Source organism: Enterobacter sp. 5-4 (genome assembly GCF_000612205.1).
Classification (GTDB): Bacteria; Pseudomonadota; Gammaproteobacteria; order Enterobacterales; family Enterobacteriaceae; genus Enterobacter; species Enterobacter roggenkampii.
In genome coordinates this window covers 399,173-456,843 of sequence record NZ_JFHW01000010.1, presented here as the reverse complement: position 1 = coordinate 456,843, position 57,671 = coordinate 399,173, and the positions used below count along the sequence as shown (strand labels likewise).

General features: G+C 56.0%; 50 protein-coding genes and 1 pseudogene (2 of these 51 running past the window's edge). 19 read left to right on the top strand and 32 right to left on the bottom strand.

What is annotated here, in order from left to right; genetic code table 11:
- The 16 genes from dnaE to rpsB form a co-directional block, all read right to left on the bottom strand.
- Positions 1 to 1,860 carry the 5' portion of a DNA polymerase III subunit alpha gene (gene dnaE, locus AA74_RS0108275; protein WP_023326729.1) on the bottom strand. 1,623 nt of this gene lie to the left of the window's left edge, so 1,860 of the gene's 3,483 nt are visible here — the first part of the coding sequence; its start codon is at positions 1,858 to 1,860; its stop codon lies off the left edge, out of view.
- 38 nt (positions 1,861 to 1,898) lie between these two features.
- Positions 1,899 to 2,495 carry a ribonuclease HII gene (gene rnhB, locus AA74_RS0108270; RefSeq protein WP_008501897.1) on the bottom strand — a complete coding sequence of 199 codons (597 nt, stop codon included), beginning with the start codon at positions 2,493 to 2,495 and terminating at the stop codon, positions 1,899 to 1,901.
- Positions 2,492 to 3,640, bottom strand: a complete 1,149-nt coding sequence (gene lpxB / locus AA74_RS0108265; RefSeq protein ID WP_023293232.1) for a lipid-A-disaccharide synthase — start codon at positions 3,638 to 3,640, stop codon at positions 2,492 to 2,494. Before lpxB ends, rnhB begins: the two co-directional genes overlap by 4 nt.
- Positions 3,640 to 4,428 carry an acyl-ACP--UDP-N-acetylglucosamine O-acyltransferase gene (lpxA, locus tag AA74_RS0108260; RefSeq protein ID WP_008501899.1) on the bottom strand — a complete coding sequence of 263 codons (789 nt, stop codon included), beginning with the start codon at positions 4,426 to 4,428 and terminating at the stop codon, positions 3,640 to 3,642. Before lpxA ends, lpxB begins: the two co-directional genes overlap by 1 nt.
- A 3-nt stretch (positions 4,429 to 4,431) precedes the next feature.
- Positions 4,432 to 4,887, bottom strand: a complete 456-nt coding sequence (gene fabZ / locus AA74_RS0108255) for a 3-hydroxyacyl-ACP dehydratase FabZ (protein ID WP_010426706.1) — start codon at positions 4,885 to 4,887, stop codon at positions 4,432 to 4,434.
- 102 nt (positions 4,888 to 4,989) lie between these two features.
- Positions 4,990 to 6,015: a UDP-3-O-(3-hydroxymyristoyl)glucosamine N-acyltransferase gene (lpxD, locus tag AA74_RS0108250; RefSeq protein ID WP_008501901.1), complete on the bottom strand. Its 1,026-nt coding sequence runs from the start codon at positions 6,013 to 6,015 to the stop codon at positions 4,990 to 4,992.
- Between the two features lie 3 nt (positions 6,016 to 6,018).
- The gene (gene skp, locus AA74_RS0108245; protein WP_008501902.1) at positions 6,019 to 6,513 is read right to left on the bottom strand and encodes a molecular chaperone Skp; all 495 of its coding nucleotides are present in this window, start codon (positions 6,511 to 6,513) and stop codon (positions 6,019 to 6,021) included.
- A 122-nt stretch (positions 6,514 to 6,635) separates the two neighbouring features.
- Positions 6,636 to 9,053, bottom strand: coding sequence for an outer membrane protein assembly factor BamA (bamA, locus tag AA74_RS0108240; RefSeq protein WP_008501904.1), 2,418 nt, complete (start codon positions 9,051 to 9,053; stop codon positions 6,636 to 6,638).
- 31 nt (positions 9,054 to 9,084) lie between these two features.
- Entirely contained in the window at positions 9,085 to 10,437 is a 1,353-nt protein-coding gene (gene rseP / locus AA74_RS0108235) for a sigma E protease regulator RseP (protein WP_025912198.1), read from the bottom strand.
- A gap of 11 nt (positions 10,438 to 10,448) precedes the next feature.
- Positions 10,449 to 11,306 carry a phosphatidate cytidylyltransferase gene (gene cdsA, locus AA74_RS0108230; RefSeq protein WP_008501906.1) on the bottom strand — a complete coding sequence of 286 codons (858 nt, stop codon included), beginning with the start codon at positions 11,304 to 11,306 and terminating at the stop codon, positions 10,449 to 10,451.
- Between the two features lie 12 nt (positions 11,307 to 11,318).
- A complete protein-coding gene (gene ispU / locus AA74_RS0108225; RefSeq protein ID WP_021240487.1) occupies positions 11,319 to 12,077 on the bottom strand; it encodes a (2E,6E)-farnesyl-diphosphate-specific ditrans,polycis-undecaprenyl-diphosphate synthase in 759 nt (252 codons plus the stop codon).
- A 186-nt stretch (positions 12,078 to 12,263) separates the two neighbouring features.
- Complete coding sequence (ispC, locus tag AA74_RS0108220; RefSeq protein WP_008501908.1) at positions 12,264 to 13,463, bottom strand: 1-deoxy-D-xylulose-5-phosphate reductoisomerase; 1,200 nt, start codon at positions 13,461 to 13,463, stop codon at positions 12,264 to 12,266.
- 93 nt (positions 13,464 to 13,556) lie between these two features.
- Positions 13,557 to 14,114: a ribosome recycling factor gene (gene frr / locus AA74_RS0108215; RefSeq protein WP_008501909.1), complete on the bottom strand. Its 558-nt coding sequence runs from the start codon at positions 14,112 to 14,114 to the stop codon at positions 13,557 to 13,559.
- Positions 14,115 to 14,281: 167 nt separating this feature from the next.
- On the bottom strand, positions 14,282 to 15,007 hold the full coding sequence (pyrH, locus tag AA74_RS0108210; RefSeq protein WP_008501910.1) for a UMP kinase: 726 nt from the start codon (positions 15,005 to 15,007) through the stop codon (positions 14,282 to 14,284).
- A 150-nt stretch (positions 15,008 to 15,157) separates the two neighbouring features.
- Positions 15,158 to 16,009 (bottom strand): translation elongation factor Ts, encoded by an 852-nt coding sequence (gene tsf / locus AA74_RS0108205; RefSeq protein WP_014830708.1) that lies wholly within the window; start codon positions 16,007 to 16,009, stop codon positions 15,158 to 15,160.
- 117 nt (positions 16,010 to 16,126) lie between these two features.
- A complete protein-coding gene (rpsB, locus tag AA74_RS0108200; RefSeq protein WP_003856207.1) occupies positions 16,127 to 16,852 on the bottom strand; it encodes a 30S ribosomal protein S2 in 726 nt (241 codons plus the stop codon).
- Positions 16,853 to 17,173: 321 nt separating this feature from the next.
- Here rpsB and map point away from each other — a divergent pair, with 321 nt between their 5' ends.
- The 4 genes from map (at position 17,174) to AA74_RS0108180 (ending at position 22,064) form a co-directional block, all read left to right on the top strand.
- A complete protein-coding gene (gene map, locus AA74_RS0108195) occupies positions 17,174 to 17,968 on the top strand; it encodes a type I methionyl aminopeptidase (protein WP_008501913.1) in 795 nt (264 codons plus the stop codon).
- 62 nt (positions 17,969 to 18,030) lie between these two features.
- Entirely contained in the window at positions 18,031 to 20,706 is a 2,676-nt protein-coding gene (gene glnD, locus AA74_RS0108190) for a bifunctional uridylyltransferase/uridylyl-removing protein GlnD (RefSeq protein WP_025912197.1), read from the top strand.
- A 32-nt stretch (positions 20,707 to 20,738) separates the two neighbouring features.
- Positions 20,739 to 21,563 carry a 2,3,4,5-tetrahydropyridine-2,6-dicarboxylate N-succinyltransferase gene (dapD, locus tag AA74_RS0108185; protein ID WP_008501915.1) on the top strand — a complete coding sequence of 275 codons (825 nt, stop codon included), beginning with the start codon at positions 20,739 to 20,741 and terminating at the stop codon, positions 21,561 to 21,563.
- A 111-nt stretch (positions 21,564 to 21,674) separates the two neighbouring features.
- Positions 21,675 to 22,064, top strand: a complete 390-nt coding sequence (locus AA74_RS0108180; RefSeq protein ID WP_008501916.1) for a DUF3461 family protein — start codon at positions 21,675 to 21,677, stop codon at positions 22,062 to 22,064.
- Between the two features lie 89 nt (positions 22,065 to 22,153).
- Here the strand turns inward: AA74_RS0108180 and cdaR are convergent, their stop codons facing one another.
- The 3 genes from cdaR to dgt form a co-directional block, all read right to left on the bottom strand.
- On the bottom strand, positions 22,154 to 23,311 hold the full coding sequence (gene cdaR / locus AA74_RS0108175; protein ID WP_008501917.1) for a DNA-binding transcriptional regulator CdaR: 1,158 nt from the start codon (positions 23,309 to 23,311) through the stop codon (positions 22,154 to 22,156).
- 147 nt (positions 23,312 to 23,458) lie between these two features.
- Positions 23,459 to 24,895: a serine endoprotease DegP gene (degP, locus tag AA74_RS0108170; RefSeq protein ID WP_025912196.1), complete on the bottom strand. Its 1,437-nt coding sequence runs from the start codon at positions 24,893 to 24,895 to the stop codon at positions 23,459 to 23,461.
- A 130-nt stretch (positions 24,896 to 25,025) separates the two neighbouring features.
- Complete coding sequence (gene dgt / locus AA74_RS0108165; protein ID WP_008501919.1) at positions 25,026 to 26,540, bottom strand: dGTPase; 1,515 nt, start codon at positions 26,538 to 26,540, stop codon at positions 25,026 to 25,028.
- 82 nt (positions 26,541 to 26,622) lie between these two features.
- On the opposite strand from dgt, the gene mtnN reads away from it, so the two are divergent.
- From mtnN to AA74_RS0108150, 3 genes are read left to right on the top strand one after another with little or no spacing between them, the layout of a single operon-like run.
- Positions 26,623 to 27,321: a 5'-methylthioadenosine/S-adenosylhomocysteine nucleosidase gene (mtnN, locus tag AA74_RS0108160; protein ID WP_008501920.1), complete on the top strand. Its 699-nt coding sequence runs from the start codon at positions 26,623 to 26,625 to the stop codon at positions 27,319 to 27,321.
- Complete coding sequence (gene btuF / locus AA74_RS0108155; RefSeq protein WP_025912195.1) at positions 27,314 to 28,114, top strand: vitamin B12 ABC transporter substrate-binding protein BtuF; 801 nt, start codon at positions 27,314 to 27,316, stop codon at positions 28,112 to 28,114. The genes mtnN and btuF overlap by 8 nt, the downstream gene beginning before the upstream one ends.
- Before the next feature lie 27 nt (positions 28,115 to 28,141).
- Positions 28,142 to 28,765 (top strand): TRIC cation channel family protein, encoded by a 624-nt coding sequence (locus AA74_RS0108150; RefSeq protein WP_008501922.1) that lies wholly within the window; start codon positions 28,142 to 28,144, stop codon positions 28,763 to 28,765.
- Between the two features lie 58 nt (positions 28,766 to 28,823).
- Here the strand turns inward: AA74_RS0108150 and erpA are convergent, their stop codons facing one another.
- Positions 28,824 to 29,168, bottom strand: a complete 345-nt coding sequence (gene erpA / locus AA74_RS0108145) for an iron-sulfur cluster insertion protein ErpA (RefSeq protein WP_008501923.1) — start codon at positions 29,166 to 29,168, stop codon at positions 28,824 to 28,826.
- Between the two features lie 79 nt (positions 29,169 to 29,247).
- Positions 29,248 to 30,648 (bottom strand): H(+)/Cl(-) exchange transporter ClcA, encoded by a 1,401-nt coding sequence (gene clcA, locus AA74_RS0108140; RefSeq protein WP_008501924.1) that lies wholly within the window; start codon positions 30,646 to 30,648, stop codon positions 29,248 to 29,250.
- Positions 30,649 to 30,824: 176 nt separating this feature from the next.
- On the opposite strand from clcA, the gene hemL reads away from it, so the two are divergent.
- A complete protein-coding gene (gene hemL, locus AA74_RS0108135; protein WP_008501925.1) occupies positions 30,825 to 32,105 on the top strand; it encodes a glutamate-1-semialdehyde 2,1-aminomutase in 1,281 nt (426 codons plus the stop codon).
- 84 nt (positions 32,106 to 32,189) lie between these two features.
- Here the strand turns inward: hemL and fhuB are convergent, their stop codons facing one another.
- The 6 genes from fhuB to hrpB all read right to left on the bottom strand — a co-directional run bounded on the left by fhuB (position 32,190) and on the right by hrpB (position 43,444).
- A complete protein-coding gene (fhuB, locus tag AA74_RS0108130) occupies positions 32,190 to 34,172 on the bottom strand; it encodes a Fe(3+)-hydroxamate ABC transporter permease FhuB (protein WP_025912194.1) in 1,983 nt (660 codons plus the stop codon).
- Positions 34,169 to 35,059, bottom strand: a complete 891-nt coding sequence (fhuD, locus tag AA74_RS0108125) for a Fe(3+)-hydroxamate ABC transporter substrate-binding protein FhuD (RefSeq protein ID WP_025912193.1) — start codon at positions 35,057 to 35,059, stop codon at positions 34,169 to 34,171. The genes fhuB and fhuD overlap by 4 nt, the downstream gene beginning before the upstream one ends.
- Positions 35,059 to 35,856 carry a Fe3+-hydroxamate ABC transporter ATP-binding protein FhuC gene (fhuC, locus tag AA74_RS0108120; protein ID WP_008501928.1) on the bottom strand — a complete coding sequence of 266 codons (798 nt, stop codon included), beginning with the start codon at positions 35,854 to 35,856 and terminating at the stop codon, positions 35,059 to 35,061. The genes fhuD and fhuC overlap by 1 nt, the downstream gene beginning before the upstream one ends.
- 50 nt (positions 35,857 to 35,906) lie before the next feature.
- Positions 35,907 to 38,117: a ferrichrome porin FhuA gene (fhuA, locus tag AA74_RS0108115; RefSeq protein ID WP_021240495.1), complete on the bottom strand. Its 2,211-nt coding sequence runs from the start codon at positions 38,115 to 38,117 to the stop codon at positions 35,907 to 35,909.
- Between the two features lie 230 nt (positions 38,118 to 38,347).
- Entirely contained in the window at positions 38,348 to 40,873 is a 2,526-nt protein-coding gene (mrcB, locus tag AA74_RS0108110) for a bifunctional glycosyl transferase/transpeptidase (protein WP_025912192.1), read from the bottom strand.
- Between the two features lie 141 nt (positions 40,874 to 41,014).
- Complete coding sequence (gene hrpB / locus AA74_RS0108105; protein WP_025912191.1) at positions 41,015 to 43,444, bottom strand: ATP-dependent helicase HrpB; 2,430 nt, start codon at positions 43,442 to 43,444, stop codon at positions 41,015 to 41,017.
- Between the two features lie 73 nt (positions 43,445 to 43,517).
- On the opposite strand from hrpB, the gene thpR reads away from it, so the two are divergent.
- From thpR to panD, 9 genes are all read left to right on the top strand, one after another.
- Positions 43,518 to 44,072: an RNA 2',3'-cyclic phosphodiesterase gene (thpR, locus tag AA74_RS0108100; RefSeq protein WP_025912190.1), complete on the top strand. Its 555-nt coding sequence runs from the start codon at positions 43,518 to 43,520 to the stop codon at positions 44,070 to 44,072.
- Positions 44,062 to 44,766, top strand: coding sequence for a DNA/RNA nuclease SfsA (gene sfsA, locus AA74_RS0108095; protein ID WP_021240498.1), 705 nt, complete (start codon positions 44,062 to 44,064; stop codon positions 44,764 to 44,766). The genes thpR and sfsA overlap by 11 nt, the downstream gene beginning before the upstream one ends.
- Positions 44,767 to 44,942: 176 nt before the next feature.
- Positions 44,943 to 45,398, top strand: a complete 456-nt coding sequence (gene dksA, locus AA74_RS0108090) for an RNA polymerase-binding protein DksA (RefSeq protein ID WP_001155232.1) — start codon at positions 44,943 to 44,945, stop codon at positions 45,396 to 45,398.
- Between the two features lie 59 nt (positions 45,399 to 45,457).
- Positions 45,458 to 46,348 (top strand): tRNA glutamyl-Q(34) synthetase GluQRS, encoded by an 891-nt coding sequence (gene gluQRS, locus AA74_RS0108085; RefSeq protein ID WP_025912189.1) that lies wholly within the window; start codon positions 45,458 to 45,460, stop codon positions 46,346 to 46,348.
- 42 nt (positions 46,349 to 46,390) lie between these two features.
- Positions 46,391 to 47,788, top strand: coding sequence for a polynucleotide adenylyltransferase PcnB (pcnB, locus tag AA74_RS0108080; protein ID WP_072203850.1), 1,398 nt, complete (start codon positions 46,391 to 46,393; stop codon positions 47,786 to 47,788).
- Complete coding sequence (gene folK, locus AA74_RS0108075; protein WP_025912187.1) at positions 47,785 to 48,264, top strand: 2-amino-4-hydroxy-6-hydroxymethyldihydropteridine diphosphokinase; 480 nt, start codon at positions 47,785 to 47,787, stop codon at positions 48,262 to 48,264. Before pcnB ends, folK begins: the two co-directional genes overlap by 4 nt.
- Positions 48,265 to 48,387: 123 nt before the next feature.
- The gene (panB, locus tag AA74_RS0108070) at positions 48,388 to 49,179 is read left to right on the top strand and encodes a 3-methyl-2-oxobutanoate hydroxymethyltransferase (protein ID WP_025912186.1); all 792 of its coding nucleotides are present in this window, start codon (positions 48,388 to 48,390) and stop codon (positions 49,177 to 49,179) included.
- A gap of 11 nt (positions 49,180 to 49,190) precedes the next feature.
- Entirely contained in the window at positions 49,191 to 50,042 is an 852-nt protein-coding gene (gene panC, locus AA74_RS0108065) for a pantoate--beta-alanine ligase (protein ID WP_008501942.1), read from the top strand.
- A 34-nt stretch (positions 50,043 to 50,076) separates the two neighbouring features.
- Positions 50,077 to 50,457 (top strand): aspartate 1-decarboxylase, encoded by a 381-nt coding sequence (gene panD, locus AA74_RS0108060; RefSeq protein WP_006173750.1) that lies wholly within the window; start codon positions 50,077 to 50,079, stop codon positions 50,455 to 50,457.
- 3 nt (positions 50,458 to 50,460) lie between these two features.
- Here the strand turns inward: panD and AA74_RS0108055 are convergent, their stop codons facing one another.
- From AA74_RS0108055 to AA74_RS0108040, 4 genes and pseudogenes are all read right to left on the bottom strand, one after another.
- Positions 50,461 to 51,708 carry a polysaccharide deacetylase family protein gene (locus tag AA74_RS0108055; RefSeq protein ID WP_008501943.1) on the bottom strand — a complete coding sequence of 416 codons (1,248 nt, stop codon included), beginning with the start codon at positions 51,706 to 51,708 and terminating at the stop codon, positions 50,461 to 50,463.
- Between the two features lie 64 nt (positions 51,709 to 51,772).
- Positions 51,773 to 52,202 (bottom strand): annotated as a pseudogene (locus tag AA74_RS01000000122070) (PTS sugar transporter subunit IIA).
- Between the two features lie 104 nt (positions 52,203 to 52,306).
- Positions 52,307 to 53,077 carry an ABC transporter permease gene (locus AA74_RS0108045; RefSeq protein ID WP_008501945.1) on the bottom strand — a complete coding sequence of 257 codons (771 nt, stop codon included), beginning with the start codon at positions 53,075 to 53,077 and terminating at the stop codon, positions 52,307 to 52,309.
- A complete protein-coding gene (locus AA74_RS0108040) occupies positions 53,074 to 54,000 on the bottom strand; it encodes an ABC transporter ATP-binding protein (protein WP_008501946.1) in 927 nt (308 codons plus the stop codon). The genes AA74_RS0108045 and AA74_RS0108040 overlap by 4 nt, the downstream gene beginning before the upstream one ends.
- A gap of 107 nt (positions 54,001 to 54,107) precedes the next feature.
- On the opposite strand from AA74_RS0108040, the gene can reads away from it, so the two are divergent.
- Positions 54,108 to 54,770: a carbonate dehydratase gene (gene can / locus AA74_RS0108035; protein WP_008501947.1), complete on the top strand. Its 663-nt coding sequence runs from the start codon at positions 54,108 to 54,110 to the stop codon at positions 54,768 to 54,770.
- Between the two features lie 91 nt (positions 54,771 to 54,861).
- Here the strand turns inward: can and hpt are convergent, their stop codons facing one another.
- Entirely contained in the window at positions 54,862 to 55,398 is a 537-nt protein-coding gene (gene hpt / locus AA74_RS0108030; RefSeq protein WP_008501948.1) for a hypoxanthine phosphoribosyltransferase, read from the bottom strand.
- A 208-nt stretch (positions 55,399 to 55,606) separates the two neighbouring features.
- Between hpt and AA74_RS0108025 the strand changes: the two genes are divergently transcribed.
- Positions 55,607 to 57,671, top strand: the 5' portion of a protein-coding gene (locus tag AA74_RS0108025; protein WP_025912185.1) for a glucose/quinate/shikimate family membrane-bound PQQ-dependent dehydrogenase. The gene runs 326 nt beyond the window's last position; only the first 2,065 of its 2,391 coding nucleotides appear in the window; it begins with the start codon at positions 55,607 to 55,609; its stop codon lies off the right edge, out of view.

Genomic DNA, 57,671 nt, shown 5'->3' with positions numbered 1-57,671 from the left:
AATCAGATCTTTCATGCCGCGGGATTCAAGCTGGAAGACGGCGGTGGTCTCCGAGCGCTGCAGCATGTCGAAACTTTTCTTGTCGTCCAGCGGGATGGCCGCGATATCCAGCGGCGGCTCGCCGTTCTTCTCGCGGCGGGCGTTGATCATCTCCAGCGCCCAGTTGATGATGGTCAGCGTACGCAGGCCAAGGAAGTCAAACTTCACCAGCCCGGCGTATTCTACGTCGTTCTTGTCGAACTGGGTGACCGGATGCTGGCCCGCTTCGTCGCAATACAGCGGCGCGAAGTCGGTGATTTTGGTCGGGGCGATAACCACGCCCCCCGCATGCTTACCGGCGTTACGCGTGACGCCTTCCAGCTTGCGCGCCATGTCGATCAGCGCTTTGACCTCTTCGTCCGCTTCATAGATTTCCGGCAGCTGCGGTTCAGCCTCAAAGGCTTTTGCCAGCGTCATGCCCGGATCGGGCGGCACCAGTTTAGAGATGCGATCGACAAACCCGTACGGGTGGCCCAGCACGCGGCCCACGTCGCGGATAACCGCTTTCGCCGCCATCGTACCGAAGGTAATGATCTGCGATACCGCATCACGACCGTACATGTCGGCCACGTGCTCGATCACCTGGTCACGTTTCTCCATGCAGAAGTCGACGTCGAAGTCGGGCATCGAGACACGTTCCGGGTTGAGGAAACGTTCGAACAGCAGGTCGAACTCCAGCGGATCGAGGTCGGTAATTTTCAGCGCGTACGCCACCAGCGAGCCTGCGCCGGAACCACGGCCCGGTCCAACCGGCACGCCGTTATCCTTCGACCACTGGATGAACTCCATAACGATCAGGAAGTAGCCCGGGAAGCCCATCTGGTTGATCACCTGGAGTTCAATGTCCAGGCGTTCGTCATACTCCGGACGACGCTTTTTACGCTCTTCTTCATCCGGGAACAGGAATTCCAGACGCTCTTCCAGACCTTCTTTCGATTTCATGACCAGGAAATCTTCCGTAGTCATGTCACCCGTCGGGAACTGCGGCAGGAAGTATTCGCCAAGGCGGACGGTGACGTTGCAGCGCTTGGCAATCTCTACGCTGTTTTCCAGCGCTTCGGGGATATCGGAGAAGAGCTCACACATCTCCTCCTCGCTGCGCATGTACTGTTGTGCGGAGTAATTGCGCGGCCGCTTCGGATCGTCGAGGGTAAAGCCATCGTGGATCGCCACGCGAATTTCGTGAGCGTCAAAATCGCCCGCCTCAAGGAACCGCACGTCGTTGGTGGCCACTACGGGCAACCCGCGCTCCTCTGCGAGCGCCACGGCGGCATGAAGATAGCTCTCTTCATCCTGACGACCGGTACGGATCAACTCCAGATAATAACGATTCGGGAAATATTCTTCATAGAACGAGACACATTGATCCACCAGCGCACTGTTACCGCGCAGCAGTGATTTTCCGACGTCACCCATGCGGCCGCCGGAGATCAGCAGCAGCCCTTCGTTGAGCTCGGCCAGCCAGTCACGATCTATCCACGGCCCCAGCGCGCCATAGCCGCGCTGATAGGCTTTTGAGATCAGCAGGGTAAGGTTTTGATAGCCCGCGTTGTTCATCGCCAGCACGGAGATTTGCGTCAGTTCATCGCCGATGAGATCGCTCTGCACATGAAAATCTGCCCCGACAATAGGCTTCATCCCCGCGCCGTGCGCCGTTCCGTAGAACTTCACCAGGCCACACAGGTTGGTAAAATCGGTGATCGCCAGCGCAGGCATGCCAAGCGAGGCCGCCTTTTTTACCAGCGGCCCGGTCTTCGCCAGCCCATCGATCATGGAGTAGTCGCTATGCACCCGCAGGTGTACGAAACGTGGTTCAGCCATCTTCAGATTCCGCGTTACTTAATTGCTTGCGTAATGATTCAGGACACCCGTCCCAGGGCGCGTTTTACCGGGCCAAAACTGCGCCGATGGTGTTCGGTTGCGCCATGTTCAGCCAGCCTCTCCAGGTGGAAAGGTGTGGGATATCCCTTATGCTGGGCGAAACCATACTGAGGGTAAGTGAGATCCAGCGCGGCCATTTCGGCGTCGCGTGTCACTTTGGCAATAATAGAAGCTGCGCTAATTTCTGCGACCCGGCTATCGCCTTTGACCACTGCCATTGAAGGCATGGGCAATGCCGGACAGCGGTTGCCGTCAATCAGGACATATTCAGGGGAAATTTTCAGCCCCGCCACCGCACGCTGCATCGCCAGCATCGTGGCATGCAAAATATTCAGCTCGTCTATCTCATGCGGTTCAGCGCGCCCGAGGCTCCAGGCCAGCGCTTTCTCCTGAATCTCACTAAACAGCGCCAGCCGGCGCTTTTCAGACAATTTTTTTGAGTCGTTCAGCCCGACGATCGGCCGAGCCGGATCGAGGATCACCGCAGCGGTCACCACGGCTCCCACTAACGGACCACGACCCACTTCGTCCACCCCCGCCACAAGGTGGGTGTGAGGATAAACAAATTCCATCATTTTGCTAACTCCAGCACCGCATCGGCCGCTTGCTCATCAGCATTACAGCGGATCAGTTGATGCAGTTCGCGGAAGGTATCGTGCATCTGGTGGCTGGTTTTACCGTTGGCGAGCAGCGGCAGCAGGGCCTCCGCCAGCGCCTGCGGCTGGCATTCATCCTGCAGCAGCTCTTTCACCAGCTCGCGCCCGGCAAGCAGGTTTGGCAGGGAGACGTAATCTGTTTTCACCAGACGTTTTGCCAGCCAGAAGGTAAACGGCTTCATGCGGTAACCGACCACCATCGGGCATTTCGCCAGCATACACTCCAGCGCCGCCGTGCCGGAGGCCAGCAGTGCGGCATCGCTCGCATACATCGCTTCCCGCCCCTGCCCGTCAAGAAGACGGACGTGAAGATCCGGGGCGACGTCAGCTTTGATGCGCTCAAACTGCTCGCGGCGTTTGGCATTCACCAGCGGCACGACCACTTCAAGATCGGGATAGGTCTGGCGAAGAATTTGCGCAGTCTTAAGAAAATCGGCGCTCAGCATCTCAACTTCTGCGCCACGGCTGCCTGGCAGTAAGGCCAGACAGTGCACATCATGCGGGATGCCCAGCGCGTCGCGCGCCGCGTTTTTATCCGGATCCAGCGGCATCGCATCCGCCATGGTATGACCGATAAAACGGCACGGAACATTAAATCTGTCGTAAAACGCTTTTTCGAAAGGCAGGAAAGCCAGCACCAGGTGGGTGGACCGTCCGATTTTGAAAACGCGTTTCTGTCGCCACGCCCAGACGGACGGACTGACGTAGTGAATCGTCTTAATGCCCTGCTTTTTCAGATTCCCTTCGAGGGTAATGTTGAAATCAGGTGCATCGATACCGACAAACACATCGGGTTTGAGTTCGGTAAAGCGGCGGGTGAGATCGGCACGGATGTGCAGCAAACGGCGTAACCGTCCCAGCACCTCAACGATCCCCATCACGGCCAGCTCTTCCATTTCATACCAGGCTTCACAGCCTTCGGCCTGCATCAGCGGGCCAGCAACACCGACAAAGCGAGCATTGGGTACGCGTGCCTTAAGCGCACGGATGAGACCGGCACCAAGAATATCGCCGGAGGTTTCTCCGGCGACCAGGGCTATCGTAAGCGGACGACTGTCGACCATTAACGAATCAGACCCCTTGTTGAACGGTCAAAGAACTCCATGAACGCGTCCACTTCCGGGTGCTTTTTCGCCAGTTCGGCAATTTCCGGCTTCGCCTCTTCCAGAGTTTTACCGCTACGGTACAGCAGTTTGTACGCGTTGCGGATGGCAGTAATCGCTTCGCGACTAAAACCACGACGCTTGAGGCCTTCGATGTTCACGCCAAACGGCGTGGCATGGTTGCCCTGCGCAATCACATACGGTGGGACGTCCTGCGCCACACCGGAGCATCCGCCGACCATCACGTGCGCACCAATGATGCAGAACTGATGGACTGCGGTCATGCCGCCAATAATTGCGAAGTCATCAACTGATACGTGTCCTGCCAGCGTGGCATTGTTGGCAAGGATACAGCGGTCACCCACGGTACAGTCGTGCGCGATATGCGCATTCACCATAAACAGGTTATCGCTGCCCACCTTCGTCAACCCACCACCCTGTACTGTTCCACGATGAATGGTGACGCTTTCGCGAATACGGTTACGATCGCCGATTTCCACACGGGTCGACTCACCAGCATATTTCAGATCCTGGTTAACTTCGCCGATGGAGGCGAACTGATAGATCTCGTTATTGCAGCCAATGGTCGTGTGACCATTCACCACAACGTGAGATTTCAGCACTGTACCCTCACCAATTTCGACATGGGGTCCAACAATACAAAACGGGCCAATGTGGGCGTTAGCACCAACGATGGCACCCGTTTCCACAATGGCGGTAGGATGAATAAAGGCGGATTTATCAATCACGTATCAGGACTCCCGGCTACGAGCACACATCATCGTCGCTTCGCAAACAACTTTACCGTCAACCAGCGCTACGCCTTTGAAGCGAGTCAGGCCACGACGCGTTTTTTCAAAAGTGACTTCCATGATCATCTGATCACCAGGTACGACAGGGCGCTTAAAGCGCGCTTCGTCAATACCCGCGAAGTAATACAGCTCACCGGGTTCCAGTTTACCGACGCTTTTAAACGCCAGAATACCGGTAGCCTGAGCCATCGCTTCCAGAATCAACACACCCGGGAAGATAGGTTTACCAGGGAAGTGCCCCTGGAAGAACGGCTCATTCACGGAAACATTTTTCACTGCGCGCAGAAAACGACCTTCTTCAAAATCCAGCACACGGTCTACCAGCAGAAACGGGTAGCGGTGCGGCAGAAGTTCTAAAATCTCTTCAATATGCAGAGTATGAGTGTCAGTAGTCAAAATACTCTTCCTGTCAAAATGTACTGATAACAATAATAACACGGCCTGCCGGTTTATTAGAAAGCCGACAGGCCGGGAAAAATAGCGTTAAACGGATGACGCTTAGTCTTGTTGATCGATCTTGCGCTCAAGGGACTTGAGGCGCTTGCTCATATCATCAATGTTCATCACCAGAGCTGCTGTTTTACGCCATACCTTGTTGGGCTGGAGCGGAATGCCGGAGGAATAGACGCCAGGCTCAGTGATAGGACGCATTACCATGCCCATTCCCGTCACGGTCACCTTGTCGCAGATTTCCATATGGCCATTAATCACGCTCGCACCGCCAATCATGCAATAACGGCCAATTTTCAGGCTGCCCGCCATGATGACGCCACCCGCAACCGCGGTATTGTCGCCAATCACAACGTTATGCGCAATCTGGCACTGGTTATCGATGATAACACCATTGCCAATGATCGTGTCGTCAAGCGCGCCACGGTCAATGGTGGTACAGGCGCCGATCTCCACGCGATCGCCAATAATAACGCGACCAAGCTGCGGGATCTTAACCCAGTTACCGCGATCGTTAGCGTAACCAAAGCCATCAGAACCAATCACGGTGCTGGACTGGACGAGGCAGTTTTCGCCAATTTCAACGTCATGGTATACGGACACATTCGCCCATAAACGGGTCCCGGCGCCGATTTTCGTATTTTTCCCAACGAAGCAGCCCGGGCCAATGACGACGTTATCGCCCAGCTCGACGCCGGATTCGATAACCGCATTCGCACCAACGGCGACGTTGTTACCCAGCCTGGCCGTCTCATCAATCGCTGCGCTGGCAGCAATGTTCTGGGCCGGTTGCGGCGTGGTATCAAGAATTTGAGCCATGCGGGCATACGTCAGGTAGGGGTTTTTCACTACCAGCGCGCTTACAGTGGCAAATGGAAGATCGTCCTGCGTCAGAACAACAGCTGACGCCTGGCATTGAGCCAGTTGCTCACGGTACTTAGGGCTTACCATGAAGGTAATCGTGCCAGCTTTAGCAGATTGCATGGACGCAACAGCGGTGATGACGATATCGCCATCACCGTGTAATTCTGCATCCAACTGCTGAGCTAAATCAGCCAGTCGAATTGAAGGCATTACTTATTTAACCTGTTTCAGAACGTCAGCAGTGATGTCTTTAACATCTTTGCTGTTGAAAGCGACGGCGTTCGCATCAACAACCAGATCGATGCTCTGATCGGCAGCCACTGCTTTAACAGCGGTCTGAATGCGAGTCACCAGCTTGCCGCGTTCTTCGTTAGAACGACGCTGACGATCCTGCTCGAAAGCCTGCGCTTTCTGGGAGAACGCCTGGCGCTGAGCCATTACGTCTTTTTCCAGCTTGCTGCGGTCGCTTGCCTTCATGGTAGAACCATCACGCTGCAGACGCTGCATTTTGGACTGAAGATCGTTTTCCATACCCTGCAGTTCGCTTGCACGGCCTTTGAATTCGTTTTCCAGAGTCGCAGAAACACCTGTTTTCTGTGCAACCTGCTGGAACAAATTACCCATGTTGACGATTGCAATTTTGTCTGCTGCCTGAGCAGAAGTTGCCATCGCTAAACCGAGACCTGCAGCTAATAACCACTTTTTCACAATTAACTCCTTACCATCCCATTGGCACCAGAAGGTACCGTTCTTTGCGTGGCAAGGCGACCGTATTACCGATCGCCAGTTGTCAGCGCTACACTGCCAACGCATTCCTTTGCAGCGGATTATTACCAGGTTTTACCAATGTTAAACTGGAATTGCTCCGCTTTGTCTCCATCATATTTCTTAAACGGCTGGGCGTAAGAGAAGACCAACGGCCCCAGCGGTGACATCCATTGTAATGCGATACCGGCAGACATGCGAATATTGCTCGGATCGCTGTAGTCAGGAACGCCAGCTGCACGCATCTGGGCAGTGTTCTCCCAGTTGGTATCCCACACCGTACCCGCATCCCAGAAGAAGGATGTACGGACGGAGTTCGCATATTTATCACTAATAAACGGCGTTGGCGTGATGAACTCCAGACTGGCAACGGCCATAGCGTTACCGCCGACTGCGTCATCAGAACTACAGACTTCTGATGAGGAAGACTTATCGCAGTTATCTTTGTCGTTCCCGCCGTAGTAAACCGCTTTCGGACCAATGTTGTTGGACTGGAAGCCACGAACGGTACTGGAACCACCGGCATAGAAGTTTTCATAGAACGGCATCTCTTTGCCGCCTAAACCATCACCATAACCCCAACGGGTACGACCCAGAACCACCCACTTATGATCGTCATCAATCGGGAAGTAGGACGCAGTATCGAGCGTCACCTTATAGAACTCGTTATCGGAACCCGGGACGGTAACTTTACCGTTCAGGTTGACGCGAGAACCTTCCGTTGGGAAGTAACCACGGTCGAGACGGTTATAGGTCCAGCCGTAGTTGAAGGTGAAGTCATCTGCAGCGAAACCGTTGTTATCGCTGTTTTTGCTCGCCGACTGGCCAATAGAATCCAGGTAACGCCACATGGCCACCTGCGGTTGCATATTGGACAGGTCGTTATGCACGTAACCTAAGCCCGCTCGCAGGGTGTTGTATTCGTTAATCGGGAAGCCAAGCGTACCGTCCACACCGTAACTCTTGTTGGTGTAGGAGGACAGATCCGCATCGTCTGCTTTAAAGTCGTTATAGAAGATACGACCGCCCAGGCTCACACCGTCAACGGTGAAATATGGGTTCGTTACAGAGAACTCAGAGTAGGTCTGATAGTCGTTTTTGGTACCGTTAATTCCGACAGAGTAACCCGTACCCAGCCAGTTATCCTGCTGCACGCCAACCTGGAAGCTGACGCCGCTTTCAGTACCGTAGCCCACACCAAAGTTAAAGCTACCGGTGTTACGCTCTTTCACTTTATAAACGACATCAACCTGATCCGGGCTGCCCGGTACGCGCTGGGTATCAGTATCAACCGTTTCAAAATAGCCCAGACGGTTCAGACGCTCTTTACCCTGATCAACGAGATCGCTACCTAACCATGCGCCTTCCATCTGACGCATTTCGCGACGCAGAACGGAGTCTTTGGAGGTGTCGTTACCGACGAAGCGGATCTTACGCACGTAGAAACGGTTACCCGCGTCAACATTCACGTGCAGCTTAACGGTTTTATCCGCGTCATTGATTTCCGGCTGAGTCTGTACGCGCGGATAGGCATAACCATAGCGGCCGAGCAGCTTCTTAATGCTGTCTTCCATTTTGGTGACTTTGGATCCGCTATAGAGATCGCCTGGCTGAATTTTGGTCAGCGATTCGATTTCAGCAGAATGCCCCGCCAGGTTACCACTCACCTCAACACCCGAAAGCTTGTACTGATCGCCTTCCGTGATATTGATCGTAATGTAGATGCCTTTCTTGTCCGGCGTCAGGCTCACCTGCGTCGAGTCGATGTTGAAACGCGCGTAACCACGATCCAGATAGTAGCTGCGCAGGGTTTCAAGGTCGCCCGCCAGTTTCTGTTTCTGGTATTTGCGATCGCCCACCACGTTCCACCACGGCACTTCATCGCGCAGCTGGAAGGTGGAGATCAGTTCGTCGGTGCTGAACGCGTGGTTACCCACAATGTTGATCTGCTGGATCTTCGCAGAGACACCTTCCTGGAAGACCAGCTTCAGGTCAACACGGTTACGCGGCAGCGGAGTCACAACCGCTTTCACGCTGGCGCTGTATTTACCGACGCTGTAGTAGAAGTCTTCCAGACCTTTTTCAATGTCTGAAAGGGTTGTGCGGTCCAGAGACTCACCCACACGAACACCGGATGCTTCAAGGTTTTGCTTGAGCATGTCATCTTTCACCGACTTGTTACCGGAGAAAGTGATACTGGCGATCGTTGGACGTTCTTTTACCTGTACCAGCAGGGTATCACCATCACGCAGGACGCGGACATCCTCGAAGTTGCCGGTGGCAAACAGAGCACGGATGGTATTACTGATATCATCATCATTAACCGTATCGCCGGGGCGCACAGGCATACTGAGGAGGGCCGCACCAACGGCGACACGCTGAAGGCCTTCGAAATGAATGTCTTTCACTACGAACCCGTCAGCACCGTATACGGTGGCGCTGCTAAACAGCAGCGACGCTATGAGCAACTTTTTCATCGCCATCGTTATTATGCGTTCTTCCTAACTAACTCTCTTACAACCGAGAGAAATCATTGAAAAGTGCAAGCCCCATTAACAGCACCAGCAAAATCGAGCCAATGCGATAACTAAAGTCTTGAACTCGCTCGGATACCGGCCCGCCTTTTAGCTTTTCAATCGCTAAAAACAGCAGATGACCCCCGTCTAAAACGGGAAGCGGGAACAGGTTGATTATCCCAAGGTTCACGCTAATGAGCGCGAGGAACATGAGATAGTAAATCACCCCGAATTCCGCTGACATCCCAGCCCCCTGGGCAATCGAAATTGGCCCACTGAGGTTGTTCAGTTTCACATCACCGGTTATCAATTTCCCCAACATGTTGACCGTCAGCTTCATCAGTTGCCATGTTTTATCCGTGGCTTCAAGGATGGCGCTGAACGGCCCATACTGGCGTATTGTCTTGTACTCATCTGGCAGCGGGATCACTTTTGGCACAACGCCTGCAAACCCTTCTGCCTTCTTGCCGACCGACTTCGTATCCGGGATCAGCGTCAGCGAAAGCGGACTGCCCTGCCTTTCAACTTCCAGCGCGAGAGACGTACCCGGATTATCGCGCACCAGAGTAACAAAGGTCATCCACTCTGTTAATGGTTGACCATCGACTTTAACGATCCTGTCGCCTGCTTGCAAACCCGCTTTGCTCGCCGCCGAGTTTGCCTGTACTTCGGCTAATACCGGCTCGATCTGCGCGCCGCGCGGACGAATGCCCAGCGCTGCGACGGGATCCTCTTTGTCTGGCTCGAAACACCATTGACGTAAATCGAGCACTTTGTCCTGACGGGCGTCTGACCCAAATGGCGATACGCTGATGGTGGTCTGCGGATCGCCAATTTTAGCAACCAGCTGCAGTCGCACGGCATCCCAATCAGGGGTTTCGATGCCATCAATCGCTTTAAGTTCCATCCCGGATGTAATTTGCGCACTCGCCGCGATGGAGTTGGGGGCAATGTCACCTACTACCGGACGCACGCCAGGGACGCCGATGATAAACACCAGCCAGTAAGCGAAAATCGCAAAGATGAAGTTGGCTACCGGTCCGGCAGCGATGATGGCGGCGCGTTGTCCAACGGTTTTATTGTTGAATGCGCTGTGTCGCAGTTCAGGCGCGACAGGCTCGACGCGTTCGTCGAGCATTTTGACGTAGCCGCCCAGCGGGATAAGGGCGATGACAAATTGCGTACCGTGGCGGTCGGTGCGCGTCCAGAGTGATTTACCAAAACCGATGGAAAACCGTTCTACGCGCACGCCACAGCGGCGAGCAACCCAGAAATGGCCAAATTCATGCACGGTAATCAGTACACCCAGTGCAACTATGAACGCCGCCAGATTCCAGAGAATGCTCAGCATAAAACCTTCCGTTAAATCGTCCCGAATACCAGTAAAAGCAAACACGCAAACACTGGAACAGCCGCTGTCAGGCTATCAATGCGATCCAGTATACCGCCATGCCCTGGAATCAGGTGTCCACTGTCCTTAATCCCTGCTTCACGCTTGAACATACTTTCGGTTAAATCACCGAGCACGGAGGCAAGCGCAGCAAAAATGGAGCACACCAGTAGTATTGATGGTGCCACTTCAAGATTCGCCCAGACGCCGTAGCCCCAGGAGATGATCGCGGCCGTAAACAAACCGCCGATAAATCCTTGCCAGGTTTTGCCCGGAGAAACCTTCGGTGCCAGCTTATGTTTGCCAAACAGTTTACCAAACATATAGGCCCCGGAGTCAGCCCCCCAGACGAGAATCATCACATAAAGCAGCCAGATCGCACCGCTGTAGTGGTTTTCGTCGTAGTGCCAGGCGCGCAGCGCAACCATACCCCAGAAAAAAGGAATAATAGTGAGCAAACCAAAAATCAGTCGCAGCACTTTTGAATGACGCCACAACGCCGCGGAGCCGGGATAAAACAGCACCAGCAACAGCGCGGCAACCCACCAGGCCAACGATATCCACAAGGAACCAGCCACCAGAGGCTGATGAATATCATGATGATATTCAGGCAACGTGAACAGCATTACGGCCAGAATAAAGCCACAAAGTACCGCAAGCCATACACGCTGCGTACGCGAGGTAAAGCCGCTAAACTGTCCCCATTCCCACGCGGCGAGCATGCACACCACCAGCGTAACAATAGCGAATCCCACCGGGGGCAGTAAAAACAGCGCCGCAATGACAATGGGTATTAATACAAAAGCGGAAATCAGGCGATACTTCAGCAAAAGCTACCCCCATCAGGCGTTGTCGCCACCAGGCTCGGTGCCGCCGAAACGACGCTCTCGATTGGCAAAGGCATGCAGCGCACCTTCAAAGTCTTGTTCATCAAAATCGGGCCAAAGAACATCTGTAAAGTAAAGTTCGGCATAGGCAATTTGCCATATCAAAAAGTTACTTATGCGATGTTCTCCCCCTGTCCTAATTACTAAATCCACAGGTGCCAGTTCATTCATGCAGATTTGCTTGCTCAGCGCTTCTTCATCAATTTGGTCGGGTCTCAACAGCCCTTCCTGAACCTGTTCGGCGAGATGCCGAACGCCCTGGATAATATCCCAGCGTCCGCCGTAATTCGCCGCAATATTCAGCGTCAGACCGGTATTATTTTCAGTCAACGCCTCTGCTTTACGAATCCGTTCCTGCAAACGTGAGTTAAAACGACTGGTATCGCCAATGATACGCAGGCGGACGTTGTGGCGGTGCAGGCTTTTTACTTCGCTGTCTAGCGCCCACACAAACAATTCCATCAACGCAGTCACTTCCTGCAGCGGTCGATTCCAGTTTTCACTGCTAAAAGCATAGAGCGTTAACGCATCAATGCCGTTATTGGCGGCAAAAGAAACGGCGCGGCGAACGGATTTCGCCCCAGCTTTATGCCCAAAGGCTCGTATCTTCCCTTGTCTTTTCGCCCAGCGGCCATTGCCATCCATAATGATTGCTACATGACGGCAGCCATGAGCTGGCAAGTTTTCGCTTATTGGTTGATTCGCAGACAACATAACGCGTTTTTTGTCCCTGAAAAGGATTTAACGGTACTCAGGAATACTGAAGCCGATACATAAAAAAGCCGTGTCAAACCACGGCTCACCTGACCACGTAAAGTCAAATACCTGCGATCAGGTGGCGCAGACTATATCACTGAAGCCCAACGCTAACAAATAGCACGACGACTAGTGGTTGCTTTATCACCAGCTTGCGAGACGTGTCACCTGTTGGCGCGCAATATTACGCGCAGCTGCATCCACCGTTAGCACCTCTTCCACGCTCTGTGGTTCGCGCAAATCCATCATCTCCAGTACCGATAAATTTAACGCCGCAATATCGGTAAAACGAATTTGCTGATTCAGAAATGCTTCAACGGTAATTTCATTGGCTGCATTCAGTGCCGTTGTCGCCGCCTGCCCCTGGTCAAAGGCCGTCATTGCAAGCTTCAGACAAGGGTAACGGTCGTAGTCTGGTTCACTGAACGTCAGGGAACTTAGCTTGCAGAAATCAAGCGGCTTCACGCCGGACTTCACTCGATTCGGCCACGCCATGGAATGGGCAATCGGCGTACGCATATCCGGTTCGCCCAGCTGCGCCAGCACGCTGCCATCCTGATAACGCACCATCGAATGAATCACCGATTGCGGGTGAATCAGTACTTCCATCTGTTTCGCTGACGCATTAAACAGCCAGCGCGCTTCAATGTATTCCAGACCTTTATTCATCATGGTGGCAGAGTCAACGGAGATTTTACGCCCCATCGACCAGTTCGGATGACGGCACGCCTGATCCGGCGTCATCGCACGCAGTTCAGACAGTGGCGTTTCACGGAACGGGCCACCTGACCCGGTAAGCAGAATCGACACGACGCCATTCTGCTCCAGGTCAGCGTACCCCAGGTTCTGTTGAAAAGGTTGCGGTAAACTCTGAAAAATCGCGTTGTGCTCGCTGTCGACGGGCAAAAGACGTGCGCCGCGCTGCTTCACCGCCTCCATGAACAGGCGTCCGCAGGTAACCAGCGACTCTTTATTGGCCAGCAGAACGTCCTTACCGGCATCAATCGCGGCAAGCGTCGGCAATAATCCTGCCGCCCCGACAATGGCCGCCATCACCTGATCCACCTCATCCAGCGCCGCCATCTCGCAGGCCGCCTGTTGGCCACTCAGCACCTCGGTTCGACTGCCCTTCTCAAGCAGCTGTGCTTTCAGCAAGCGCGCGCTCTCTTCGTCATCCATCACCGCATAGCGGGGCGTAAACTCCAGGCACTGCTCAACCATTCGCTGCACATTCTTACCGGCCACCAGCGCTGTCACGGTGTAAAGTTCAGGATTATGGCGAACAACGTCGAGAGTGCTGCAACCGATAGAGCCGGTTGAGCCAAGGAGTGTTAAATGCTTCATGAGATGCCCGAAAAGTTAGACCAGATAAAAGCAAAACGCCGCCAGCTAGACCCAAAGTCCCTCTGAACGGCGTTTATCAGTGTACGACAGAAATCAGAACTGCATCAGTTCCGCTTCTTTATCTGCCAGCGCCGCATCAATTTTTTTGATGGCAGCGTCAGTCATTTTCTGAATGTCGTCCTGGGAACGACGATCGTCATCTTCACTGATCTCTTTTTCTTTCAGCAGCGCTTTGACTTTATCATTCGCGTCGCGACGGACGTTACGCACGGATACACGACCCTGCTCAGCTTCGCCACGCACCACTTTGATCAGGTCTTTACGACGCTCTTCGGTCAGCGGTGGCAGTGGAACGCGGATGTCAGCACCCGCAGAGCTTGGGTTCAGACCGAGGTCAGACGCCATGATCGCTTTCTCAACCGCCGGGCCCATAGAACGATCGAATACGTTGATTTTCAGCGTACGGGTATCTTCTACCGTCACGCTCGCCAGCTGACGCAGAGGGGTTGGCGTACCGTAGTACTCGACGATGATGCCATCCAGCAGGCTTGGGGAAGCACGGCCAGTACGGATTTTGCTGATTTGGGTTTTGAACGCTTCTACGCATTTTTCCATGCGTACTTCAGCATCTTTTCTGATGTCGTTAATCACGTTACGAATCCTTGAAAACTTGTCTCAGGCAGACTATCCGCCAGCACAGCGCTACAGGTGTGCTAAGTATAGTCGCGTTTAATTCATGACAACGCCAAAGGCGCGCCCGGGTAAGATACCACTACAAAATAAAGCGGAATCTTACCTGTATTTATCGTCAACGGAAATTATTCCGTGATCAAAGTGCCTTCTTTTTCGCCCATGACCACGCGACGCAGTGCGCCAGGTTTGTTCATGTTGAAGACACGAATTGGCAATTTGTGGTCGCGAGCCAGCGTGAAGGCGGCAAGATCCATCACTTTCAGCTCTTTATCCAGCACTTCGCTGTAGCTCAGCTGATCGTACATGGTGGCAGAAGGATCTTTTGCCGGGTCGGCAGTAAACACGCCATCGACTTTGGTCGCTTTCAGTACCACATCAGCTTCGATCTCGATACCGCGCAGGCAGGCAGCGGAATCGGTCGTAAAGAACGGGTTACCCGTACCGGCGGAGAGGATCACCACGCGGTTGTTGCGCAGCAGGCTGATAGCTTCTGCCCAGCTGTAATTATCGCATACGCCATTCAGGGGGATCGCGGACATCAGGCGGGCGTTCACATAGGCGCGATGGAGCGCATCACGCATCGCCAGGCCATTCATCACGGTTGCCAGCATACCCATGTGGTCGCCCACAACGCGGTTCATCCCCGCTTTCGCCAGACCAGCACCACGGAAAAGGTTGCCACCGCCAATGACCACGCCAACCTGGATGCCCAGTTCGACCAGTTCTTTGATTTCCTGTGCCATGCGATCAAGGATGCTTGCGTCAATACCGAAGCCTTCCGATCCCTGCAGCGCTTCGCCACTCAGCTTAAGCAGAATGCGTTTGTACACGGGTTTTGCATTGGTAGCCATGTTTCTTTCCTGAGACTGTCAACGATTAAGATGGGGGTTAATTCTGGCGACATGATATGCCGCAAATCAGTACAGCGATACTGGAGCCTGTCTGATTTCCTGTGACGGGTGACAAAAAGAAGCCGCCCTCAGGCGGCTCCTTTTCAATCATTAAGACTGCTTGGACATTGCAGCAACTTCTGCTGCGAAGTCAGTCTCAACTTTCTCGATGCCTTCGCCCACTTCGAAGCGGATGAAGCCAGTTACGTCAGCGTTGTGCTCTTTCAGCAGCTGAGCAACAGATTTGCTTGGGTCCATTACGAATGGCTGGCCAGTCAGAGAAACTTCGCCGGTGAATTTCTTCATGCGGCCTTCAACCATTTTCTCTGCGATTTCTTTTGGTTTACCAGACTGCATCGCGATGTCCAGCTGAACCTGGTACTCTTTCTCTACCACTTCAGCAGACACGTCTTCTGGCTTAACGAATTCTGGCTTGCTTGCAGCGATGTGCATTGCCAGCTGTTTAACCAGCTCTTCGTCAGCGCCTTTAGCCGCAACCAGAACACCGATACGAGCACCGTGCTGGTATGAACCCAGAACGTCGCCTTCCAGAGAAGCAACGCGACGGATGTTGATGTTCTCACCGATTTTAGCAACCAGCGCAACACGCTCTTCTTCGAACTGTGCTTTCAGAACTTCAACGTCAGTGATTTTGCCAGCAACCGCTGCGTCCAGAACTTTGTTAGCAAATGCCTGGAAACCACCATCTTTAGCAACGAAGTCAGTCTGGCAGTTAACTTCCAGAATGATGCCGTAGGTACCGTCGATCTTAGTGATGATCACGCCGTCAGCAGCAACGTTGCCTGCTTTTTTAGCTGCTTTGATCGCACCGGATTTACGCATGTTTTCGATTGCCAGCTCGATGTCGCCGTTCGCTTCAGTCAGCGCTTTTTTGCAATCCATCATGCCTGCGCCAGTACGCTCGCGCAGCTCTTTTACCAGGGATGCGGTAATTTCAGCCATTCTTAAATCCTCGGGAGATGTGAACTGCCCGGCCGGGGGCCAAACAGTGTAAATTGAAAAAAGGGGCCGGTAATGGGCCCCTATTCATACACGGTACTAATAAGGGGTAAAACCTTATTATTCAGCTTCTACGAAGCTTTCTTCCGCCTGAGAAGCCAGATCCTGGGAACGGCCTTCACGAACGGTAGCAGCTACAGCGCTCAGGTACAGGCTAACAGCACGGATTGCGTCGTCGTTACCCGGGATAACGAAGTCAACACCGTCCGGATCGGAGTTGGTATCAACGATAGCGAATACCGGGATACCCAGGTTGTTAGCTTCTTTGATAGCGATGTGCTCGTGGTCTGCATCGATTACGAACAGCGCGTCTGGCAGGCCGCCCATATCTTTGATACCGCCCAGGCTGTTTTCCAGCTTGTCCAGTTCACGAGTGCGCATCAGCGCTTCTTTCTTAGTCAGCTTGTCGAAAGTACCGTCCTGAGACTGGGTTTCCAGATCTTTCAGGCGCTTGATGGACTGACGAACAGTTTTCCAGTTGGTCAGCATGCCGCCCAACCAGCGATGGTTCACGAAGAACTGGTCGCAGCTGTTAGCAGCATCTTTCACAGCTTCGCTTGCAGCGCGCTTAGTACCAACGAACAGAATCTTACCTTTACGGGAAGAGATCTTGTTCAGCTCAGCCAGGGCTTCGTTGAACATTGGTACAGTTTTCTCAAGGTTGATGATGTGAACTTTGTTACGTGCGCCGAAGATGAAAGGCTTCATTTTCGGGTTCCAGTAACGGGTCTGGTGACCAAAGTGAACACCAGCCTTGAGCATGTCGCGCATGGAAACAGTTGCCATGTTTAAAACCTCTATATTGAAAGTTGGGGTTATGCCTCCACGTATCCCATATTACCGACCCCGAAGGGCACCCCGGAATATGTGCCGATACGTGTGTGTTGTTACACAAAGTGAGATTTGTCGCTTCCGTCCAGCCTGTGTATCTGAGATGGATCGGAAGTCCGGCGCGCTTTATACCACAAAACACGACCAGAAACCAACAGTTGTTGGCGGAGTGTGCTGTTAATGATTCTCAATTTGGCACGGAGCGTGCCTGACTGATACCATTGACGACACTTAGACTAGTATTGTCGAAAAAATCGACACCGATGGACAGATTACATGGCTATCTCTATTAAGACACCTGAAGAAATTGAAAAGATGCGCGTCGCCGGTCGTCTGGCCGCGGAAGTGCTGGAAATGATCGAGCCGTTCGTGAAGCCGGGCGTCAGCACGGGTGAACTGGACCGCATCTGTAACGACTATATCGTGAACGAGCAGCACGCGGTTTCCGCCTGCCTCGGCTACCACGGTTTCCCAAAATCCGTCTGCATCTCTATTAATGAAGTGGTGTGCCACGGCATTCCTGACGATGAAAAACTGCTGAAAGACGGCGATATCGTCAACATCGACGTGACCGTCATTAAAGACGAGTACCACGGTGACACCTCAAAAATGTTCATCGTTGGCAAGCCGACCATCCTGGGCGAGCGTCTGTGCAAAGTCACCCAGGACAGCCTCTACCTGGCGCTGAAAATGGTGAAGCCGGGTATTCGCCTGCGTACTATCGGCGCCGCAATTCAGAAATTTGTGGAAGCGGAAGGGTTCTCCGTGGTGCGCGAATACTGCGGTCACGGTATTGGCCGCGTCTTCCATGAAGAGCCGCAGGTTCTGCACTACGATGCAGACGACGGCGGCGTTGTGCTGCAAAAGGGCATGACCTTCACCATCGAGCCAATGGTCAACGCCGGTGACTACCGCATCCGCACCATGAAAGACGGCTGGACGGTGAAAACCAAAGACAGAAGCTTGTCTGCCCAGTACGAGCATACTATTGTGGTAACAGACAACGGCTGCGAAATTATGACGTTGCGCAAGGATGACACCATCCCGGCGATACTGACGAACATTGAGTGATAAGAAGCCGGCAAATGCCGGCTTTTTTAATGGCGATAGCTTTTTCTTATGGGTGGCGCACGATGAGTAATCTATTACCCGAACAGTATGCTAACACAGCCCTTCCCACCCTCCCCGACCAGCCCGATAACCCGGGCGTCTGGCCGCCGCACGAGCTGACCTGCGCGCATATTAAAGCCCATATGGATGTTTTCCATCGCTGGCTGGGTAGCGCGTTCGATGCAGGCGTATCTGCCGAGCAGCTCATTGAGGCGCGCACCGAGTTTATCGACCAGCTCCTGCAGCGTCTATGGATCGACTACGGTTTCGGGCAGGTTAGCGACGTCGCGCTGGTTGCCGTCGGGGGCTATGGCCGCGGTGAGCTGCATCCGCTTTCCGATATCGATCTCCTGATCCTAAGCCGCAAAAAGCTGCCGGACGAACAGGCGCAAAAAATCGGCGAGCTTCTGACCCTGCTCTGGGACCTGAAGCTGGAAGTCGGCCACAGCGTTCGCACCCTGGAAGAGTGTCTGCTGGAAGGGCTATCGGACCTGACCGTTGCCACCAACCTGATTGAAACCCGTCTGCTGATTGGCGACGTCGCGCTGTTCCTGGAGCTGCAAAAACACATCTTCAGCGACGGCTTCTGGCCGTCAGAAAAGTTCTTCGCCGCGAAAGTCGAGGAGCAAAACCAGCGCCACCAGCGCTACCACGGCACCAGCTATAACCTTGAGCCTGACATTAAAAGCAGCCCCGGCGGCCTGCGCGACATCCACACGTTACAGTGGGTCGCCCGTCGCCATTTCGGCGCCACCTCGCTGGACGAGATGGTTGGCTTCGGCTTTTTAACCGAGGCGGAGCGTAACGAGCTCAACGAGTGTCTGCACCTGCTGTGGCGCATCCGCTTTGCCCTGCATCTGGAGGTCACCCGCTACGATAACCGTCTGCTGTTTGACCGCCAGCTCAGCGTGGCGCAGCGCCTGAATTACCAGGGCGAAGGTAACGAGCCGGTTGAGCAGATGATGAAGGATTTCTTCCGCGTCACCCGCCGGGTTACCGAGCTGAACCAGATGCTGTTGCAGCTGTTCGACGAGGCCATTCTGGCCCTGACTGCCGACGAAAAGCCGCGCCCGATTGATGACGAATTCCAGCTGCGCGGTACGCTTATCGATCTGCGCGACGAAACGCTGTTTATCCGCGAGCCGGAAGCGATCCTGCGGATGTTCTACACCATGGTGCGCAACAGCACCATCACCGGGATCTACTCCACCACCCTGCGCCATCTGCGCCACGCGCGCCGACATCTGACGCAGCCTTTGTGTTACATCCCGGAAGCGCGCTCGCTGTTCCTGAGCATGCTCCGCCATCCGGGTGCCGTCAGCCGCGGGCTGCTGCCGATGCACCGCCACAGCGTGCTGTGGGCCTATATGCCGCAGTGGTCGCACATCGTCGGGCAGATGCAGTTCGACCTGTTCCACGCCTACACGGTGGATGAACACACCATCCGCGTGATGCTCAAGCTGGAGAGCTTTGCCAAAGAAGAGACGCGCTCCCGCCACCCGCTGTGCGTCGAGCTGTGGCCGCGCCTGACCCATCCGGAACTGATCCTGATTGCCGCCCTGTTCCACGACATCGCCAAAGGCCGCGGCGGTGACCACTCGGTACTGGGCGCGCAGGACGTGCTGAAATTTGCCGAGCTGCACGGCCTCAACTCACGTGAAACGCAGCTGGTGGCCTGGCTGGTGCGCCATCACCTGCTGATGTCGGTCACCGCGCAGCGTCGGGACATTCAGGACCCGGAAGTCATTAAGCAGTTCGCGGAAGAAGTTCAGACGGAAAACCGCCTGCGCTATCTGGTCTGCCTGACGGTGGCGGATATTTGCGCTACCAACGAAACCCTGTGGAACAGCTGGAAGCAGAGCCTGCTGCGCGAGCTGTACTTTGCCACCGAAAAACAGCTGCGTCGCGGGATGCAGAACACGCCGGACATGCGCGAGCGCGTGCGTCACCACCAGCTTCAGGCGCTGGCGCTGCTGCGGATGGATAACATTGATGAAGAGGCGCTACATCAGATTTGGGCCCGCTGCCGCGCCAACTATTTTGTCCGCCACAGCCCAAACCAGCTGGCGTGGCACGCGCGGCATCTGCTCAAGCACGATCTGTCCCAGCCGATGATCCTGCTGAGCCCGCAGGCCACGCGCGGCGGAACGGAGATTTTCATCTGGAGCCCGGACCGGCCTTATCTGTTTGCTGCCGTCTGTGCCGAGCTGGACAGGCGTAACCTGAGCGTGCATGACGCGCAGATTTTCACCACCCGCGACGGTATGGCCATGGACACCTTTATCGTGCTGGAGCCGGACGGCAGCCCGCTGTCGTCGGACAGGCATGAAGGGATACGTTTTGGTCTGGAGCAGGCGATTACCCAGCGCAGCTGGCAGCCCCCGCAGCCGCGTCGCCAGCCGGCAAAATTGCGCCACTTTACCGTGGATACCGAGGTCAATTTCCTGCCGACCCACACCGATCGTAAATCGTTCCTGGAGCTGATCGCGCTCGACCAGCCAGGGCTGCTCGCCCGCGTCGGCCAGGTTTTTGCCGATCTGGGAATTTCGCTTCATGGGGCCCGAATTACAACGATTGGCGAGCGAGTAGAAGATTTATTTATAATCGCCACCGCCGACCGGCGTGCCCTTAATAATGACCTGCAGCTTGAAGTGCAACAACGGTTGACAGCAGCCCTCAATCCAAACGATAAAGGGTGATATGTTTTTTAGTGAAATGGAAAGAGTAAACAATGCAGCAGTTACAGAACGTTATTGAGTCCGCTTTTGAGCGTCGCGCCGAGATTACCCCGGCAAATGTGGATACCGTGACCCGTGAAGCGGTAAACCAGGTGATTTCCCTGCTGGATTCCGGCGCACTGCGCGTGGCAGAAAAAATCGACGGTCAGTGGGTCACTCATCAATGGCTGAAGAAAGCCGTGCTGCTCTCTTTCCGCATCAACGATAACCAGGTTATCGACGGAGCAGAAAGCCGCTACTTCGATAAAGTGCCAATGAAGTTCGCTGACTACGACGAAGCGCGTTTCCAGAAAGAAGGTTTCCGCGTGGTGCCGCCTGCGGCGGTGCGTCAGGGTGCCTTCATCGCACGCAACACCGTGCTGATGCCATCCTACGTGAACATCGGTGCCTACGTTGATGAAGGCACCATGGTGGATACGTGGGCAACGGTTGGTTCCTGTGCGCAGATCGGGAAAAACGTTCACCTGTCCGGCGGCGTGGGCATCGGCGGTGTTCTGGAGCCACTGCAGGCTAACCCAACCATCATCGAAGATAACTGCTTCATCGGCGCGCGCTCTGAAGTGGTGGAAGGCGTGATCGTGGAAGAAGGTTCCGTGATCTCCATGGGCGTTTACATCGGCCAGAGCACCCGTATTTACGACCGTGAAACCGGTGAAGTGCATTACGGTCGCGTTCCGGCGGGCTCCGTGGTGGTTTCCGGCAACCTGCCGTCAAAAGATGGCAAATACAGCCTGTACTGTGCGGTTATCGTGAAGAAAGTGGATGCGAAAACGCGCGGTAAAGTGGGCATCAACGAATTGCTGCGCACCATCGATTAATCGGGTATAACAAAAAGCGGGGGCAACCCCGCTTTTTTTATATCTGAGGGTGGCGAAAATAGATTTTTTCGTTAATTATTCAAAGGTTATGTTGAGATCAAGGGTACCGCTATGTACGATAATCTGAAAAGTCTGGGCATTACCAATCCTGATGAAATTGATCGTTACAGCCTCCGCCAGGAAGCCAATAACGATATTTTGAAAATCTATTTTCACAAGGACAAAGGAGAGTTTTTCGCCAAAAGCGTGAAGTTTAAATACCCACGCCAGCGTAAGACCGTTGTTGCTGACGGTGTAGGACAGGGATACAAAGAAGTACAGGAAATCAGCCCTAACCTGCGCTATGTGATCGATGAACTCGATCAGATCTGCCAGCGCGACCGCACCGAAGTCGATCTCAAGCGCAAGATCCTTGACGACCTGCGTCACCTTGAAAGCGTTGTTACCAATAAGATCAGCGAGATTGAAGCGGATCTTGAGAAGTTAACCCGCAACAAATAAGCCGTTTTATTGCCCGGTGGCGCTTCGCTTACCGGGCCTACGAACGCATGTAGGCCGGGTAAGGCGAAGCCGCCACCCGGCAAACAGCATCATCTCTGTTCATCCAACTGCAGCGCCACATACAGCAGCAGCCTGTCATCGAAATTTCCCAGATCTAACCCCGTCAGCTCTGAAATTCGGTTTAACCGATACTCCAGGGTATTGCGGTGGATAAACAGCGCTTTTGACGTCGCCAGCGGCTGCACGTTATGACGGAACCACGCCTGCAGCGTCCGGCGCAGCAGGCCGTTGTTATCCATGGCTTTCAGACGCGCTAATGGCCGCGCCAGCTCATTGGCCTGCCAGCCCCCGCGCAGGCTGTCGAGCAGCACCGGCAGCATCAGATCCTGATAGAAATAACTGCGGCTTTCCGGCATTCGCTGCTTACCCACCATCATGGTGGTGCGCGCGGTTCGCCAGGAGCGGGCGATACTGCCCGGCCCGGTAAAGTAGTTGCCCAGCGCAACGCGAAAACGCAGCTGACCATTCTCTTTCATACGGGAAATTAACTGCTCCACGCGACGGCGATGATCGTCCGCATCCCAGCGGCCAAACGCATTGAGCGCCGGTTTGAGCACCACCATCTCCGTCAGAGAGACGATCGCCACCAGGTTATCGCGCTCCGGCGTCGCCAGTGCATTTTGCAGCTGCTGCAGCTCGGCCATCGCGCTGTCTACGCCCAGCTGGCCGCTGTCGACCTCAATGACCGCCACCACGCGCGGCTGGTTCAGATCGATCCCCAGACGCTGGGCCCATTCACTGAGCGCAGGCGTATGCTCCTCTGCCTGAATAAGGTTCATCACCAGCTCTTCGCGCAGGCGGCTGTCCTGAGCCAGCAGGTGCATCAGCCGCGACTGCTCCAGCATCATCTCCGCCGTCATGCAGACCAGCTCACCGTATTTTCGCAGTGACTCAGGCTCGCCGGTGAGGCCGATGACCCCCACAATCTCGCCTTCAAGGCGCAGCGGTAAATTGATGCCCTGACGGACGCCGTGCAGGTGTTTCGCTACCGCATCGTCTATATCAACCACGCGCCCCTGGGAGAGCACCAGCAGCGCGCCTTCGTGCAATTCCCCAATACGCTCGCGATCGCCACTGCCAATAATGCGCCCGCGGGCATCCATTACGTTGATATTGGTATCAATGATGCGCATGGTGCGCGCCACAATATCCTGCGCCATTTTGGTATCAAGATGCCAGCCAGCCATAGAACCCTCCCGTGAGCAGGGCTCAAGCATAGGGAAGTTCAGCGACGCCCGCATTGTGCAGATGCACAAAGAGAGAGGAAGAAGTGTGGACTTGTGTGAAAGGTCACAGAAACGAGAAAAGCCCCTGCGAACAGGGGCTTCAGAGGATTACTGCATCAGCAGGTAAATAGAGGTGTCACCACGCTGGATATTCAGCGCCAGCACGGAAGGTTTGCTGTCGAGGATCTTACGCAGTTCAGCGATGTTTTTCACCGGCTGCTGGTTAGCGCCCATGATCACATCGCCTTTTTTCAGGCCGATACGGGCTGCCGGTGAATTCGCCTTCACGTTATTCACCACTACGCCTTTATCTGCGCCTTTGTTGCTCATCTCGGCACCTTCAATCCCGCTGAAGATGGTGCTGGAGTCCACCTGATTCTGGCTGCTCTGCTGCAGCTCCAGGCTGACGTTAACCGCCTTGCCGTCGCGCAGCAGACCAAGGGTCACTTTGCTGCCGATAGGCATAGAGCCGACTTCCGCACGCAGGGCAGCAAAGCTGCTGATCGGTTTACCGTTCAGGGAGGTGATCACATCCCCCGCTTTAATGCCCGCTTTCGCGGCAGAGGAGTTCGGCATCACCTGGCTGACGAATGCCCCGCGCTGGGCGTCAACTTTCATTGCCTTAGCCAGTTCGGAGTTCAGTTCCGTACCCAGGATACCCAGCTCACCGCGTTTCACCTGGCCATACTGCACCATCTGCGCGGTCAGGTTTTTCACCATGTTACTTGGGATAGCAAAGCCGATCCCGATGTTGCCGCCGTCCGGTGCCAGGATCGCGGTGTTGATACCGATCAGCTCGCCGTTCAGGTTCACCAGCGCACCGCCGGAGTTACCGCGGTTGATCGCTGCATCCGTCTGGATGAAGTTTTCATAGTTTTCGGCATTGAGGCCGCTACGGCCCAGTGCAGAGACGATACCCGAGGTCACGGTTTCACCCAGACCGAACGGGTTACCGATCGCCACGGTATAGTCACCCACGCGCAGCGCGTCGGAGTCGGCAATTTTAATCGCCGTCAGGTTTTTCGGATCCTGAATCTGGATCAGCGCGATGTCGGAGCGCGGATCTTTGCCGACCACTTTGGCGTCAAACTTACGGCCATCGCTCAGCTGAACCTTAATGCTGCTCGCGTTATCAACAACGTGGTTGTTGGTGACGACATAGCCTTTCACTGCATCAATGATTACCCCCGAGCCAAGCGCCATGAATTTCTGCTGCTGGCCGCCGCCCTGGCTGTCATCCCCTGCGCCACCGCCCTGACAGAACGGAGAGCTCTGGAATGGCGAACCGTCCTGGCAGAACGGCGAGTTGTCGCCGAAGAACTGCTGGAAGTTACGCGGCATGCGCGGCGTATTGACGGTCGTGCTACCCTCAACGTTAATACTCACCACCGATGGCATCACTTTTTCGAGCATCGGTGCCAGGCTTGGCATCTGCTGCGCGGTTGCTGCCGACGACGCGGTCTCGGCTGCAGTAGCAGTCAAAGGAGACAGCGCTAAACCTAAACTCAGAGCCAGTGCACTCATTGCTAATGTGGTTTTTTTCATGTTTCTTAATCTCGATTTACAGGTAACGCAAAATTGCTGTGTAACTCAGATTCGTTTTATACCGCTTAGTTCCGGCGATAAGTTTATGGAAAAGGTAAAAATTTATTGGCCGTCTTTACAAAACTCCGGGTTATTCCACCGCCATCAGCTTGCGATATTCATCCCAGGCATACAAATCCGTCATGCCGCTGATATAGTCCTGGATAAGACGGCAGCGGTAATAATATTCCATCACCGGCCACTGCGGGGACTGGCGATCCAGCTTGCCAATCGCTTCGACATACGCCAGACGGTGTCGGGTAGAAAGTTTTTGATAAAGTCGTGATTCAATGGGAATACGGCGCACGCGCTCGTGTTCCACCAGCTCGCTGAATTCGTCGACCGACAGCTGGAGCAGCGGAGCATAAATTTCCAGTAACCCACTGATCACCCTATATCCCTGCAGCTCTAACTGTTCGACATCCGGATGGCTGAATACATGCCGCATCGCCACATGTTTATAAAGCTCGAGGAGCTGGCTGAAACTGCTGTCATCTTCCAGCAGGGCGTGGTTGAATTCCCCGCTGAAAATCAGCGGCAAATTATCAATAAAGCGTGACGCCGCGTACGGCACCAGCTTATTTAATGTATTGACCCGCAAATACATAAAGAACTGGTCTTCCGTACTGCGGCTTAATGTATTTGAGCGCGATTTTTCCCAAGCATTTTCGACAACCTGCGCAAACAGCGAGCCTTTTTCATGGGTGCCCCAGGCCGTATAAAGATGCTGATAAAGCTCTTCGACGCTGAAAATTCTTTTCTCAACGGCATCTTCCAGATCGGCCACGCAATAGGAAATATCATCGGCGGCTTCCATAATCCAGGTCAATGGAAAACGGCCGTTTGGCGTCAATGAAAGTTCTTTACGTAACCGTTCAATATAAGCCTCTTCGGAAAGGTAATAGCCCGGTTTTTTCATTAAATAACTGTGGGACGCGGGCGTCTCCCCCATCCACCACGCGGGGCGCGTATATTTCAGAATGCAGCCGACCTGCGCCCAGGTCAGGTTCATACGCATCAGGGAATGCACCAGCCGGATCCCCTGCGCGTTACCCTCAAAGTGACAGAGGTCCTGGCGCACCTTGCGGCGCAGATCGTTCAGCCCCTCTTCACCTTCACGCAGGCGTAAATCGCGTACGATGCAGCGGTCGTCGCTCAGCGGCTGGCTTACCGCATCCGAAGGGTAAAGCCGTTGTTTAAACCAGTCATTGATAGCCGCCTCTCCAAAGTGACCGAAAGGCGGGTTGCCGATGTCATGCATCAGGCAGGCCATCTCAACGATGCTCTCAAAAGGCCCCGTCAGCTCGTCCAGACCATAGGTTTCCAGTAAGCGCTGCTCTTTGAGACGGCTTAAAATCTCTTTGGCGATGTAGCGCCCGACCTGCTGCACCTCCATGGAGTGGGTTAAGCGCGTGCGCACCGCGGCGTTACGCTCCAGCGGAAAGACCTGGGTCTTTTGCTGCAGACGGCGGATGGCGGGCGAGTTAATGATCCGCCCGCGATCGCTTTCGAAGATACGCAGAATCTCATGTTCGCTCTTGTCGCCCTGCGGCGAACGGAAACGTCGGTGCCAGTTAATTTTGGTGCGAAAATCGATTGGTGACATGTGCTCCCCCGCGTGAGAATGCGTTTCCCCTTAACCGCATGATAGACTATGCATCTTAACAAGGCACATCGCGAGTAAATCTATGAAAATCGGCATTATTGGTGCAATGGAAGAAGAAGTTACGCTTCTGCGTGACAAAATTGAGAACCGTCAGACCCTCTCTCTGGGAGGTTGTGAGATCTATACCGGTCAGCTAAACGGTGTTGACGTGGCTCTGCTGAAATCAGGCATCGGTAAAGTCGCTGCGGCGCTGGGTGCCACCCTGCTGCTTGAGCGCTGCAAGCCGGACGTGATCGTGAATACCGGCTCTGCGGGCGGCCTGGCGCCGACGCTGAAAGTAGGTGACATCGTTGTTTCCGACGAAGCGCGCTATCACGATGCGGACGTCACCGCGTTCGGCTACGAGTACGGCCAGCTTCCGGGCTGCCCGGCAGGGTTTAAAGCGGACGACAAACTGATTGCGGCGGCAGAGACCTGCATTGCGGAGCTCAACCTCAACGCGGTACGCGGTCTGATTGTCAGCGGTGATGCGTTCATCAATGGCTCCGTTGGCCTGGCGAAAATCCGTCATAACTTCCCTCAGGCGGTGGCCGTTGAGATGGAAGCGACCGCGATCGCGCACGTTTGCCATAATTTCAACGTACCGTTTGTAGTGGTTCGCGCCATCTCTGACGTGGCAGATCAGCAGTCCCACATCAGCTTCGACGAGTTCCTGACCGTTGCAGCAAAACAGTCCACCGTGATGGTGGAACGCCTGGTGCAGAACCTGGCACGTGGCTAAACATCCCTTCAGGGCGCTGGCCGCCCTGCTTCTGCTCGCACCGGCGTGGCTTTTTGCCGCGCCGCGTGTGATTACCCTCTCTCCCGCCAATACCGAACTGGCGTTTGCCGCCGGGATCACGCCCGTTGGCGTGAGCAGCTTTTCGGATTATCCCCCACAGGCTGCGGGCATTGAACAGGTGGCAACCTGGCAAGGGATGAACCTTGAGCGCATCGTGGCGCTGAAACCGGATCTCGTGCTGGCCTGGCGCGGCGGCAACGCCGAGCGGCAGGTTAACCAGCTTACCTCCCTTGGCATCAAGATCATGTGGATTGATACCGTCAGCATTGAGCAGGTCGCTCAGGCGCTACAGGCCCTGGCACCCTATAGCCCTACGCCCAAAAAAGCCGAGGCTGCAGCGAAACAGATGCTCAGCGACTATGCCGCGCTGAAATCCCGATACGATACCCCTGTTAAAAAGCGCATCTTCCTGCAGTTTGGCAGCCAGCCGCTGTTCACCACCGGTAAAGGGTCGATTCAGAATCAGGTACTGGAAGTCTGTGGCGGTGAAAACATCTTTGCAGCCAGCCGGGTACCGTGGCCTCAGGTTAGCCGTGAGCAGGTTCTGGCGCGCCAGCCACAGTCCATCGTGGTGGTCGGAAATGCGAGCGAAATTCCCAAAATCGAGCAATTCTGGCAAAAGCAGCTAAAAATACCGGTAATACCCCTCAACAGCGACTGGTTTGAACGCGCCAGCCCGCGTATTATCCTCGCCGCAAAACAGCTCTGTGCCGCGCTGGCAGAGAGTCACTAACATAAGACCCTTTTCGAGGATTTAACGATGCTCGTTTATTGGCTGGATATTCTTGGCACAGCCGTTTTTGCTATCTCCGGCGTCCTGCTCGCCGGAAAACTACGCATGGATCCGTTTGGCGTGCTGGTGCTGGGCGTGGTGACCGCCGTGGGCGGCGGGACAATCCGCGATATGGCGCTGGCCAATGGCCCGGTGTTTTGGGTGAAAGATCCGACCGACCTGGTGGTCGCGATGGTCACCTGTCTGTTAACCATTGTGCTGGTTCGCCAGCCCCGCCGATTACCAAAATGGATATTGCCGGTACTGGATGCCGTCGGTCTGGCCGTGTTTGTCGGTATTGGCGTCAATAAGGCGTTTAATGCGGGCACCGGTCCGATGGTGGCGATCTGCATGGGCGTATTAACCGGCGTGGGCGGCGGGATCATTCGCGACATTCTGGCACGTGAGGTGCCGATGATCCTGCGTACTGAAATTTACGCGACGGCCTGTATTGCGGGCGGCATTGTCCACGCGACCGCGTATTACACCTTTGCCATTCCGCTGGAAAACGCCGCGATGCTCGGGATGATCGTGACGCTGGCGATACGTTTAGCGGCGATACGCTGGCACCTGAAGCTGCCGACGTTTGCGCTGGATGAAACTTCAAGATAGGCGTCGTTTATAAGCCCGGTGGCGCTTCGCTTACCGGGCCTGCAATCCGCATTCAGGCTTAAATGCTGAACGAAGACCCACACCCGCAGGTGCTTGTTGCATTCGGGTTGGTCACCACAAAGCGTGAACCTTCCAGACCTTCGGTGTAGTCGACCGAACCACCTACCAGATACTGCAGGCTCATCGGGTCAACCACCAGCGCGACGCCCTGTTTCTCAATGGTCATATCGCCATCGTTAACCTGATCGTCAAAAGTAAAACCGTACTGGAAGCCGCTGCAGCCGCCACCGGTAATATAGACACGCAGTTTCAGATCCGGATTGTCTTCGTCGGCAATCAGGGTTTTCACTTTGTTGGCTGCTGCTTCGGTAAATTCCAGCGGCACAGCTACGTCATCACTCATCTTATGCTCCCATGAATACTGCTATTGGGTAAAATTCACCCAATTCTTTTCGTCATTATCTAATACCCTGGTAATTCATTCAAGTATTCTGCGCGGCGGCCCGCTCCGCCTCTTGTTTTGCCAGGGTACGCGCGAGGATGGTGGAGTATAGCGGTTTTCCACCCAGGAACTGGGCTAATAGTGTCGCCCCGAGACAGGTAATGATCATTGGCAAAATGAGCTGGTAATTGTCCGTCATCTCCAGCACCAGCACGATCCCGGTCAACGGCGCGCGCAGGGAGGCGGCCAGCAGCGCCCCCATTCCGGCTACCGCAAAGGTCCCTGCATCAAGGTGATAGGCGGGAAAGCCCGCTTGAGCCGCCATACCAAACGCGGTGCCCAACAAGGTTCCCAGCGCCAGCATCGGGGCGAATATCCCGCCGGGCGCGCCGGAGGAGAAGCACAGCACCGTGGTGATGACGCGGGAGATAAACATAAACAGCAGCAGACCCACGCTGAAGTTCCCCGCCGCCGCAATGGGGATCAGCCCGAAGCCGCCGCCCGCGGCATTTGGCTCGATAAACCCGAGCACGCCACAGATTCCGCCAAGCAGGCCGCCCATCAGCACCCATTTAGTCGTATTCCCACCGTGAATACGCTGGAACATATCCTGAGCGCGCAGGATAAAGGTGTTAAACAGCGGTCCCACCACGCCAAAAATCATGCCGAGGATCAGGTAAAGCCACAGGGTGTTAACCGGCGCGTTGGTCAGTTTACCCACCTCAATGACCGCCCCTTCGCCATTAAAGAGGCGAAACACGATGCTCGACATAATGACGCCGGTAAACACCGCTTTAATGGAGATCAGGTTGTAGCGAAACTGCGCGCGCATCTCTTCGATGATAAACAAAATGCCCGCCAGCGGCGCGTTAAACGCCGCCGACAGCCCCGCCGCCGCACCGGTAGCCAGCAGCGTATGGCGCGCTTCGGCGCTGCGCATCCGAAAGAGATCGCCCACCATGCGGCCGACGTTCCCGCCCAGCTGAACCGTGGGCCCTTCCCTGCCGAGCACCATTCCCGCGCCCAGCGTACCCATGCCGCCGATAAATTTCACCGGAATGACTCGCCACCAGCGCACAGGACGCAGCTCCTCCAGCGCCCCTTCAATTTCCGGGATGCCGGACCCGCCCGCCTCCGGCGCAAATTTACGCACCAGAAAATACCCCACCATGGCGAACAGCGCCGACAGCCCGAACGCCGCAACCCAGACCAGCCATCGGCTGTCGGCGAAACCGGCCACGGTTCCCACTCGCCAGTTGAGCACGGCATTAACCGCTTTTTCAAACGCCACGCCCACCAGACCGGCGAGCGTTCCCACCACGGCAGCGGCCAGCAGGATCGCCAGCGGCGTTTTATCGCGATTGAGCAGCCGTCGAATACTGATTCGATGCTGGGCGCGCGTAAACTGTTGTTCTTCAAAAGACGGAGAATCTGATTTCATGTCCTGTACTTATTCGTCATACAAAAGCCGCGTGGATTTTACCAGAGACTGCCCCACCGTCTCCTGAAAATTACTTAACAAATCTTAAAGCATTACCAAGCTAAAAATTTCATAACCTTCCCCGAATCACTTAGAATAGTGGGCTTAATCATTTTATACGAACCAGGAACGACGCCATGAGCAAGTCTGAAAACCTCTACAGTGCAGCCCGCGAGCTTATTCCGGGTGGCGTGAACTCACCTGTGCGCGCCTTTACCGGCGTGGGCGGCACGCCGCTGTTTATCGAACGTGCTGACGGCGCGTATCTGTATGATGTCGATGGCAAAGCCTATATCGATTACGTCGGCTCCTGGGGCCCGATGGTGCTGGGTCACAACCACCCGGCCATTCGTAACGCGGTAATTGAAGCCGCCCAGCGCGGCCTGAGCTTCGGTGCGCCTACCGAAATGGAAGTGAAGATGGCGGAACTGGTCACCGAGCTGGTCCCGACCATGGACATGGTGCGCATGGTGAACTCAGGTACCGAAGCCACCATGAGCGCCATCCGCCTGGCGCGCGGTTTTACCGGCCGCGACAAAATCATCAAGTTCGAAGGCTGCTACCACGGCCACGCGGACTGCCTGCTGGTGAAAGCGGGTTCCGGCGCGCTGACGCTCGGCCAGCCAAACTCGCCTGGCGTGCCTGCGGATTTCGCGAAGCATACCCTGACCTGCACCTACAACGATCTGAACACCGTTCGCGCGGCGTTCGAGCAGTATCCGCAGGAGATCGCCTGCATCATCGTTGAGCCGGTTGCGGGCAACATGAACTGTATCCCACCGCAGCCTGACTTCCTGCCGGGCCTGCGCGCCCTGTGCGATGAGTTCGGCGCGCTGCTGATCATCGACGAAGTGATGACCGGCTTCCGCGTGGCGCTGGCGGGCGCCCAGTCTTATTACGGCGTGGAGCCGGACCTCACCTGCCTGGGTAAAATCATCGGCGGCGGCATGCCGGTCGGCGCGTTCGGTGGTCGTAAGGACGTCATGGAAGCGCTGGCACCAACCGGCCCGGTTTACCAGGCGGGCACGCTCTCCGGCAACCCTATCGCCATGGCGGCGGGTTTTGCCTGCCTGACCGAAGTGGCGCAGCCAGGTATTCACGAAACCCTGACCGACCGGACCACGCAGCTGGCAAACGGCCTGCTGGAAGCGGCAGAAGAGGCCGGTATTCCGCTGGTGGTTAACCACGTAGGCGGGATGTTCGGGATTTTCTTCACCGAGGCGAAAACCGTGACCCGCTATCAGGACGTGGTGAAGTGCGACGTTGAACGCTTCAAGCGCTTCTTCCACCTGATGCTGGAAGAAGGCGTCTACCTGGCACCGTCCGCATTCGAGGCGGGCTTTATGTCCGTGGCGCACAGCGAAGAAGATATCAATAACACCATTGACGCGGCGCGTAAGGTGTTTGCGAAGCTCTAAGAGCATTGCCGGGTGGTGCTAACACTTACCCGGCTTACGGTGTTCTCCCTCTCCCCGTGGGAGAGGGCATCAAGCCGCACCTGACTACCGACTCTGCTTTCTCAACAGATAAATAAAATACGGCGCACCAATAAAGGTCGACAGCAGCCCCGCCGGGATCTGATACGGGAACAGCACCATTCTTCCGCACCAGTCTGCAAACACCAGCATCACCCCGCCCGTGAGGGCCGACATGACGATATGCGGCATCGTCCGGCGGAACCCCATCATTCTGGCGATATGCGGCGCCATTAACCCCACAAAACTCAGCGGGCCAATCGTCATGGTGGCCGTCGCCGTCAGGCACGCGGCGAGCAGCAGCAGCGCTACACGCGCTGGCGTCAGCGCCATGCCCACCGCACGTGCGGTTTCACCGCCGAGCGGCAAAATAGTCAGCCAGCGTCGGCACAGCGGCACCATCGCCAGCAGCACGACCATCACGAGCCCGGACCCGATCGCCTGGCTGCCGGTCGCGCCGTACGTTGAGCCGGATATCCAGGTCAGGATCTTCGCCATACGCGGGTCGCCGCTTGCCTGCAGCATCATCAGCAGCATGGTGAACGCGGTGCTGAGCGCCATCCCCGCCAGCAGCATACGGTGCGGTGAAAACCCGCCGCGACCGGCGGCAATCAGGATAATCAGCAGCGTAACCGCCGCCCCGAGACTGCCGGCAGGCATCAGCCAGCCAAACGCATTGCCCGGCACAAAGAACAGCATCAGCACCACGCCAAAGGCGGCGCCAGAGCTGATCCCAAGCACTTCCGGGCTCGCCATCGGGTTGCCGGTCAGACGCTGAATAATGCACCCCGCCACCGCCAGCATTACCCCTGCGATCAGCGCAGCAAAGATACGCGGCCAGCGCCACTGCAGCAGATCGTTGAGTAAATCGCCCGTTGCCCAGTGCCAGCCCGCGGCATCGCGACCGAATGAGAGCGCCGCGAACGAGGCAATAATCAGCACCGCCAGCCCGGCAAGGCTAAACCACAGTACCGACTGACGTTCAGCATGGACTTTATCGCCCGCATCCATCGCCGGTGCGCTCATGCTGCGCAGACGCGGCAGCAGCCAAAGCAGCAGCGGCGCACCGATAAGCGCCGTGACCGAGCCGGTAGAGACTTCTCGCCACACCCGCGCCAGCCAGAGAATAAGCTGATCGGAAAGCCAGAGGATCAGCGCCCCAATCAGCGAGGCCAGCAGAAGACGCGCCAGCAAACGGCGCGCACCAAGCATTTTCGCCAGCAGCGGCGCAAACAGGCCGATAAACCCGATGATGCCAACCGCATTCACCAGCAGGGCGCTCAATACAATCGCCAGCGTCAGCGCCGCCAGGCGAGCCAGCGACAGCGCCAGCCCCAGGTTACGCGCCACGCCATCATCCAGTCCCATCAGCGTCAGGGGACGCAGGAGCAGCAGCGTCAGCACGACACCGCCAGCCAGCTGCGGCCACAGGCGCAGCACAACGCTCCAGTCGGTTTGGGTGAGCGTACCGGTACTCCACAGGAACATGCTTTGCAGCCGATCGTGGTGGAAAAGCACCAGCAGCTGGTTAATGGCGCCACAGTAGAGGCTCACCACCAGCCCGGCCAGGATAAGCGTTACCGGAGAAAGGCGTTTACCCCAGGCCACGCCAAAGACCAGCGCGCCCACCACGCACGCCCCCGCGAGTGCCGCAAACTGCGAGGTTAACGCTCCCGGCAGCGCCCACAGCGTGGTGATAGTGATCCCAAGCTGTGCGCCGGTCGCGACGCCGAGCGTGGTTGGCTCCGCCAGCGGGTTACGTAACACCTGCTGGAACAGCACGCCCACCAGTCCTAAACCGGCACCGACTAAAAGAGAGATGGCCAGACGCGGCAGCAGGCTGTAGTGGAACAGCATCTGCTGAATATTGTCGATATCCGGCGAGGCCAGCGCGGCTCCCCATTGCGCGCGCGGTAACGCGGCAGAGAGGTTGAACCCGGTTAACGCCAGCGCGGCAAGAAAAATCAGCATCAGCAGAAGCGCCGGGAAACGGGCAATACGCGTATTCATGCTTTACCTCCCAGGGCGTTATCCAGCACGCGGGCAAAATGCATCGCCGACAGCGTCGCGCCGTAGAACCAGACCGCCGGAGCGCGCTGGAAGCGCCGCTCGCGCACAAACGGCATCGCCTGCCAGAGCGGGGTCGCCATCAGGGTTTGCATGTCGCGCTCGTTGCCGTGATCGAAGCACAGCACATCCACATCGCGAAACGCCGCGAGGCGATCGATACCCACAGCGGTACTGCCCCAGAACGTCATCTCCCCTTCCCAGGCGTTGCGAATGCCGAAGCTGTCCAGCACCTCCTGGAACAGGCAGTTTTTACCAAAGACCAGCATATGGCGGGCATCCAGCAGCGTCACCATCAGCAGCGGACGATCGCCCCGGTGAGCAAAACGCGGCTTCAGGGAGTCGATCAGGGCATCAAATTCGTCGAGATGCCGTTTGGCCTCCGCTTCCCGGTTAAGGAAATGCGCCATCTCGCCAATCGAATTTTTCGCTACGGCCAGCGGTTTTTTACCGTCGCTGAAAGCGAATCCGCGCCCGGGCGCAATGCGCGCCATCACCTCTTCTGACGGACCGTAGCCCGCGGACCAGAACAGAAACGAGGGTTTCATCTGGGTGAGCAGCTCGAGGTTTGGCTCCGTACGCAGGCCGACGTCGATCACCGAGTCCGGCAGCTTCGGCTCGTTCACCCAGAGGTTATAGTTGGGAATGTCCGCGACGCCGTAGGGCGTAACGCCGAGCGCCATCATCAGCTCGACCGGCAACCACTCCAGCACCACTATGCGGTGCGGATCGACGGCGGCGGCACGCGCCGTATTCATTTTTAACAGCAGCGGTGAGAGGGCCATCGCCGTCAGCAGGCGACGGCGGCTAATGCGCATGTTGTCCAGCATCAGTACACGAAGCTCACCGGTGCAGCCCCGGCCGGGTGAGGCAGAATACCCATCGGAATACCATAAATCTGTTCCAGCGTTTCGCTGCGCATCAGCTCGGACGGCGTTCCCTGCGCAATCATTTCGCCGCCGCGCAGCGCAACAAGGTAATCACAGTAGCGTGCCGCCATGTTGATATCATGCAGCACCGCAATCACCGTCAGACCGCGCTGCTGGCTCAAGCGGTGCACCAGCGCCAGAACATCGACCTGATGGGCGATATCAAGTGCGGAGGTGGGTTCGTCGAGGAGCAGGCAGCGGCTGTCCTGGGCCACCAGCATTGCAATCCACGCGCGCTGGCGTTCACCGCCGGACAGGCTATCCACCAGACGGTGCGCCAGCGGCTTAAGCCCGACCAGCGCAATCGCCTCTTCCACTTTCTCTCTGTCGGCCACGCCAAAGCGTCCAAGCGCGCCATGCCACGGATAACGCCCAATCGCCACCAGCTCTCGCACCGTCATTCCCTCCGCCTGCGGCAGCTGCTGTGGCAGATACGCCACTTTGCGGGCAAAGGCTTTACTGCTCCAGCTCTCCAGCGGTTGGTCATCCAGCAGGATGTCGCCTTCTGACGGCGGCTGATGTCGTCCCAGCATCTTGAGCAGCGTGGACTTACCGGAACCGTTGTGACCAATCAGGCCAGTGACTTTACCTGCGGGAAACGTCAAAGAGAGCGGATGCAGCAAGGTGCGCCCGGGTACGCGAAAGGAGAGATGGTTGAGCGTAAAGGTGGTGTCGGGTTGCGTTTGATTATCCTGCATATCAGCCAACTTAAATAAAAAGGGCACGGCGAACCGTGCCCGAAGAGAGATTAGAAGCGGAAGGTCGCGGTAGCAACAACCTGACGTCCTGCTCCCCAGTAGCATGCATATTCGCTGTAGCAGCTGGAGACGTATTCGCGATCGAAGATGTTGTTCACGTTGACGCCGACAGAAGAGCCGGGAAGTCCAAAGCGTGCCAGATCGTATTTCACGGTGGCATCCGCCAGGGCATAGCCCGCGACGTTGAACGACTGGTAGGCTTTTGGCGACGAGGCAGAGTAATAGGACACGGTGTTACCAATGTAACGGGTGCCAGCCCCTACCGTCAGACCGCTCAACGCCGTCTCGTGGAAGGTGTAATCTGCCCACAGAGACGCCATATTGCGCGGCACTTCCGCCGGACGACGGCCTTCATACCAGGTATCGTGCGTGTATTTGGCATCAGTAAAGCTATAGGAAGCCGTCACGTTCACGTTGGCAGAGACGGCAGCTTTCGCTTCCAGTTCGAAACCGCGAGAGCGAATTTCACCGCCCTGCACGCTAAAGCCGCTGGTCGGGTTCGCCGGATCGGCCGTCAGGTTGTTGTTTTTGGTTAACTGATAAACAGCAGCCGTGACCACAACAGGCAGATCTTTCGGTACGTACTTCACGCCCGCTTCATATTGCTTGCCGCGTGCAGGATCGAACGGTTTGCCGCCCTGAGTGGTACCCGAAATCGGTTCGAACGATTCGCTATAGCTGAAATAAGGCGTGATGCCGTTGTCGAACAGGTAGTTAATCCCGCCGCGCCACGTGAATGCCTGATCGTTGATTTCCGCGGTAGTACCGGTTGTACGCGTCAGTGCTGAGGTTTTCGCAAAGTCATAGCGGCCACCCATTGTGAGTACCCACTTATCCCATTCAGCCTGATCCTGCGCATAAAGGCCGGTTTGTTCCTGACGGTTGAGCACTTTGTAAAGGTAGTAAACGTCGACATTTGGATTGCCGTACGCAGGCTTCGTCATACTGATGGGATCGGCCGTGCCGTAGTCAGCATCAATATCATTACGCATGCGGAGGTAATCAACGCCCGTCAACAGGGTATGATCCACTGCACCCGTCGCAAATTTGGACTGAAGCTGAGTATCAACGGTAAACGAGTTGAGGTCCTCATCGGAGCGCACATACGCGCGGCTGATCTGAGCCGGTGCAATATAGCCGTTACCGTAGACGGAACGGTAAAGCGTATTGATTTTGGTGTAGCGCAGGTTTTGACGCACGGTAAAGGTGTCATCAAACTGATGCGAGAAGCTGTAACCCACCATTTTCTGACGACGGGAGATCTTGTTATCTTCTTCACCTTCGTTGAAATCGGTCGGCAGCTTGTGTGCTTTGCCGTTGGCATCGTAGTAAGGCACAACGGTACCTTCCCGCGGCAGCCAGCCGTAATAGCCTGCATCCGGATCGCTCTGGAAGTTGCTCAGGAAAGTAAAATCGGTTTTATCGTCAGGACGCCAGCTGAAAGCAGGTGCAATGGCGTAGCGGGAAGATTTCACCATCTCCTGCTGCGCATTTTCGCTGCGCCCCAGTCCGGTCAGACGGTATGACCACACGCCGTCATCATCAATCGCATCGCTGAAATCAAACCCGGTCTGCCACAGGTTATCGGTACCCATTTTGAACTGAATTTCTTTCAGTGGCTCGGTGGTTGGGCGCTTGCTGACCATGCTGACCACGCCGCCCGGGTGGCTTTTACCGTACAGAACGGACGTTGGGCCACGCAGCAGCTCGACGCGCTCAAGGAAATACGGATCCATGGACGCTTCAGAATAGTTATCTCCCTGCAGCTTCATCCCGTCCAGATACTGGTTAGTATTCACGGTACTGGAGGTGGTGAACCCACGAATAGAAACAACGTCATACGTTGTAGACGCCCCGCGTGTTGCGAACACGCTCGGCGTATAGGCCAGCGCCTGTTTAACCGTCCCCGGCTGCTTCATGTCCATCTCTTCACGGGTGACGACAGAAATAGACTGCGGGGTTTTCTCAATCGGGGTATCGGTCTTGGTCGCGGTGGCGGTGCGTTTAGCCGCAATCGTGGGTGCCGGTCCCCAGGCACTTTCCTGTGCCGCAGGTGCTGCGGTTACCGTAATGGTTTCTTCTTTTTTCGGGGTTTCGGCAGCATGTGTATAAGCCGACATGCCGGCAACCGCTGTGGCGACGACGACCGCGATTTTACGCAGCGACGTATTGATTGGCTGAGCAGTATTGGAAAGCGCCATGGTGTATCTCTGATGGAAAAGTGAATGATAACGTAAACGAGAATTATTATTATGACCGCAGCATAATAGGCGAAACGCTGACTGCATAGCAAGCAGTAAGCGGCCCTACGAGAATTAAGGGTTTAAGAAATAACCAGGAGAGAACGAAGGGTTAATCAATATTAAAAAGAGGGTTAAAAAAAGGGGGGAATGGGTAAAAAAATCCCCCCTTGCGGGGGGACCTCACGCGGTTAGTTACCGCCGAACATATCTTTAATCCAGCCTGCGACACCATCGCTGTCTTTCTTCTCGTTCTGCTGCTGCGGCTGTTGCTGCTGCGGCTGCTGTGGCTGAGAAGACTGCTCGAACGGGTTACCCGTTGGCTGTTCTGGCTGGCTTTGCTGGCACAGGGAATCCGGGTTGGTTGTCCAGACCGGCAGAGTACGCATTCCGCCGCCGCAGACGAAGTTACCGGAACTGTCCACGCCCATATCGACGATATCTTCCGGCGCAACCAGGTTAAGCGGCACCGGGGACTGATTCGCCAGATAGCGCTGGTAAATCGACATCGCCCCGCTCGCGCCGTACAGCTTGGTCGGCTGGTTGTTGTCGCGGCCTACCCAGGTGATCACCACTTCACGACCATCAATACCGGCAAACCAGGTGTCAACGTTGTTGTTGGTGGTCCCGGTTTTACCCGCCAGATGCAGGCCCGGATACTTCGCTCCCAGCTGACGGCCGGTACCGCGCTGCACCACCTGCTGCATCGTCCACAGCGTCATATAGGCTGCCTGCGCAGGAACGGCACGTTCCGCCTGCGGGAAGCTCTGATACAGCACGGAGCCATCTTCGGCAATCACCGAACGCAGGGCGGAGAGCGGCGCGCGGTTACCGCCGCTGGCGATCGTCTGGAACGCCTGCGCCACTTCGATCGGCGTCAGGTTGAGCGCCCCCAGGATCATCGCCGGTACCGGGTGCAGCTGATCTTTCGCCACGCCCAGCTTCTGCCAGGTATCGACAATCGCTGGCAGACCCAGCGACATGCCCAGGTTCACCGTCGGCACGTTCATGGAGCGCGTCAACGCATCCACCAGCATCACCTGACCGCTAAACTGCTTGTCGTCGTTCTGCGGTGACCACACCTGGCCGTTAGGCTGGCGCAGGTAGATCGGCGCATCCGCAATCCAGGTATTCAGACGATACTGGTTTGGCTGACTCAGGGCAGTGAGATAGGTCGCCGGTTTTGCCAGAGAGCCGATCGAGCGACGCGCCTGCATGGCACGGTTATAGCCAGCAAACTGCGGCTCGGCACCGCCCACCATCGCACGAACTTCGCCGGAGTTACGGTCAACCACCACCATCGCGGTTTCAAGATCGGAGAGCTTACGCTGTTTCTTCAGCGCCGGAATGCCTTCCACCGCCGCTTTTTCTGCCGCATCCTGCGCCACGGAGTCAAAGGTCGTAAAGATCTTCACGCCGGAGAGATCTTTCACCTTATCGCCAAGCTTGCTCTGCAGCTCCTGACGCACCAGCTGCATAAACGCAGGCTGAGGCGAGATCACCCCGCCGCGCGGCTGCACGCCAAGCGGACGCGCGCTCAGCATGTCGTACAGCTCCTGGTCAATCACCTGCTGCTGTTGCAGCAGACGCAGAACGAGGTTACGACGCTCCAGCGCCAGTTTCGGGTTACGCCACGGGTTATAAATGGATGCCCCTTTCACCATGCCCACCAGCAGCGCCTGCTGATCCAGACTCAGCTCTTCAACCGGACGACCAAAGTAGTACAGGCTCGCCAGCGGGAAGCCGCGGATTTCGTTATCGCCGCTCTGACCGAGGTACACCTCGTTCATATACAGCTCAAGGATACGATCCTTGCTGTAGCGCGCATCCATCAGCACGGCCATATACGCTTCGTTCGCTTTACGCCAGTAAGAGCGCTCGCTGGAGAGGAACAGGTTCTTCACCAGCTGCTGGGTCAGCGTACTTGCCCCCTGCACGGTACGGCCCGCGGTCAGGTTCGCCAGGACCGCACGGCCAATCGAGTAGAGGCTGATGCCGTCATGCTCGTAGAAGTGGCGGTCTTCGGTTGCCAGCAGGGTATCAACCAGCAGATCCGGGAAGCCGTTACGCGCCACGAACAGACGCTGTTCGCCGTTCGCCGACGAGAGCATGGTGATCAGGCGGGGATCGAGACGGAAGAAACCGAACTGACGGTTGTTATCCATGTTCTCGATGGTATCCAGACGATCGCCGTCAAAGGTCAGACGCGCGCGCACCTGACCCTCTTTGCTGTCCGGGAAATCAAACGGACGGCGGATCATCTCAATGCTGTTGGCCTGCACGGTGAATTCGCCAGGGCGCGTCATTTTTGACACCTGACGATACTGGGTAGCTTCCAGCAGTTTTACCATTTCGTTTTTCGTGATGGACATATCTGGCTCAAGGTTCACCATGCGGCCATACACGGCCGCAGGTAACTGCCAGACTTTACCGTCGATACGGCTGCGGATCTTCTGATCCAGATAGACGCCGTAAATTGCCATCAGCACAACAAAAACAATAAAGAGCTTCAGCAGCAGCCAGAACCAGCCGCGTTTGCCCCGAGGCTTGCGCCCTTTGCCTTTCCCTTTACGCGGCATCGGTTCTTCATCCTCATCATCGTCTTCATAGTCATCGTCATAGTCCTCATCTCTGAGGCGACGACGGCTTACCTTTTCTTTCGCCGGACGCGTTGGTCTTCCCTTACGTCCTATTGGCTCGCGGTCATTCCCCGCCATGCTTTTTCTCCGCAACTTTCAGGCGCAAAGGCCCGATTCTCTTTTCTTCCACCGGTCTGTGAAAGAAGAAATCTCTCAAAATTAGTTCTCCCTCTCCCTGTGGGAGAGGGCCGGGTGAGGACATCAGGCCGCACATCCCTATCAGGAATACTTCTTCGTCCGCTTCGTCGGCGCCGTATTCGCCGGATCGTCCGGCCAGACGTGTTTGGGGTACCGCCCTTTCATCTCTTTTTGCACGTCACGGTAGCTCCCCGCCCAGAACGCCCCCAAATCGCGAGTGATCTGCAAGGGTCGATGCGCAGGCGACAGCAGTTCAAGCACCAACGGCACGCGCCCTTCAGCGATAGACGGCGTGGTTGCCTCACCAAACATCTCCTGCATTCGAACCGCCAGCGCCGGCGGATTATCCTCATGATAACGGATGGCAATCCGGCTTCCGGTCGGCACAGTGTAATGCCCTGGCAGTTCACTATCCAGACGTTGACGCAATGACCAGTCCAGTAAATTCTGTAACGCGACCTTAACATCAAGCGCTTTCAGCGCCCGCAGGGAGTGTACGCCGCTCATCTGCGGCAGTAGCCAGGTCTCCAGCGACGCGAGTAACGTTTCGTCATCCACCGCTGGCCAGGCGTACTCCGGCAACCAGCGAGCGGCGCAGTGCAGGCGAATGCGGTACTGCTCAGCCTCCGGCGTCCAGTTCAGCACGCTCAGCCCTTTTTCCCGAATGCCGTTCAGCATAGCCTGATGGAGCTCGTCTTCCGACGGCTTCGCCAGCGGCTTCGTTCCGAGTGTCAGTTTGCCAATCTGGCTGCGACGAAACGCCTTCAGCGTGCCCTGGGCGTCATCCCACTCGACGATGTCCGATTGCTGGAGCAGATGCGGACAGGTACGGGTCAGGGCGTCAATATCGACGGCAATCGCCTGCAGGATACGCGCATCCGGGGAGTTGCTCCCCTGCAGCAGGAGCGGCGCAATCAGCCACTCATGACGCGTCAGGGCATCATCGCTGTCCAGCATCGCCCCCATACCGTTTGCCAGCTGGTAGCGACCGTCCAGCCCGCGCCGACGCGCAATCCGGTCCGGAAACGCCTGCGCTAACAGCCGGGAGAGGCTCTCACTGTCTGGCACGCCGCCGCGGCTGTTAAGCCGCTTACAGAGCTGCTGGGCCCGCTGCTGCCAGTTCCCCTGATTGCGCGAAAACGCCTGCCCCAGATCGCTGCTGCCTCCGCGCGGCGGCTCCTCAAGGATAGCCGCCAGTTTGGCCGCCGTGGCAATCTCATCTTCCCCCTGCGCGGCCACCAGCATCGCGGCCAGACGCGGATCGTTGCCCAGTGCCGCCATTTTCTGGCCGCGTACCGTCAGACGTTCGCCTTCCAGCGCACCAAGCTGGGTCAACAGGTTGCGCGCAGCGGTGAGGTTCACGGCTGGCGGGGAATCAAGCCAGGTAAGCTGTCCAGGATCCGGGCAGCCCCACTGCAGCAGATCCATCACCAGGCCAGACAAATCGCTTTGTAGAATTTCCGGTGTGCTTTGCTGCGCCGCACGTTCCGCCTGCTCTGCGCTGGTCAAATGCAGGCATATACCCGGCTCAAGTCGCCCCGCGCGGCCCGCGCGCTGCACCATTGATGCCTGGCTGATGCGCTGCGTCAGGAGTTTAGTCAGCCCGGTGCGCGGGTCAAAGCTTGCCACCCTCTCCTGCGCGCTATCGACCACCAGGCGAATACCTTCGATGGTCAAACTGGTTTCAGCAATATTGGTTGCCAGTACCACCTTGCGCTGTCCAACCGGGGCAGGAAGGATAGCTTTACGCTGCTCCTGCAGCGACAGCGCGCCGTAGAGCGGGCACAGCAGTACATCACCGCCTACGCGAGAGGAAAGCTGCTCCTGCACGCGCTGGATCTCCCCGACGCCCGGCAAAAACAGCAGCAGCGAGCCGGGTTCCTGACGCAGCAGTTCTGCGGTGGCAATGGCGACCGCTTCGTCAAAACGCTGATGGGAGGGAAGCGGTTGATAGCGGCGTTCAACAGGAAACGCCCGCCCTTCAGAGCTGATGACAGGCGCATCGGATAACGCCTGCCGTAGCCGCGCATTGTCCAGCGTGGCCGACATTATCAGCAGCCGGAGATCGTCACGCAGTCCCTGCTGAACGTCCAGCAACAGCGCGAGGGCCAGATCCGCCTGCAGGCTGCGCTCGTGAAATTCATCCAGGATCACCAGCCCGACGCCGGTCAGCTCCGGATCGTTTTGCAGCATGCGGGTGAGAATGCCCTCGGTGACCACCTCAAGGCGCGTTGTCGGACCCACGCAGGTCTCGGCGCGCATCCTGTACCCTACCGTTTCGCCCGGTTTTTCATTCAGCAGTTCCGCGAGGCGCTGCGCTACGTTGCGTGCGGCCAGCCTGCGCGGCTCCAGCAGGATAATTTTCCCGCTGATGTTCCCCTCTTTCAGAATCTGCAGCGGCAGCCAGGTGGACTTACCCGCCCCCGTCGGGGCATTCAGCAAAACCTGCGGGGAATGGCGTAAGGCAGCGAGAAGGTCAGGAAGAACAACGGCGACCGGCAATGAGGACACTAACAGCTCCAGAGGGTTAACATTCGTCGGCGTACATTGTAGCATCGGCGCATATCATTACCGAGTCCTCCGTATGCCTGAGTCGAAACGGCTGTTTTTTGCCATTGAATTGCCCACCCCCTTACAGCGTCAAATTGTTCGCTGGCGCGCTGACCACTTCTCGCCGGAGGCCGGTCGCCCTGTCGCGGCGGCCAACCTGCACCTGACGCTGGCCTTTTTGGGCGACGTCAGTGCCGAAAAACAGCGGGCGCTAGCCGCCCTGGCAGGGCGTATTGCCCAGCCGGAATTTACGCTGCACCTCGACGACGCGGGCCAGTGGCTGCGTTCGCGCGTGGTCTGGCTGGGTACGCGACAGCCTCCGCGCGGATTATTACAGCTGGCGAACATGCTGCGCGCGCAGGCGGCGCGCAGCGGCTGTTATCAAAGCCCACAGCCGTTTCATCCGCACATCACCCTGCTGCGCGATGCCGGTCAGGCCGTTGCCATCCCGCCGCCGGGTTTTCACTGGGCCTTTCAGGTCAACACATTCGCGCTTTATGAATCCATCTTTATTCAGGGACGCACCCGCTATACGCCGCTACAGCGCTGGACGCTGGGCGACACCGAAAGGAATTCTGATGAAGTTTAGTCCTCCCCTGCAGCACGCTACGCTTGTCCAACGCTACAAACGCTTCCTCGCCGATGTGATCACGCCAGAAGGCGAACAGCTCACTCTGCACTGCCCCAATACCGGTGCCATGACGGGCTGTGCGACGCCGGGTGACAGGGTCTGGTATTCCACATCAGAAAATACTAAACGCAAATATGCTCATACCTGGGAAATGACCGAAACCCAAAACGGGGCATTTATTTGCGTTAATACCCTGCGCGCCAATCAGTTAGTTAAGGAAGCGCTGACCCATGGCGTTATTCCCGAACTGGTTGGTTATGGCACGCATAAAAGCGAAGTGAAATATGGCGATGAAGGCAGCAGAATTGACTTCATGTTACAGGCGGAAGACAGGCCGGAGTGCTATATTGAAGTAAAATCAGTGACGTTAGCGGAACAGGAAAATGGCTACTTCCCGGATGCGGTAACGCTACGTGGCCAGAAGCATCTGCGAGAGCTAATGAGTGTTGCGGCGGCGGGCAAACGCGCCGTATTGCTGTTTGCGGTATTGCATTCAGCCATTGAACGTTTCTCCCCTGCCCGCCATATTGATCCTAAATACGCGCAATTGTTGAATGAGGCACAAAAGCAGGGGGTAGAGGTTTTCGCTTATAAAGCGGAACTTTCTGCCGATAATATGACTCTGAGATCCTCTCTTCCCATTGTCTTATAAGGGATTAGACGATTGACTATTAAGTGTTCTGGCCGCGTGCGCAAATACGCTTTTCCTCACAGGCTTGTCAAGTGTTACGTTTAGATAATTGCCATACGGAAAAGCATCTGCTATTTATAGCGACCTGATTTTTCCCCCAACACGGGGATCGATAGTGCGTGTTAAGGAGAAGCAACATGCAAGAAGGGCAAAACCGTAAAACATCGTCCCTGAGTATTCTCGCCATCGCTGGGGTGGAGCCGTATCAAGAGAAACCGGGCGAAGAGTATATGAACGAAGCCCAGCTGTCGCACTTCAAGCGTATTCTTGAAGCATGGCGTAATCAACTCAGGGATGAAGTCGATCGCACCGTTACTCATATGCAGGATGAAGCTGCTAACTTCCCGGATCCGGTAGACCGTGCCGCTCAGGAAGAAGAGTTCAGCCTCGAACTGCGTAACCGTGACCGCGAACGCAAACTGATCAAAAAGATCGAGAAAACGCTTAAAAAAGTCGAAGACGAAGATTTTGGCTACTGCGAATCCTGCGGTGTTGAAATTGGCATTCGTCGCCTGGAAGCGCGTCCAACCGCCGATCTGTGCATCGACTGCAAAACGCTGGCCGAAATCCGCGAAAAACAGATGGCCGGTTAACACCAGCGCTGTTTACACACTCCAAAGGCGGGAGTCTCTCCCGCCTTGTTACTGTTGATATGTCTGAATCACACTATATTGGGCGCTTCGCGCCATCTCCTTCCGGTGAATTACACTTCGGCTCATTAATTGCCGCGCTCGGCAGCTACCTGCAGGCTCGCGCCCGTCAGGGAAAATGGCTCGTCCGCATTGAAGATATTGACCCTCCGCGTGAAGTTCCCGGTGCAGCAGAGACGATTCTGCGTCAGTTGGAACATTACGGTCTTCACTGGGATGACGAGGTTCTGTGGCAGTCGACACGTCACGAGGCGTATCGGGAACGTCTGGCCTGGCTTCGCGCTCAGGGGCTTTCCTATAACTGCACCTGCACCCGCGCGCGTATCCAGAGCGCAGGCGGCGTCTATGACGGCCACTGCCGCACGTTGAACAACGGTCCTGAAAATGCCGCTGTGCGAATACTGCAGCGCTCACCGGTGACGCGCTTTAACGATTTACTCTCCGGTGAGATTCATGCCGATGAACGTCTGGCGCGTGAGGATTTTATTATTCACCGTCGCGATGGCCTGTTCGCCTACAACCTGGCCGTGGTGGTGGACGATCATTTCCAGGGCGTGACGGAAATTGTGCGCGGGGCGGATCTGGTCGAGCCGACCGTACGACACATCTCGCTGTATCACCAGTTTGGCTGGACAGCACCGGACTACATTCATCTGCCGCTGGCGGTTAATACGCAGGGCTTAAAATTATCAAAGCAGAACCACGCCCCGGCCCTGCCAGACGGCGATCCGCGCCCTGTTTTGATCGACGCGCTGCGTTTTCTCAACCAGAATGTAACCAACGAATGGCAGGATCTGCGTATTGACGAACTGCTGAAAATGGCCATCGCCAACTGGACGCTCAGGGCTGTGCCAAAAATCCAGCATTCTCAAATGCGTTGCGCTGAGCTATGATTAGCCGCTTTTTTCATAACAAAACACACTACGAGGTGTACCATTTTTACCCGAGTCGCTAATTTTTGCCGTAAAGTGCTAAGCCGCGAAGAGAGCATGGCGAATGATGCTATTGCACAACCACACATGTCGGTTATTCCGCGTGAGCAGCACTCTATTTCCCGCAAAGATATCAGTGAAAATGCCCTCAAGGTACTCTATCGTCTGAATAAAGCGGGCTACGAGGCCTATCTCGTCGGCGGTGGGGTGCGTGATTTACTGCTGGGCAAAAAACCGAAAGATTTCGACGTGACGACCAGCGCCACGCCTGAGCAGGTGCGCAAATTATTCCGCAACTGTCGTCTCGTTGGCCGCCGCTTCCGTCTGGCTCACGTGATGTTTGGGCCGGAAATTATCGAAGTGGCGACCTTCCGCGGCCACCACGAAGCGGGCGCATCCGATCGCACCACGTCGCAGCGCGGCCAGAACGGTATGCTGCTGCGCGACAACATCTTCGGCTCTATCGAAGAAGATGCCCAGCGTCGCGACTTCACCATCAACAGCCTCTATTACAGCGTGGCGGATTTCACCGTGCGCGATTACGTCGGCGGCATGCAGGACCTGAAAGAAGGTCTGATCCGCCTGATCGGCACGCCGGAAACGCGCTACCGTGAAGATCCCGTGCGTATGCTGCGCGCCGTGCGTTTTGCCGCCAAGCTCAATATGCGCATCAGCCCGGAAACGGCCGAGCCGATCCCGCGTCTGGCGACGCTGATTAACGACGTGCCGCCTGCTCGCCTGTTCGAAGAAGCGCTGAAGCTGCTGCAGGCCGGCCACGGTTTTGAAACCTATAATCTTCTGCGCGAATACAACCTGTTCCAGCCGCTGTTCCCGACCATTACCCGCTACTTCACCGAAAACGGTGACAGCCCAATGGAGCGGATGATTGCGCAGGTGCTGAAGAATACCGATACCCGCATTCGCAACGACATGCGCGTGAACCCGGCGTTCCTGTTTGCCGCGATGTTCTGGTATCCGCTGCTGGAAACGGCCCAGCGCATTACCCAGGAGAGCGGGCTCGCCTATTACGATGCGTTCGCGCTGGCCGCCAACGACGTGCTGGACGAAGGCTGCCGCACGCTCGCCATTCCGAAACGTATTACCACTCTGGTGCGCGACATCTGGCAGCTTCAGCTGCGCATGTCCCGTCGTCAGGGCAAACGCGCCTGGAAGCTGATGGAGCATCCTAAGTTCCGTGCCGCCTTCGATCTCCTGTCGCTGCGCGCTGAAATTGAACGCAACCAGGAGCTGCAGCGTCTGGCGCAGTGGTGGGCTGAATTCCAGGTCTCCGCCCCGCCAGAGCAGAAAGATATGCTGACCGGGCTGGATGAAGAGCCGGAACCGCGTCGCCGTCATCGTCGTCCGCGCAAACGCGCGCCGCGTCGTGAAGGGACAGCATGACCCTCGCGTATATCGCCATCGGCAGCAATTTAGCCTCACCGCTGGAGCAGGTGAATGCTGCCGTAGAGGCGCTGGGTGAGATCCCGCAAAGCCGCATCGTGGCGGTCTCCTCGTTCTATCGCACCCCGCCGCTGGGGCCGCAGGATCAGCCAGACTACCTCAACGCCGCCGTGGTTCTTGAGACTGAGCTGGATCCCGAAGCGCTGCTGGACAATACCCAGCGTATTGAGCTTCAGCAGGGCCGCGTACGCAAAGCTGAACGCTGGGGGCCGCGCACGCTCGACCTCGATATTATGCTGTTTGGTCACAAGACGATTAACACTGAACGCCTCACCGTTCCGCATTACGACATGAAAAATCGCGGGTTTATGCTCTGGCCGCTGTATGAAGTTGCCCCTTCCCTTACCTTCCCTGACGGGCTCTCGCTAGAGGCCGTTCTCAACAGTCTCGGTGCGGAGAAACCCGCCCGCTGGTAAGGCTGTTTTTTTAGCGATTAACCATAAGATGTTTATGGTTAATCGTTTACCTAAAATCATTGTTCCCTCGAATGTTACTGTTAGAATGCGCAAAGATTCGCTTTTGGGCTATCAGGAAACAGTATGAAACCAACCACCATCTCCTTACTGCAGAAATGCAAACAGGAAAAAAAACGCTTCGCCACCATCACCGCGTATGACTACAGCTTCGCCAAACTGTTTGCCGAAGAGGGGATCAACGTCATGCTGGTCGGGGACTCGTTAGGGATGACGGTACAAGGACATGATTCCACCCTGCCGGTAACGGTTGAGGATATCGCTTACCATACCCGCGCCGTGCGCCGTGGCGCCCCAGCCTGCCTGCTGCTTTCCGATCTGCCGTTTATGGCCTATGCCACGCCGGAACAGGCATTCGAAAACGCGGCGGCAGTGATGCGTGCCGGTGCCAATATGGTCAAAATTGAAGGCGGCGCCTGGCTTGTGGAAACGGTGAAGAGGCTCACCGAGCGCGCCGTGCCGGTGTGCGGGCATTTAGGCCTGACGCCGCAGTCCGTCAATATCTTTGGCGGCTATAAGGTGCAGGGCCGTGGCGATGCCGCCCAGACGCTGCTGGATGATGCCCTGGCGCTGGAAGCCGCAGGTGCCCAGCTGCTGGTGCTGGAGTGCGTGCCGGTTGAGCTGGCGAAACGCATCACCGACGCGCTGTCCATTCCGGTGATTGGTATCGGTGCAGGCAACGTCACCGACGGTCAGATTCTGGTGATGCACGACGCCTTCGGTATCACCGGCGGACACATCCCGAAATTTGCCAAAAATTTCCTCGCCGAAGCGGGCGACATGCGCGCTGCGGTCAGGCAGTATATTGCCGACGTTGAATCCGGTGTTTACCCGGGTGAAGAACACAGTTTCCATTAAGGAGTCTCGTTGTGCTAATCATTGAAACCCTGCCGCTGCTTCGCCAGCATATCCGCCGCGCGCGACAGGAAGGTAAACGTATCGCACTGGTCCCGACCATGGGCAATCTGCATGACGGCCACATGAAGCTCGTCGACGAAGCCCGTGCACGGGCAGATATCGTGGTGGTCAGTATCTTCGTGAACCCCATGCAGTTTGACCGCGCAGACGATCTGGCACGCTACCCGCGTACCCTGCAGGAAGATTGCGAGAAGCTCAAAAAACGCCACGCGGATATCGTTTTCTCACCTGCACCGGCGGATGTTTACCCGCAGGGTACCGAAGAGGCAACCTACGTTGACGTCCCGGGCATTTCCACCATGCTCGAAGGCGCGAGCCGCCCGGGCCATTTCCGCGGCGTTTCCACCATCGTCAGCAAGCTGTTCAACCTGGTACAGCCGGACGTAGCCTGCTTTGGCGAGAAAGATTTCCAGCAGCTGGCGCTGATCCGCAAGATGGTTGCGGATATGGGTTACGATATCGAGATTGTCGGCGTACCGATTGTACGCGCCAAAGACGGTCTGGCACTCAGCTCGCGAAATGGCTACCTGACTGCCGAACAGCGTAAAATCGCGCCGGGCTTAAGCAAGGTCATGAACACCATGGCAGAGCAGATGCTGGCAAAAGAGTTAACAGCAGAAGAGATTATCGCCCTTGCCGAGCAGGCGCTTAACGATAAAGGCCTTCGTGCTGACGACGTACAAATTCGTGATGCTGATACGCTGCTGGAGTTAACCCAGAACAGCAAGCGCGCAGTCATCCTGGTGGCGGCCTGGCTAGGTCAGGCGCGTCTGATCGACAATAAAGTGGTTGAGCTGGCGTAGTTCCCTTCACCCCTGATAATGATAGGTAAACGTAATGATTCGCAAAATGCTGCAAGGTAAGCTTCACCGTGTGAAAGTCACGCAGGCCGACCTGCACTATGAAGGCTCCTGCGCCATTGATCAGGATTTCCTTGATGCAGCAGGTATCCTCGAAAACGAAGCGATTGATATCTGGAACGTGAACAACGGCAAACGCTTCTCTACCTACGCGATTGCCGCCGAGCGCGGGTCCAAAATCATCTCCGTTAACGGCGCAGCCGCGCACTGCGCGGACGTGGGTGATATCGTGATCATCGCCAGCTTCGTGATGATGTCTGACGAAGAAGCGCGCCGCTGGCAGCCTAAAGTCGCCTACTTCGAAGGCGAGAATGAAATGAAGCGCACCGCAAAGGCGATTCCGGTTCAGGTTGCATAAGCACTACCCCTGCGGCTGATTGCTGATCAGCCGCGACATCGTCTCCAGCGAATCCGTTCTTAAGATGTACAGGCGTTTCAGTAAGAACGGATTATCCCCCGGCTTCACCTTTCCTTTCACCGTCGTCACCGCCAGATGGAAACCGGCATCATTCGCCGCCTTTATCGCTTTATTGTCGTAGCCGCCGAAGGGGTAAGAGACATACAGCACGCGCGGGTTAAACTGCGCCAGCGCGCGACGCGAGCGTTCAAAATCAAACAAAATCACGTGATAGCTGCGGCTCAGTAAAATCGGATGCTTATTGGCATCCACGCGGTGCAGGAAGTGGGTATGAGACTGAATATCGAACACATCCTGAATCCCCTTAATCTCCTGCACGCTCATAAACTGCAGGGATTTAGGATCCCACTTCTGCGGATGGCCTTTTATGCGGGAAGAGATAATAAACGCGGTAGCCTTGAAGCCGTACTCTTTCAGCACAGGATAAGCATAGCGGCTGACAGATTTCAGGCCATCGTCAAAGGTTATCACCACCGATTTCGCAGGCAGGTTCATTTTGTTACGCACGTACCCTTCCAGCTGGTACATCGTCAGGGTGGTATAGCCCTGATCGCGAAGCCATGCCATCTGGTTATTAAACGCACGTACGCTGGTCGTTGTGGACGTATGTCGAAAGCGCGTGTTTTCTTCATCACGCAAAATATGATGGTAGGTCAGAACAGGAAGGCCGTTATCTTCCTGCGCATCCAGGCTGCTGATCCACGCCAGACGATTACCGATGCGGATCTGAAACCAGGTCTGGTTTAAACGGTCTTTAAGTTTGTTCAGGATCGGATAGCGAAGATTGGCGCTTAAGGTGCCGAAGGGTGCGCTGCCGTTGTTCGGGGCGTTATAAACGGGCGTGTCTTTCCACGTTATCAGGTTTTGATTGCTCAGCGGTTTGTTCAAATCCCCCAGGCCATCCTCGACGCGCTGTTTGCCCTGAACCGGCTCCAGATGCCCCTTGTCGATAAAGCCCGTGCCAAATCCGAAGCGAAATTCATAGTAGTCCGCCGCCGCAGGCACCACCGCGAGGATCTGCCCTGCCCGCACGTTGCCAACGTTAATGACGCTGTTGCCGATCTGCGCCCAAATCGCCGCATCTTCGGTGGTTTGCATATATTGAGCAGGCAGTCTTTGCTGACTTAATAAACTGGCAGAAACAGTGCCGGACACGAACATCAATAGCAGGAAAACAATACGCGTGAACATGAGGGTCTTATTCGAAGCGGAAATACTTACGCCATTGTAGCAAAAGCGACATCAATACCAATGTTTAATTCTTATACAGGTCATGCAGCAGGACAAAGGGAGGATTTTTTTGCTGTTGATGCCACAAGCTGCTGACGCCCGGGGTACCCAGCGAAACGATAGCGTTACGGAACGCTGCGCTGGTTAAGGTCTCGCGATGGGGATACATCATTTCAAGCAGTGGAAAGCTAATACCGGAGATCACCTCGCAGCAGTCGTGCTTATGGCTCATCAGGGCCGCAGCACGGTACGGCGCCGCGCCGGATTTATCGGTAAGAAAAATCACGCCGTCTCCGGTATCGGTTTCATGAAGGGATCCGGCCAAGCATGTTGGTACTCAAGCCGCGCCAGTAGTTAACCGCGCGACACTGTGGCAGCGGACCAAACCTGGCTTCCAGCTTCAGCAGCATGTCCTGCGCCCGTTCATCGTGGCAGGTGATAACCCATCCCAGCATAACTCTCTCCTTAGCAGGCAAGTAGTTTAGCGGAGTGAAGGTTAGCTTTCGGTGATAACTGTCAAAGAAAGTGCCCGGCAGACAGAATGTCGCCGGGCTGAGGGCTAGCTGCGCAGACCGCGTCCGCGCTGGATCAGATACCAGCACAGCAGGTAGAAGACGATGATGAACACCACCAGCACCGCCACCGTGGTAAACAGCGGCACATCGGTGATGCCGAGGAAGCCAAAGCGGAAACCGCTGATCATGTAGACGATCGGGTTCAGGTGCGACAGCGCTTGCCAGAACGGCGGCAGCAGCGTCAGGGAGTAGAACACCCCGCCGAGATAGGTCAGCGGCGTCAGCACGAAGGTCGGGATCAGGCTGATGTCGTCAAACGTTTTGGCAAACACGGCGTTCAGCAGACCGGCCAGCGAGAAGAGGATCGCCGTCAGGAGCAGGGTCAGGGCCACGAAAAGCCAGGAGTGCACCTGGAACGGCACGAAGAACAGCGAAATGGCCGTCACCAGGATCCCAACACACAGACCGCGCGCCACGCCGCCACCGACGTAACCGGCAATGATCACATGCGTTGGCACCGGTGCCACCAGCAGCTCCTCAATATTGCGCTGGAACTTGGCGCTAAAGAAGGACGACGCCACGTTGGCATAGGCGTTGGTGATCACCGCCATCATGATCAGGCCAGGCACGATAAACTGCATATAGGTAAAGCCGTGCATCTCACCAATCCGGGAACCAATCAGGTTACCGAAGATGATGAAATAGAGCGTCATCGTGATGACTGGCGGCACCAGGGTTTGCACCCAGATGCGCATAAAACGGTTAATCTCTTTCGCCCAGATACTTTTCAGCGCGACCCAGTAAAGATGCGTCATGCCTTGTCTCCTTGTTTATCCTGCACCAGAGAGACAAACAGCTCTTCCAGTCGGTTCGCTTTGTTACGCATACTTAAAACCTGAATACCCTGCGCGCTCAGCTGGGAGAACACGCTGTTAATCCCCTGCTCGCGCAGCACTTCCACTTCCAGCGTCGAGGTATCCACCAGACGATACTGGTACCCTTCAAGCTTCGGTAACGGGCTCTTTGCCGCCAGATCGAGAATAAAGGTTTCTGATTTCAGCTTGGAGAGCAGGTTCTTCATCGAGGTGTTTTCCACCAGCTCGCCGTGCTGAATGATGCCGATGTTGCGGCACAGCATTTCCGCCTCTTCCAGGTAGTGGGTAGTCAGAATGATGGTGGTGCCTTTGTCATTGAGGTCTTTCAGGAAGCCCCACATGGAGCGGCGCAACTCAATGTCTACGCCCGCCGTCGGCTCATCGAGGATCAGCAGCTTTGGCTCGTGCATCAGCGCACGGGCAATCATCAGGCGGCGCTTCATCCCGCCGGATAACATCCGGGCGCGTTCGTTACGCTTTTCCCACAGATCGAGCTGCTTGAGGTATTTTTCGCTCCGCTCCAGGGCCTCTTTACGCTCAACGCCGTAATAACCCGCCTGGTTAACGACGATCTGCTGCACCGTCTCAAACGGGTTGAAGTTGAATTCCTGCGGTACCAGACCCAGCTGGCGCTTGGCGTTGACCACATCTTTTTGCAGGTCGTATCCGAACACGCTGACGCGGCCGGAGGTTTTGTTCACCAGCGAGCTAATGATGCCGATGGTAGTCGATTTCCCCGCCCCGTTCGGCCCCAGAAGCGCGTAAAAATCACCGGCCTCTACTTTAAGATCTATTCCGCGCAGCGCCTGAACGCCGCCCGGATAGGTTTTTTTAAGCTGCTCAAGCTCCAGTGCAATTGCCATGAAATTAACTTACCTTCAGTTCTGACACACGTTGTGTGGTTTCATTAAAAGTCGGGTTACCCTATAGTAGCGCAACGCAATTACTCGGTTACAGGTCGCTAACCTCCATGAACAACATAGATACACTCATCAGCAACAATGCACTATGGTCAAAAATGCTGGTGGAGGAAGACCCCGGATTTTTTGGAAAACTCGCGCAGGCGCAAAACCCACGCTTTCTCTGGATTGGATGCTCCGACAGCCGCGTACCGGCGGAGCGCCTGACCGGCCTCGAGCCCGGCGAACTGTTTGTTCACCGCAACGTTGCCAACCTGGTGATTCACACCGATCTTAACTGTCTTTCTGTTGTTCAGTATGCCGTTGACGTTCTGCAAGTCGAGCACATCATCATCTGCGGCCACTACGGCTGCGGCGGCGTGCAGGCGGCGGTTGAAAACACGGAGCTGGGGCTCATTGATAACTGGCTGCTCCACATCCGCGATATCTGGTTCAAACATAGCTCACTGCTGGGCGAAATGCCGCAGGAGCGCCGCATGGATACCCTGTGCGAACTCAATGTGATGGAGCAGGTGTATAACCTGGGCCACTCAACGATCATGCAATCGGCGTGGAAGCGCGGGCAGAAGGTCTCGATCCACGGCTGGGCGTACGGTATTCACGATGGTCTGCTGCGCAACCTGGAAGTGACCGCCACCAACCGCGAAACGCTGGAGCAGCGTTACCGTTCAGGAATTGCCAACCTTCAGCTTAAGCACGTAAACCATAAATAAACAAAGCCGGGTGGCGGCTGCGCCTTACCCGGCCTACATGTGCCCATTCGTAGGCCCGGTAAGCGCAGCGCCACCGGGCAACAAACCGCAATTACTCGTCCAGCAATACCACTTTCCCAACATACGGCAGATGACGATAACGCTGTGCGTAGTCAATACCGTAACCGACGACGAACTCGTCCGGGATAGAGAAACCAACAAACTCCACCGGCACCTGCACTTCACGGCGGTCAGGCTTATCCAGCAGGGTGCAAATCGCCAGCGATTTTGGCTCACGCAGGCTCAGGATCTCGCGCACTTTTGACAGCGTGTTGCCGGAGTCGATGATGTCCTCAACGATCAACACATCTTTGCCACGAATATCTTCATCCAGATCTTTCAGGATTTTCACATCACGGGTGGTGGACATGCCGCTGCCGTAGCTGGAGGCGGTCATAAAATCGACCTCATGGGGCACATGCACCTCACGGCACAGGTCTGCCATGAACATGAAAGAGCCGCGCAACAGACCGACCAGCACCATTTCGCTGCCGCTGTCCTTGTAATGTTCGGTGATTTGACGACCCAGTTCGGCGATACGCGCTTTGATCTCGGCTTCCGGGATCATCACTTCAACAGTATGTTTCATATTACTAACCAAATGATTTTAATGAAAATCTCTCAATACGGATGAGTTAATATCCAGCACTGATACGCAAGCCAGCCATTATATCAGCAAATGGATAACCCTGACGTATGAGTTATAAAAAGCAAATATTGTGATTCCGATCACACTTGTTAATACCTATAATTAGTTGCTAGCAAATTATTAACAAAAACTGACGAGTACACTTTCTATGGCTGAAACAAACTCTAAACAGCCGCGTCTACTGGTGACATTAACAGCGCTATTCGCCGCCTTCTGCGGCCTGTACCTGTTAATCGGTGGCGTCTGGCTGGTCGCGATCGGCGGCTCCTGGTACTACCCGATTGCGGGCCTGGTTATGCTTGGCGTAACCGTCCTGCTCTGGCGTAGAAAACAATCTGCACTGTGGCTGTATGCCGCACTCCTTCTTGCCACCATGATCTGGGGCGTCTGGGAAGTCGGCTTTGACTTCTGGGCGCTGACGCCGCGCAGTGACATCCTGGTCTTCTTCGGCATCTGGCTGATCCTGCCGTTCGTCTGGCGTCGCCTGATCGTGCCGTCCAGCGGTGCGGTCGCGGCGCTGGTGGTAGCGCTTTTAATCAGCGGCGGTATCCTGACCTGGGCTGGCTTCAACGATCCGCAGGAGATCAACGGTACGCTGAACGCAGAATCGACGCCTGCGGCGGCGATCTCTCAGGTTGCTGACGGCGACTGGCCTGCCTATGGCCGCAACCAGGAAGGTCAGCGCTACTCTCCGCTGAAGCAGATCAACGCGGACAACGTTAAAAACCTGAAAGAAGCCTGGGTATTCCGTACCGGCGATCTGAAGATGCCGAACGATCCGGGTGAACTGACCAACGAAGTGACGCCAATTAAAGTCGGCGATATGCTTTATCTCTGTACGGCGCACCAGCGTCTGTTCGCGCTCGACGCGGCCACCGGTAAAGAGAAATGGCACTTCGATCCGCAGCTGAACTCCAACCCGTCCTTCCAGCACGTGACCTGCCGTGGCGTCTCTTATCACGAAGCGCGCCCGGATAATGCGAGCCCGGAAGTCATTGCCGACTGTCCTCGCCGCATCATGCTGCCGGTGAACGATGGTCGTCTGTTCGCCATCAATGCCGAAACGGGCAAGCTGTGCGAAACCTTTGCCAACAAAGGTATCCTGAATCTGCAGACCAATATGCCGGACACCACGCCGGGTCTGTATGAGCCAACCTCACCGCCCATCATCACCGATAAAACCATCGTGATTGCCGGTTCGGTAACGGATAACTTCTCTACCCGTGAAACCTCCGGCGTTATCCGTGGTTTCGACGTGAATACCGGTAAACTGCTGTGGGCCTTCGACCCGGGCGCGAAAGATCCGAATGCGATCCCGTCGGACGAACACACCTTTACCTTTAACTCGCCAAACTCCTGGGCACCTGCAGCGTATGACGCGAAGCTGGACCTGGTCTACCTGCCGATGGGCGTTACTACGCCAGATATCTGGGGCGGTAACCGCACGCCGGAGCAGGAACGTTATGCCAGCGCTATCGTGGCATTGAACGCGACCACCGGTAAGCTGGCCTGGAGCTACCAGACCGTTCACCACGATCTGTGGGATATGGATATGCCGTCCCAGCCGACGCTGGCGGACATTACCGTTAACGGCAAAACCGTACCGGTGATTTACGCTCCAGCGAAAACCGGCAACATCTTCGTGCTGGATCGCAGCAACGGCAAGCTGGTTGTGCCTGCACCGGAAAAACCGGTTCCGCAGGGTGCGGCGAAAGGCGATTACGTCAGCAAAACGCAGCCGTTCTCTGACCTGAGCTTCCGTCCGAAGAAAGATCTCAGCGGTGCAGACATGTGGGGTGCCACCATGTTTGACCAACTGGTATGCCGCGTGATGTTCCACCAGCTGCGCTACGAAGGGATTTTCACCCCACCGTCAGAGCAGGGTACGCTGGTCTTCCCAGGTAACCTGGGGATGTTCGAATGGGGCGGGATCTCCGTTGACCCGAACCGTCAGGTCGCTATCGCTAACCCAATGGCGCTGCCGTTCGTGTCCCGTCTGATCCCACGCGGTCCGGGTAACCCAATGGAGCAGCCTAAAGATGCGAAAGGCAGCGGTACCGAAGCCGGTATCCAGCCGCAGTATGGCGTTCCTTATGGTGTGACTCTGAATCCGTTCCTTTCTCCGTTCGGTCTGCCGTGTAAACAGCCTGCCTGGGGTTACATCTCCGGTCTGGATCTGAAAACTAACCAGATCGTATGGAAAAAACGTATTG

Coding starts and splice junctions, on each gene's coding strand:
- rnhB (WP_008501897.1), bottom strand. CDS start 2,495: ATGATGGAATTTGTTTATCCTCACACCCACCTTGTGGCGGGGGTGGAC.
- lpxB (WP_023293232.1), bottom strand. CDS start 3,640: ATGGTCGACAGTCGTCCGCTTACGATAGCCCTGGTCGCCGGAGAAACC.
- lpxD (WP_008501901.1), bottom strand. CDS start 6,015: ATGCCTTCAATTCGACTGGCTGATTTAGCTCAGCAGTTGGATGCAGAA.
- bamA (WP_008501904.1), bottom strand. CDS start 9,053: ATGGCGATGAAAAAGTTGCTCATAGCGTCGCTGCTGTTTAGCAGCGCC.
- rseP (WP_025912198.1), bottom strand. CDS start 10,437: ATGCTGAGCATTCTCTGGAATCTGGCGGCGTTCATAGTTGCACTGGGT.
- ispU (WP_021240487.1), bottom strand. CDS start 12,077: ATGTTGTCTGCGAATCAACCAATAAGCGAAAACTTGCCAGCTCATGGC.
- ispC (WP_008501908.1), bottom strand. CDS start 13,463: ATGAAGCATTTAACACTCCTTGGCTCAACCGGCTCTATCGGTTGCAGC.
- pyrH (WP_008501910.1), bottom strand. CDS start 15,007: ATGGCTACCAATGCAAAACCCGTGTACAAACGCATTCTGCTTAAGCTG.
- tsf (WP_014830708.1), bottom strand. CDS start 16,009: ATGGCTGAAATTACCGCATCCCTGGTAAAAGAGCTGCGCGAGCGTACT.
- rpsB (WP_003856207.1), bottom strand. CDS start 16,852: ATGGCAACTGTTTCCATGCGCGACATGCTCAAGGCTGGTGTTCACTTT.
- map (WP_008501913.1), top strand. CDS start 17,174: ATGGCTATCTCTATTAAGACACCTGAAGAAATTGAAAAGATGCGCGTC.
- glnD (WP_025912197.1), top strand. CDS start 18,031: ATGAGTAATCTATTACCCGAACAGTATGCTAACACAGCCCTTCCCACC.
- dapD (WP_008501915.1), top strand. CDS start 20,739: ATGCAGCAGTTACAGAACGTTATTGAGTCCGCTTTTGAGCGTCGCGCC.
- AA74_RS0108180 (WP_008501916.1), top strand. CDS start 21,675: ATGTACGATAATCTGAAAAGTCTGGGCATTACCAATCCTGATGAAATT.
- cdaR (WP_008501917.1), bottom strand. CDS start 23,311: ATGGCTGGCTGGCATCTTGATACCAAAATGGCGCAGGATATTGTGGCG.
- degP (WP_025912196.1), bottom strand. CDS start 24,895: ATGAAAAAAACCACATTAGCAATGAGTGCACTGGCTCTGAGTTTAGGT.
- dgt (WP_008501919.1), bottom strand. CDS start 26,540: ATGTCACCAATCGATTTTCGCACCAAAATTAACTGGCACCGACGTTTC.
- mtnN (WP_008501920.1), top strand. CDS start 26,623: ATGAAAATCGGCATTATTGGTGCAATGGAAGAAGAAGTTACGCTTCTG.
- AA74_RS0108150 (WP_008501922.1), top strand. CDS start 28,142: ATGCTCGTTTATTGGCTGGATATTCTTGGCACAGCCGTTTTTGCTATC.
- erpA (WP_008501923.1), bottom strand. CDS start 29,168: ATGAGTGATGACGTAGCTGTGCCGCTGGAATTTACCGAAGCAGCAGCC.
- clcA (WP_008501924.1), bottom strand. CDS start 30,648: ATGAAATCAGATTCTCCGTCTTTTGAAGAACAACAGTTTACGCGCGCC.
- hemL (WP_008501925.1), top strand. CDS start 30,825: ATGAGCAAGTCTGAAAACCTCTACAGTGCAGCCCGCGAGCTTATTCCG.
- fhuB (WP_025912194.1), bottom strand. CDS start 34,172: ATGAATACGCGTATTGCCCGTTTCCCGGCGCTTCTGCTGATGCTGATT.
- fhuD (WP_025912193.1), bottom strand. CDS start 35,059: ATGCTGGACAACATGCGCATTAGCCGCCGTCGCCTGCTGACGGCGATG.
- fhuC (WP_008501928.1), bottom strand. CDS start 35,856: ATGCAGGATAATCAAACGCAACCCGACACCACCTTTACGCTCAACCAT.
- fhuA (WP_021240495.1), bottom strand. CDS start 38,117: ATGGCGCTTTCCAATACTGCTCAGCCAATCAATACGTCGCTGCGTAAA.
- mrcB (WP_025912192.1), bottom strand. CDS start 40,873: ATGGCGGGGAATGACCGCGAGCCAATAGGACGTAAGGGAAGACCAACG.
- thpR (WP_025912190.1), top strand. CDS start 43,518: ATGCCTGAGTCGAAACGGCTGTTTTTTGCCATTGAATTGCCCACCCCC.
- sfsA (WP_021240498.1), top strand. CDS start 44,062: ATGAAGTTTAGTCCTCCCCTGCAGCACGCTACGCTTGTCCAACGCTAC.
- dksA (WP_001155232.1), top strand. CDS start 44,943: ATGCAAGAAGGGCAAAACCGTAAAACATCGTCCCTGAGTATTCTCGCC.
- gluQRS (WP_025912189.1), top strand. CDS start 45,458: ATGTCTGAATCACACTATATTGGGCGCTTCGCGCCATCTCCTTCCGGT.
- folK (WP_025912187.1), top strand. CDS start 47,785: ATGACCCTCGCGTATATCGCCATCGGCAGCAATTTAGCCTCACCGCTG.
- panB (WP_025912186.1), top strand. CDS start 48,388: ATGAAACCAACCACCATCTCCTTACTGCAGAAATGCAAACAGGAAAAA.
- panD (WP_006173750.1), top strand. CDS start 50,077: ATGATTCGCAAAATGCTGCAAGGTAAGCTTCACCGTGTGAAAGTCACG.
- AA74_RS0108055 (WP_008501943.1), bottom strand. CDS start 51,708: ATGTTCACGCGTATTGTTTTCCTGCTATTGATGTTCGTGTCCGGCACT.
- AA74_RS0108045 (WP_008501945.1), bottom strand. CDS start 53,077: ATGACGCATCTTTACTGGGTCGCGCTGAAAAGTATCTGGGCGAAAGAG.
- AA74_RS0108040 (WP_008501946.1), bottom strand. CDS start 54,000: ATGGCAATTGCACTGGAGCTTGAGCAGCTTAAAAAAACCTATCCGGGC.
- can (WP_008501947.1), top strand. CDS start 54,108: ATGAACAACATAGATACACTCATCAGCAACAATGCACTATGGTCAAAA.
- hpt (WP_008501948.1), bottom strand. CDS start 55,398: ATGAAACATACTGTTGAAGTGATGATCCCGGAAGCCGAGATCAAAGCG.